At 68.0% G+C, this 54,443-nt stretch carries 61 protein-coding genes (1 of these 61 running past the window's edge); 34 read left to right on the forward strand and 27 right to left on the reverse strand.

Annotated features, from left to right (window positions below):
- Positions 1-55 precede the first annotated feature (55 nt).
- Together INE98_RS02790 and INE98_RS02795 are read left to right on the forward strand one after the other, a co-directional pair.
- Positions 56-316 (forward strand): ATP synthase F1 subunit epsilon, encoded by a 261-nt coding sequence (locus tag INE98_RS02790; protein WP_293536383.1) that lies wholly within the window; start codon positions 56-58, stop codon positions 314-316.
- An 83-nt stretch (positions 317-399) separates the two neighbouring features.
- A complete protein-coding gene (locus tag INE98_RS02795) occupies positions 400-1,029 on the forward strand; it encodes a hypothetical protein (RefSeq protein WP_293536385.1) in 630 nt (209 codons plus the stop codon).
- Between the two features lie 13 nt (positions 1,030-1,042).
- Here INE98_RS02795 and INE98_RS02800 read toward each other — a convergent pair whose 3' ends face one another.
- From INE98_RS02800 to INE98_RS02850, 11 genes are all read right to left on the reverse strand, one after another.
- Complete coding sequence (locus INE98_RS02800) at positions 1,043-1,828, reverse strand: alpha/beta hydrolase (RefSeq protein WP_293536386.1); 786 nt, start codon at positions 1,826-1,828, stop codon at positions 1,043-1,045.
- On the reverse strand, positions 1,825-2,307 hold the full coding sequence (locus INE98_RS02805) for an RNA pyrophosphohydrolase (RefSeq protein WP_293536388.1): 483 nt from the start codon (positions 2,305-2,307) through the stop codon (positions 1,825-1,827). The genes INE98_RS02800 and INE98_RS02805 overlap by 4 nt, the downstream gene beginning before the upstream one ends.
- The gene (locus tag INE98_RS02810) at positions 2,307-3,440 is read right to left on the reverse strand and encodes a divergent polysaccharide deacetylase family protein (RefSeq protein WP_293536390.1); all 1,134 of its coding nucleotides are present in this window, start codon (positions 3,438-3,440) and stop codon (positions 2,307-2,309) included. Before INE98_RS02810 ends, INE98_RS02805 begins: the two co-directional genes overlap by 1 nt.
- 136 nt (positions 3,441-3,576) lie before the next feature.
- Positions 3,577-4,986 carry a S41 family peptidase gene (locus INE98_RS02815; RefSeq protein ID WP_293536391.1) on the reverse strand — a complete coding sequence of 470 codons (1,410 nt, stop codon included), beginning with the start codon at positions 4,984-4,986 and terminating at the stop codon, positions 3,577-3,579.
- Between the two features lie 81 nt (positions 4,987-5,067).
- Positions 5,068-5,748 (reverse strand): peptidoglycan DD-metalloendopeptidase family protein, encoded by a 681-nt coding sequence (locus INE98_RS02820; protein WP_293536393.1) that lies wholly within the window; start codon positions 5,746-5,748, stop codon positions 5,068-5,070.
- The gene (gene rlmH, locus INE98_RS02825) at positions 5,741-6,205 is read right to left on the reverse strand and encodes a 23S rRNA (pseudouridine(1915)-N(3))-methyltransferase RlmH (RefSeq protein ID WP_293536395.1); all 465 of its coding nucleotides are present in this window, start codon (positions 6,203-6,205) and stop codon (positions 5,741-5,743) included. Before rlmH ends, INE98_RS02820 begins: the two co-directional genes overlap by 8 nt.
- Positions 6,206-6,317: 112 nt before the next feature.
- The gene (gene rsfS, locus INE98_RS02830; RefSeq protein WP_293536530.1) at positions 6,318-6,647 is read right to left on the reverse strand and encodes a ribosome silencing factor; all 330 of its coding nucleotides are present in this window, start codon (positions 6,645-6,647) and stop codon (positions 6,318-6,320) included.
- 140 nt (positions 6,648-6,787) lie between these two features.
- Positions 6,788-7,381 carry a nicotinate-nucleotide adenylyltransferase gene (locus tag INE98_RS02835; RefSeq protein ID WP_293536397.1) on the reverse strand — a complete coding sequence of 198 codons (594 nt, stop codon included), beginning with the start codon at positions 7,379-7,381 and terminating at the stop codon, positions 6,788-6,790.
- Between the two features lie 76 nt (positions 7,382-7,457).
- Positions 7,458-9,026, reverse strand: coding sequence for an aldehyde dehydrogenase family protein (locus INE98_RS02840; RefSeq protein WP_293536398.1), 1,569 nt, complete (start codon positions 9,024-9,026; stop codon positions 7,458-7,460).
- Positions 9,027-9,125: 99 nt separating this feature from the next.
- A complete protein-coding gene (locus INE98_RS02845; protein ID WP_293536400.1) occupies positions 9,126-11,318 on the reverse strand; it encodes a xanthine dehydrogenase family protein molybdopterin-binding subunit in 2,193 nt (730 codons plus the stop codon).
- A gap of 40 nt (positions 11,319-11,358) precedes the next feature.
- Entirely contained in the window at positions 11,359-11,814 is a 456-nt protein-coding gene (locus INE98_RS02850; protein ID WP_293536402.1) for a (2Fe-2S)-binding protein, read from the reverse strand.
- Between the two features lie 91 nt (positions 11,815-11,905).
- On the opposite strand from INE98_RS02850, the gene INE98_RS02855 reads away from it, so the two are divergent.
- Positions 11,906-12,277 (forward strand): c-type cytochrome, encoded by a 372-nt coding sequence (locus INE98_RS02855; protein ID WP_293536403.1) that lies wholly within the window; start codon positions 11,906-11,908, stop codon positions 12,275-12,277.
- 17 nt (positions 12,278-12,294) lie between these two features.
- Positions 12,295-13,173 carry a bifunctional precorrin-2 dehydrogenase/sirohydrochlorin ferrochelatase gene (locus INE98_RS02860; RefSeq protein WP_293536404.1) on the forward strand — a complete coding sequence of 293 codons (879 nt, stop codon included), beginning with the start codon at positions 12,295-12,297 and terminating at the stop codon, positions 13,171-13,173.
- Positions 13,174-13,214: 41 nt separating this feature from the next.
- Here the strand turns inward: INE98_RS02860 and INE98_RS02865 are convergent, their stop codons facing one another.
- Positions 13,215-14,405: an acyl-CoA dehydrogenase gene (locus tag INE98_RS02865; RefSeq protein WP_293536405.1), complete on the reverse strand. Its 1,191-nt coding sequence runs from the start codon at positions 14,403-14,405 to the stop codon at positions 13,215-13,217.
- A 90-nt stretch (positions 14,406-14,495) separates the two neighbouring features.
- On the reverse strand, positions 14,496-15,266 hold the full coding sequence (cysQ, locus tag INE98_RS02870; RefSeq protein WP_293536406.1) for a 3'(2'),5'-bisphosphate nucleotidase CysQ: 771 nt from the start codon (positions 15,264-15,266) through the stop codon (positions 14,496-14,498).
- Between the two features lie 89 nt (positions 15,267-15,355).
- Here cysQ and chpT point away from each other — a divergent pair, with 89 nt between their 5' ends.
- The 3 genes from chpT (at position 15,356) to INE98_RS02885 (ending at position 17,311) form a co-directional block, all read left to right on the forward strand.
- Positions 15,356-16,036 (forward strand): histidine phosphotransferase ChpT, encoded by a 681-nt coding sequence (gene chpT / locus INE98_RS02875; RefSeq protein ID WP_293536408.1) that lies wholly within the window; start codon positions 15,356-15,358, stop codon positions 16,034-16,036.
- A 76-nt stretch (positions 16,037-16,112) separates the two neighbouring features.
- A complete protein-coding gene (locus INE98_RS02880; RefSeq protein ID WP_293536409.1) occupies positions 16,113-16,478 on the forward strand; it encodes a response regulator in 366 nt (121 codons plus the stop codon).
- Positions 16,475-17,311: a protein-glutamate O-methyltransferase CheR gene (locus INE98_RS02885; protein ID WP_293536411.1), complete on the forward strand. Its 837-nt coding sequence runs from the start codon at positions 16,475-16,477 to the stop codon at positions 17,309-17,311. Before INE98_RS02880 ends, INE98_RS02885 begins: the two co-directional genes overlap by 4 nt.
- A 5-nt stretch (positions 17,312-17,316) precedes the next feature.
- Here INE98_RS02885 and INE98_RS02890 read toward each other — a convergent pair whose 3' ends face one another.
- From INE98_RS02890 to INE98_RS02905, 4 genes are all read right to left on the reverse strand, one after another.
- Positions 17,317-17,715: a hypothetical protein gene (locus INE98_RS02890; protein ID WP_293536413.1), complete on the reverse strand. Its 399-nt coding sequence runs from the start codon at positions 17,713-17,715 to the stop codon at positions 17,317-17,319.
- The gene (locus tag INE98_RS02895; protein ID WP_293536415.1) at positions 17,712-18,035 is read right to left on the reverse strand and encodes a hypothetical protein; all 324 of its coding nucleotides are present in this window, start codon (positions 18,033-18,035) and stop codon (positions 17,712-17,714) included. The genes INE98_RS02890 and INE98_RS02895 overlap by 4 nt, the downstream gene beginning before the upstream one ends.
- Positions 18,036-18,171: 136 nt before the next feature.
- Positions 18,172-18,990 (reverse strand): alpha/beta hydrolase, encoded by an 819-nt coding sequence (locus INE98_RS02900; RefSeq protein WP_293536417.1) that lies wholly within the window; start codon positions 18,988-18,990, stop codon positions 18,172-18,174.
- A gap of 3 nt (positions 18,991-18,993) precedes the next feature.
- On the reverse strand, positions 18,994-19,467 hold the full coding sequence (locus tag INE98_RS02905) for a cupin domain-containing protein (protein ID WP_293536418.1): 474 nt from the start codon (positions 19,465-19,467) through the stop codon (positions 18,994-18,996).
- Positions 19,468-19,569: 102 nt separating this feature from the next.
- Here INE98_RS02905 and INE98_RS02910 point away from each other — a divergent pair, with 102 nt between their 5' ends.
- Positions 19,570-21,324, forward strand: a complete 1,755-nt coding sequence (locus INE98_RS02910) for a M10 family metallopeptidase C-terminal domain-containing protein (protein WP_293536419.1) — start codon at positions 19,570-19,572, stop codon at positions 21,322-21,324.
- On the opposite strand, the gene INE98_RS02915 is transcribed toward INE98_RS02910, so the two are convergent.
- Together INE98_RS02915 and cysD are read right to left on the reverse strand one after the other, a co-directional pair.
- Positions 21,321-22,190, reverse strand: a complete 870-nt coding sequence (locus INE98_RS02915) for a DUF6671 family protein (protein ID WP_293536421.1) — start codon at positions 22,188-22,190, stop codon at positions 21,321-21,323. The two genes, INE98_RS02910 and INE98_RS02915, sit on opposite strands and share 4 nt — an antisense overlap.
- Entirely contained in the window at positions 22,190-23,140 is a 951-nt protein-coding gene (cysD, locus tag INE98_RS02920) for a sulfate adenylyltransferase subunit CysD (RefSeq protein ID WP_293536423.1), read from the reverse strand. The genes INE98_RS02915 and cysD overlap by 1 nt, the downstream gene beginning before the upstream one ends.
- Before the next feature lie 144 nt (positions 23,141-23,284).
- Here cysD and INE98_RS02925 point away from each other — a divergent pair, with 144 nt between their 5' ends.
- A complete protein-coding gene (locus tag INE98_RS02925) occupies positions 23,285-24,784 on the forward strand; it encodes an NADP-dependent isocitrate dehydrogenase (RefSeq protein ID WP_293536425.1) in 1,500 nt (499 codons plus the stop codon).
- Between the two features lie 24 nt (positions 24,785-24,808).
- On the opposite strand, the gene INE98_RS02930 is transcribed toward INE98_RS02925, so the two are convergent.
- Positions 24,809-25,441, reverse strand: coding sequence for an NTP transferase domain-containing protein (locus INE98_RS02930; protein WP_293536427.1), 633 nt, complete (start codon positions 25,439-25,441; stop codon positions 24,809-24,811).
- Between the two features lie 31 nt (positions 25,442-25,472).
- Here INE98_RS02930 and moaA point away from each other — a divergent pair, with 31 nt between their 5' ends.
- The 6 genes from moaA to glp are packed head-to-tail and all read left to right on the forward strand — an operon-like array spanning position 25,473 to position 29,409.
- Positions 25,473-26,504, forward strand: a complete 1,032-nt coding sequence (moaA, locus tag INE98_RS02935) for a GTP 3',8-cyclase MoaA (protein ID WP_293536428.1) — start codon at positions 25,473-25,475, stop codon at positions 26,502-26,504.
- A 1-nt stretch (position 26,505) separates the two neighbouring features.
- A complete protein-coding gene (locus tag INE98_RS02940; protein WP_293536430.1) occupies positions 26,506-26,745 on the forward strand; it encodes a MoaD/ThiS family protein in 240 nt (79 codons plus the stop codon).
- 3 nt (positions 26,746-26,748) lie between these two features.
- Positions 26,749-27,192 carry a molybdenum cofactor biosynthesis protein MoaE gene (locus INE98_RS02945; protein ID WP_293536431.1) on the forward strand — a complete coding sequence of 148 codons (444 nt, stop codon included), beginning with the start codon at positions 26,749-26,751 and terminating at the stop codon, positions 27,190-27,192.
- Positions 27,193-27,209: 17 nt separating this feature from the next.
- Positions 27,210-27,755, forward strand: coding sequence for a molybdenum cofactor biosynthesis protein B (gene moaB / locus INE98_RS02950; RefSeq protein WP_293536532.1), 546 nt, complete (start codon positions 27,210-27,212; stop codon positions 27,753-27,755).
- Complete coding sequence (moaC, locus tag INE98_RS02955; RefSeq protein WP_293536433.1) at positions 27,752-28,222, forward strand: cyclic pyranopterin monophosphate synthase MoaC; 471 nt, start codon at positions 27,752-27,754, stop codon at positions 28,220-28,222. The genes moaB and moaC overlap by 4 nt, the downstream gene beginning before the upstream one ends.
- Positions 28,219-29,409, forward strand: a complete 1,191-nt coding sequence (gene glp / locus INE98_RS02960) for a gephyrin-like molybdotransferase Glp (RefSeq protein ID WP_293536435.1) — start codon at positions 28,219-28,221, stop codon at positions 29,407-29,409. Before moaC ends, glp begins: the two co-directional genes overlap by 4 nt.
- 4 nt (positions 29,410-29,413) lie before the next feature.
- Here the strand turns inward: glp and INE98_RS02965 are convergent, their stop codons facing one another.
- Complete coding sequence (locus INE98_RS02965; RefSeq protein WP_293536436.1) at positions 29,414-30,394, reverse strand: XdhC family protein; 981 nt, start codon at positions 30,392-30,394, stop codon at positions 29,414-29,416.
- 102 nt (positions 30,395-30,496) lie between these two features.
- Between INE98_RS02965 and INE98_RS02970 the strand changes: the two genes are divergently transcribed.
- Complete coding sequence (locus tag INE98_RS02970; protein ID WP_293536438.1) at positions 30,497-31,369, forward strand: aldo/keto reductase; 873 nt, start codon at positions 30,497-30,499, stop codon at positions 31,367-31,369.
- Between the two features lie 9 nt (positions 31,370-31,378).
- On the opposite strand, the gene ald is transcribed toward INE98_RS02970, so the two are convergent.
- Both ald and mtgA read right to left on the reverse strand, forming a co-directional pair.
- Entirely contained in the window at positions 31,379-32,491 is a 1,113-nt protein-coding gene (ald, locus tag INE98_RS02975; protein WP_293536440.1) for an alanine dehydrogenase, read from the reverse strand.
- Between the two features lie 27 nt (positions 32,492-32,518).
- Entirely contained in the window at positions 32,519-33,259 is a 741-nt protein-coding gene (mtgA, locus tag INE98_RS02980) for a monofunctional biosynthetic peptidoglycan transglycosylase (protein WP_293536441.1), read from the reverse strand.
- A 95-nt stretch (positions 33,260-33,354) separates the two neighbouring features.
- Between mtgA and INE98_RS02985 the strand changes: the two genes are divergently transcribed.
- A complete protein-coding gene (locus INE98_RS02985; protein WP_293536443.1) occupies positions 33,355-34,020 on the forward strand; it encodes a nitroreductase in 666 nt (221 codons plus the stop codon).
- On the opposite strand, the gene INE98_RS02990 is transcribed toward INE98_RS02985, so the two are convergent.
- A complete protein-coding gene (locus INE98_RS02990; protein ID WP_293536444.1) occupies positions 34,017-34,982 on the reverse strand; it encodes a WD40 repeat domain-containing protein in 966 nt (321 codons plus the stop codon). The two genes, INE98_RS02985 and INE98_RS02990, sit on opposite strands and share 4 nt — an antisense overlap.
- A 137-nt stretch (positions 34,983-35,119) precedes the next feature.
- Here INE98_RS02990 and INE98_RS02995 point away from each other — a divergent pair, with 137 nt between their 5' ends.
- Positions 35,120-35,548: a biopolymer transporter ExbD gene (locus INE98_RS02995; protein WP_293536446.1), complete on the forward strand. Its 429-nt coding sequence runs from the start codon at positions 35,120-35,122 to the stop codon at positions 35,546-35,548.
- 84 nt (positions 35,549-35,632) lie between these two features.
- Here INE98_RS02995 and INE98_RS03000 read toward each other — a convergent pair whose 3' ends face one another.
- Complete coding sequence (locus INE98_RS03000) at positions 35,633-36,685, reverse strand: GTP-binding protein (protein WP_293536447.1); 1,053 nt, start codon at positions 36,683-36,685, stop codon at positions 35,633-35,635.
- A 218-nt stretch (positions 36,686-36,903) separates the two neighbouring features.
- On the opposite strand from INE98_RS03000, the gene INE98_RS03005 reads away from it, so the two are divergent.
- The 7 genes from INE98_RS03005 (at position 36,904) to proB (ending at position 43,021) form a co-directional block, all read left to right on the forward strand.
- Positions 36,904-37,785, forward strand: a complete 882-nt coding sequence (locus INE98_RS03005) for a cation diffusion facilitator family transporter (RefSeq protein WP_293536449.1) — start codon at positions 36,904-36,906, stop codon at positions 37,783-37,785.
- 45 nt (positions 37,786-37,830) lie between these two features.
- The gene (locus INE98_RS03010; RefSeq protein WP_293536451.1) at positions 37,831-39,204 is read left to right on the forward strand and encodes a serine hydrolase; all 1,374 of its coding nucleotides are present in this window, start codon (positions 37,831-37,833) and stop codon (positions 39,202-39,204) included.
- A gap of 105 nt (positions 39,205-39,309) precedes the next feature.
- Positions 39,310-39,888, forward strand: coding sequence for a 50S ribosomal protein L21 (rplU, locus tag INE98_RS03015; protein WP_293536453.1), 579 nt, complete (start codon positions 39,310-39,312; stop codon positions 39,886-39,888).
- A gap of 29 nt (positions 39,889-39,917) precedes the next feature.
- Positions 39,918-40,178, forward strand: a complete 261-nt coding sequence (gene rpmA / locus INE98_RS03020; RefSeq protein ID WP_293511971.1) for a 50S ribosomal protein L27 — start codon at positions 39,918-39,920, stop codon at positions 40,176-40,178.
- 125 nt (positions 40,179-40,303) lie between these two features.
- Positions 40,304-40,837 carry a GNAT family N-acetyltransferase gene (locus INE98_RS03025; protein ID WP_293536455.1) on the forward strand — a complete coding sequence of 178 codons (534 nt, stop codon included), beginning with the start codon at positions 40,304-40,306 and terminating at the stop codon, positions 40,835-40,837.
- A gap of 31 nt (positions 40,838-40,868) precedes the next feature.
- A complete protein-coding gene (gene obgE, locus INE98_RS03030; RefSeq protein WP_293536456.1) occupies positions 40,869-41,909 on the forward strand; it encodes a GTPase ObgE in 1,041 nt (346 codons plus the stop codon).
- Entirely contained in the window at positions 41,897-43,021 is a 1,125-nt protein-coding gene (proB, locus tag INE98_RS03035; protein WP_293536534.1) for a glutamate 5-kinase, read from the forward strand. Before obgE ends, proB begins: the two co-directional genes overlap by 13 nt.
- Here proB and INE98_RS03040 read toward each other — a convergent pair whose 3' ends face one another.
- Complete coding sequence (locus INE98_RS03040; RefSeq protein WP_293536458.1) at positions 43,022-44,236, reverse strand: CoA transferase; 1,215 nt, start codon at positions 44,234-44,236, stop codon at positions 43,022-43,024. It lies immediately after the preceding gene.
- 105 nt (positions 44,237-44,341) lie between these two features.
- On the opposite strand from INE98_RS03040, the gene INE98_RS03045 reads away from it, so the two are divergent.
- Genes INE98_RS03045 through INE98_RS03055 form a run of 3 tightly spaced genes read left to right on the forward strand, consistent with a single transcriptional unit; the run spans position 44,342 to position 46,305 of the window.
- The gene (locus INE98_RS03045; protein WP_293536460.1) at positions 44,342-45,025 is read left to right on the forward strand and encodes a fumarylacetoacetate hydrolase family protein; all 684 of its coding nucleotides are present in this window, start codon (positions 44,342-44,344) and stop codon (positions 45,023-45,025) included.
- Between the two features lie 5 nt (positions 45,026-45,030).
- A complete protein-coding gene (maiA, locus tag INE98_RS03050) occupies positions 45,031-45,675 on the forward strand; it encodes a maleylacetoacetate isomerase (protein WP_293536462.1) in 645 nt (214 codons plus the stop codon).
- Positions 45,676-46,305, forward strand: a complete 630-nt coding sequence (locus INE98_RS03055; protein WP_293536464.1) for a carbonic anhydrase — start codon at positions 45,676-45,678, stop codon at positions 46,303-46,305.
- Here INE98_RS03055 and INE98_RS03060 read toward each other — a convergent pair.
- Positions 46,292-47,239, reverse strand: coding sequence for a 2-oxoglutarate and iron-dependent oxygenase domain-containing protein (locus tag INE98_RS03060; RefSeq protein ID WP_293536465.1), 948 nt, complete (start codon positions 47,237-47,239; stop codon positions 46,292-46,294). The two genes, INE98_RS03055 and INE98_RS03060, sit on opposite strands and share 14 nt — an antisense overlap.
- 100 nt (positions 47,240-47,339) lie before the next feature.
- Between INE98_RS03060 and INE98_RS03065 the strand changes: the two genes are divergently transcribed.
- The 6 genes from INE98_RS03065 to aguB form a co-directional block, all read left to right on the forward strand.
- Positions 47,340-48,059 (forward strand): CoA transferase subunit A, encoded by a 720-nt coding sequence (locus INE98_RS03065; RefSeq protein WP_293536467.1) that lies wholly within the window; start codon positions 47,340-47,342, stop codon positions 48,057-48,059.
- Positions 48,059-48,703, forward strand: coding sequence for a CoA transferase subunit B (locus INE98_RS03070; protein WP_293536469.1), 645 nt, complete (start codon positions 48,059-48,061; stop codon positions 48,701-48,703). The genes INE98_RS03065 and INE98_RS03070 overlap by 1 nt, the downstream gene beginning before the upstream one ends.
- Positions 48,704-48,731: 28 nt before the next feature.
- Positions 48,732-49,325: a peptide-methionine (S)-S-oxide reductase MsrA gene (gene msrA / locus INE98_RS03075; RefSeq protein ID WP_293536471.1), complete on the forward strand. Its 594-nt coding sequence runs from the start codon at positions 48,732-48,734 to the stop codon at positions 49,323-49,325.
- Positions 49,326-49,499: 174 nt separating this feature from the next.
- Positions 49,500-52,892 (forward strand): TonB-dependent receptor, encoded by a 3,393-nt coding sequence (locus tag INE98_RS03080; RefSeq protein ID WP_293536472.1) that lies wholly within the window; start codon positions 49,500-49,502, stop codon positions 52,890-52,892.
- A gap of 137 nt (positions 52,893-53,029) precedes the next feature.
- Positions 53,030-54,028, forward strand: coding sequence for an agmatine deiminase family protein (locus INE98_RS03085; protein ID WP_293536474.1), 999 nt, complete (start codon positions 53,030-53,032; stop codon positions 54,026-54,028).
- Positions 54,028-54,443 carry the 5' end (the start) of an N-carbamoylputrescine amidase gene (gene aguB, locus INE98_RS03090; RefSeq protein ID WP_293536476.1) on the forward strand. The gene runs 463 nt beyond the window's last position, so the window shows 416 of its 879 coding nt (coding positions 1-416); it begins with the start codon at positions 54,028-54,030; the stop codon falls past the right edge of the window. The genes INE98_RS03085 and aguB overlap by 1 nt, the downstream gene beginning before the upstream one ends.

Below are 54,443 nucleotides of genomic sequence, written 5' to 3' on the forward strand. Positions count from 1 at the left end.
CCATCGAGGATGCGGTGGCCAAGGCCGAGCAGCTCGCGGCGGAAGCCTGACCCTGATGGCCGGAAAGCTGCAATTCTCGCTGGTCTCGCCGGAGCGGGAGCTCTTCTCCGGTGAGGTCGACCAGGTGGACGCGCCGGGCTCTGAGGGCGACTTCGGCGTCCTGCCCGGCCACGCGCCCTTCATGACAGCCCTTCGGGAAGGTCCGCTGCGGGTCTATCGCGGCGGCCAGGTCACCACATTCGAAGTCAGGGGGGGATTCGCCGATGTCACCCCCGCAGGCCTCACAGTGCTGGCGGAGTCCGCTGTCGAGGTCTAGCCAGTCGTCACGATCCAGACAAAATGCTCCGCCAGCCTGAAGGCGAGGCTTGGGGAGCGTAAGACAGGATACGAGGAAACAGAATGCGCAGCGCGGTCATCACCCTCGTCGCCGCTACGGCGATGGCCCTTCCGGTCCTGGCCCAGGAGCCTCAGGCGTCACCCGTTCCGCCTTCGCCAGCGGCCTCGGAGCCGCCGCCTGAAGCCCCGGCAGCCGTACCGGTGGTCGAAACCCTGCCCACAGACGGCGAGATCGGACAGATTCTGAATGTCATCCGCTCGGTCTGCGTACCCCTCGTTCGCGGTGGCGATCTGGCGAAGCTCGCGACACCGGCTGCAGGCTTCAAGCGTAACCGGAGAGAGGGTGGCTTCACCCAGACCCTGGTGGCCCGGCCCTATACCCTGACGGTCTTCGATCCCGGTTCCAATCGGGAGGTCTGCCGGATCGGGCTGACCTATACCAGCGGCGGAGAGCGGCCCATTCTGCTCGGCCTCGACAAGTTCGCATTCCTGAACCAGCCCCGTCTGCTTCTCCAGCGTGAAAACAACTACATCCCCCCGACGGACTTCATGCGCGTGACCAGCTCCTGGGAGTACTTCACGGACAAGGAATCCATCGGTCTCGTCTTCGTCCAGCTGAAGAAGCCCGATGGGTCCGAGGTCACGCCCAAGTGGGGCACGGGTGAGATCCTGTACTCAGAGCGCCAGTTCTAGACCGGCCTCGCGCTCAGGCGGCGGCGCGGTTCCGTCGTCCGGCGACCCACTTCAGCACGGCGTCCGCGACATTCCCCCAGCCTGGTTCTCCGGGGAGCCAGTGACTCATCCCGTCCATCTCCAGGTAGTCTGCATTCAGTCGGACCGCCACGGCCCTGACGGTCGCCGGAGAATGAACCCGGTCGCGGGCGCCTGAGACGACAAGAACGTCCAGACCCGCGGGCAAGGCTTCCATCCGGGTCGTCATCAACGGGTCCAGCCACCAGGTCAGGGTTTCAAGGATGGCCCGCGCGCTCTCCGGGCGCGTCCTGCGAGCGACCGCCTCACGCTCCCCGGCAGGGAGCCGGTCCAGGCTGAAGGCCTTCAGAAGGCGAAGATCAGGCTCGACCGGGGAGAAGGGCGTCGGGGCGACCAAGGGGAGGGCCGCCGCCGTCACCGCCTCTTCCAGACTTGAGCCGAAGACGCCCCATGGCGCCGACGGCGCCAGCAGCACCAGAGCCCCCACAGGCGCACGGCTGGCGGTCATCTGGGCGACCAGGCCTCCCATGGAGTGACCGAGCAGGATGGGCGGGGCTCCATCCTCGGCCGCTTGCCGGCGGCACACTTCCGCAATGTCTGCAGCGAAGTCCGCCATGGATAGGCCAGAGACGTCGCCTGGGGACTCCTGGGGGCCATGGCCACGGAGGTCAGGGGTGATCACCCTCAGCCCCGCCTCGGCGAAAGGCGTCCGGAAATCGTCGAAGACCCATCCGCCGCAAAAGGCCCCATGGACCATGATGATCGTCTGTGGCCTCGTCATCGTCCCTGGCCCAGCCGGATGGCGATGGGTGCAAAGGCTTCGGCGACGGTTGCATAGACCGGCTTCTTGAACGGAACGATCAGATCGGGGGCCTCCGCCAGGGGGGCCCAGCGCCAGGCGTCGAACTCCACCGGAAGGTGCTGGTCCAGGCGGACTTCGGTGTCGTCGCCGTCGAATCTCAGGGCGAACCAGACCTGTTTCTGTCCCTTCCATCCGCGCCGCCCCTGCTTCGCCGCGATCGGATAGTCGTAGGCCAGCCAGCCGGGTGTGCGGCCCAGGATGGATACCGAGGTGATCCCGGTCTCCTCGGCCAGTTCGCGCAGGGCGGCGGCCTCCAGGTCCTCGTCGTCGTCGACGCCCCCTTGCGGGAACTGCCAGTTGTAGGGCGGCGGGGTCTCGACCCGACGGCCCATCCAGACATGACCCTGTGGGCCGAACAGCACGAGGCCGACATTGGGCCGATAGTCAGCGAGGTTCATCAGCGGATCCGGGCGAGGGCCGAGGCTGGCGCCAGCTGGTACCCGCGGCTCTCGATCTGGCTCGCCCAGGAGGCCACCTGCCGCAGGCTCAGGGGGTAAGCCTGCGCCATGCCCAGACCCTCTCCCTTCTGAAGGGCGGCGGCCTCCACCTTGAGCAGAGCCTCGTCTATTGCGGCCGGAGATAGGACCTCATCGAGGACTTTGTCGCCCGAGGCCCTGAGTTCGCCGCCGCCGGACGCACGGGCCACTCCGGAATCAATGAAGGCGACACCCCGACTGCGAAGGGCGCCCATCAGGGCGCTCATGCCTTCGGGGCTGTTCACGAAACGCTCGCCCATCCGGTTGGTGACGCCGAAATAGCCGCTCGCCCGCCCAAGAATCCACTCCAGCCGACGAACAGTCTCCGCAGGCTGGGCCCGGGCCCTCAGGGTGTAGGGGCCCGGATCGTTCTCCGGATAGTCCTCCGGCTCCATGGGGACTTCCAGGAGGACCTCGTGACCCCGCTCCCGCGCCCGGTTGATCCACTCCTGGAGCCGAGGCGCGTAAGGGGAGAAGGCGAGGGTGACTTCCGGCGGAAGGCTCTCCACTGCAAGGCGCGTCACCTCGGGATCAAGGCCCAGCCCGCCGATCACGATGGCTACGCGCGGCCGACCGCTGGCCTTGAACGGCCTCGCATAGGCCCGGGCGGGCGTCAGACCATCCGGTCCGATGACTGGCAGCACCCCGCTCGCCGTTCGCCGGCTGACTCCGGGGATGGGGGCGGGCTTCAACGGCCCTCCGATGACAGCGCCCGCTGATGCGAGGGCGTCAGTGGCGGTGGAGAGCGGCGGTGGTTCCGGAGAGCGGGCGAGGTTGAATTCGGGCCGGGCGAGCCTTGGGCCGGCCGCCTGCCCGGCGTTCACCGCAGCTCTCCATCCAGGCGGCGCCGGACCCGGAATCGCCGCCCTCACCTGAGGGTACCCTGCGGCGGGATCGCCGAGGACTGACACCAGTGTCGCGGCGCTGGCCAGAAAGAGGACAAGCGCCGCTCCCGCCCCCACCAGAGGCTGGGACAGAACCGCCCTCCATCCCCGTGTTGCCGGGGGGATCCTGGAGGCGGCGGGGGTGGCGCGGCGGAGCGACGGGCGTCTCATGGGTGGATCTCCACCGCGGACCCTCTCGTGAAATCGGTTTCCAAAGGCTTATTGCCTTCAGACCTCCGGGGAAACCCCGTGTACATCCGCCGGCAGGACCGGAGACGCGGAGACCTCATGACATCGCCGCGGTCCGTCAGGGTTCGTTCGGGGCGGGCTTGGGAGCGCCCTCCGGCGCCTTCGGCGGTGAACTGCGAGCCCCCACGACCTCGGCCATGCGGGCCGTGGGCTTCGGCAGCTTTGGGGTCGCCGCCACTGAGCCATACCTGAGGACATCCTTGGCCCGGTTCAGCTGGAAGTCTCCGGTACGCGAATTGAAGTCTGCGGGCGGCGCCTCCGCCGGTTCATGCGGTGCGGCGCGGCTCTTGCCTTCGTCGGCTGTCAGGGCGTTCCGGAGGGCGGCTTCGGAAAACTGAAACGCCCTGTTTGCAATGGCCTGAGCCTCCTCCCGCGACTGGGCGACCTCCAGGTCCGGTGCAATCCCCGTCTTCTGGATGGAGCGCCCTGACGGCGTGTAGTACCGCGCGGTGGTCAGCTTGATGGCGCCATCGGCGCCGCCGCGAAGCGGAATCAGGGTCTGCACGGAGCCCTTTCCGAAACTCGTCAGCCCGACGAGTTCGGCGCGCTTCCGGTCCTGCAGGGCGCCGGCCACGATCTCCGCAGCCGAAGCGGAGCCGGTGTTGATCAAGACCACGATCGGGAGGCCGCCGGTGATATCCCCTGCGCGCGCATTGTACCGTCCAATGTCGCGCGGATTCCGACCGCGCTGGGAGACGATCTCGCCGTTCTCCAGGAACAGGTCAGAGATTCCCACGGCCTGATCCAGGAGCCCCCCGGGATTACTCCGGAGGTCGAGGATCAACCCCTTCATGGCGGGATTCCTGGCCTTGAGGTCTTCGAAGGCCGTCCGGGCCTCCTCCGTGGTCTTCTCGTTGAAGGCCGAGACGCGCAGGTAACCGTAGTCTCCTTCCATCCGGGCCAGGGCCGAGCGGGTCTTGATCACCTCCCGGACGATCTTCACGTCAAAGGGGTCTGTCTTCTCGCGCGCGATCGAAATCGTGACAGGCTCGCCCGGGGGGCCGCGCATCAGCTTCACCGCCTCCGACACGGACATTCCGATCACCGACTGCCCATTGACGGCGGTGATGTAGTCGCCCGGCTTTATGCCGGCGCGGAAGGCCGGCGTTCCGTCCATCGGGGAGATCACCTTCACGACCCCGTCCTCGGAGCTGATCTCCAGCCCGAGACCGCCGTACTCCCCGCGGGTCTGGTCCCGCATGTCGTTCAGGGCCTCAGGCGTCAGGTAGTCCGAGTGCGGGTCGAGTGAGGTCAGCATGCCGTCCAGAGCCGACTCGATCAGTTTCCGGGGCTGGACCTCCGAGACATAGTTTTCCTCGACGGCCTGAACCACGTCGCCAAAGAGTTCAAGCACCCGGTAGCTCTCCGCACCCGAGGCGCCGGCGGCCGCGGCGGTCTGGTTCAGGTAGGCCGTGGCTGCGGCGCCCAGAACGAAGGCCGAGACGCCGATAAGCAGGTTCTTCTTCATGAACGGATCCAGCAGGTCTTGATGGAAGTCCGAGGCGTCAGGAAAAGGCGAGCGGGGCGCGACGGCATTCGGGAAAGAGCCTTATCCTGTTTTCCGCGCGAATCCAGCGCCTTGCGCTACGGCTTTTTCAGGGCGAAGCCAGGGGGCAGGGTCGATGGGCCGGCCAAGATCCCTGAGCTCGAGATAGAGGTTCACGCCCACGCCGCGGTCGGCGGCTGCGCCCACCGGCTGACCCCGTGCTACGGACCCGCCTTCCCGCACCCGGGCGGTGAATTCTCCCGCCAGGACGATCTGGGTCCTTGGGTTCGCCTGAAGGATGACCGCTTCGCCCAATCCCGCCAGGGGCCCTGCATAGAGGATGTCCCCGCTGGCTGGAGCCAGGATCAAGGCGCCAGACGTCGTCCTGAAGGTCAGGCCCTGAGACCGGACCCCACCCACCTGCCTCTGACCGAACCCCTCGATAACAGGCCCCGGGGCCGGGGCCGACAGGACGACGCCGCGAGGAAGGCCCCTGGCGAGACGATCGGCGAGCACGAGGCCCGCCGCAAGCTCGGCCCGGGCCGCGTCGAGGCCTGCTTCCGGCGCGCTGGTGATCGGGTCCGGTGGCGCCAGCCTCAGGGCGAAGAGCGAAAGGACGGGGTCAAAGTCGAGGGTCCGACCCGGTGTCTCCGCACGCCCCTCCGGTCCGCCGGCGGCGAAGGCCGCCACCAGGAGTGCGGATGCGGCAAGGCCAAGCAGGATCCGGCGAGACGGCCTAGTCACGGTGATAGGGACCGCCCGCCAGCAGTGTCGTCGTCCGGTAGATCTGTTCGGCCAGCATGACCCGGGCCAGGGCGTGGGGCCAGGTCTGGGGCCCGAAGGCCAGGGTGTCATGCGCCTGAGCCCGCAGAGCGGGGTCGAGCCCGTCGGCGCCACCGATCAGGAAGGCCAGTCTGCGGATACCGTCATCCCGCAGCCTGCCGATCTCTGCTGAGAGGTCTCGGGAGGTCCTGGCCCGCCCAGCCTCATCGCAGGCGATGATCCGGCTGTCCGCCAGGTAGGCCTCAAGGGCCCTGGCCTCTGAAGCCCGCCCGGGCTTTCGGGCCTCGACTTCGATCACTTCCACCGGGCCGAGGCCAATAGGTCTTCCCACGGCCGTAGCGCGTTCGACATAGAGGCGGACCAGACCTGCCTCCGGGGTGCGCCCCAGTCGTCCAACGGCGACAATGGATAGTCTCACCCGCGTACCGCCGGCGCCGAGGCAGAACCGCCATACTCCCGTTCAAGTGAGCCGGCGAACCGGATTTTCGTCAGGTGCTGCATCCAACCGCCGATCACCTGGCCGCCCCTGATCAGACTGCGGCGCGATGTCCTGAATCCACGGACCAGATCTTCTCGATGTTGTAGAAGGCCCGCACCTCAGGCCGGAAGACATGGACGATGACGTCCCCGGCGTCGATCAGAACCCAATCGCAGTGCGGCAGTCCCTCCACACGGGCCCGGCCATAGCCATGTTCCTTGAGGCTCCTCAGGAGGTGGTCGGCGATGGCCCCGACATGGCGATGCGAACGGCCGGAAGCCACAATCAGGCCGTCCGCCATGGCGCTCTTGCCCTTGAGGTCAATGAAGACAACGTCCTGCGCCTGGTCATCGTCCAGTCGGTTCAGGATCAATTCCTCCAGCGCGGAAACACCTTGCGGAAGGACAGCCCCGGCGGCCTGGGCGGGGGCGGATTGCGCAGTCTGCGCACGGTCGGGGCTCAGCGGAGCAACTCCTGTTTTGTCACGACAAGGACGTTCAATAGCACAGACGTGAGCGACGGTCAGCCGTGACGTATCGACTCAGCCGCCGCCGCCTCGCGCAGGGCGGTTGAGGACTGAAAATGGAGCGGACCATGAAGGAAGATCCATGCGGGCGGCTCCTGGCCGCTCAGGCCCGGTGCTCGCTGAGCGGCGAGCCGCGCTGAACCGAAGCGCCGCGCCGCGGGCGAGAACCGGCTCTTGAGGGAACTCGGCGGGCGCGACACAACCGCCACAGGCAGTGTGCGCATGATCTGCCGCCAGCCTCTCCAGTGATGGAGGCTTGCGAGACCGTCCGCGCCCATGATCCAGACGAAACGGACGCCGGGGAAACGGGCCTTGAGAGCCAGAAGGGTGTCCAGGGTGAAGCGGGTATCCAGCCGGGCCTCGATGTCGGAGGCGATCATGCCCTGTCCCCGGGCGAAGGCGCGGACCTGCGCCAAACGTTGCCCCAGAGGTTGCGTCTGGACGCGGCTCTTCAGTGGATTCTGAGGCGACACCAGCCAGATCACCCTGTGCAGACCGAGTCTGCGGCGAGCGGTCTCGGCCACATGAGCGTGCCCCTCATGCACGGGATTGAAGCTCCCGCCGTAAAGCCCGACCCCCATTCCGCGCATCAGAAGGAATCCCGGCCTGAGGGCGCCTGGGCGCCCGACGCCGGAGCGCCGCCTGACCTGCCCCGGCTCCCACATATCAGGCGCCGGGAGGCCTTGGCGCCGGGTCTGCCGGAGGGCTCGGGGCCGAGCGATCGAGACCGGGATCGATCTGCCGCATCCGGGTGCGGATGGTGAACACCCCATCGCCAGCCAGCACGCCGCCCCGGGCGAAGAGCCGCCCGCCTTCCCAGTTCGACAGGCCGAGCTCCGGCCTGTTGAGAGCGAACTGGCCATCGACCCAGCGGGTGAAGCCGTCGCCGGTGAAGGGTGATTCCACTTCCGACTCGAACCGCGCCAGCGCGGACGGGTCCTCGGCGACAAGGGTGGCCACCAGGCGGGGCGCATATCTGTTGAAAAGGTCGATGGCCGAGCCCAGGTCCCTGACGACAGCGAGGCTGACTTCGGGGCTTTCCTCCCATTCCCACTCCCGGGCGAGGTCAGCCTCCGGAATCAGGTCTGCGCGTGGCTCCCGGACGGTTCCCTCCGCGCGGACCACGTCCACCATCTCGCCCACCCAGCCCAGCGCCGGAAGAAAGGCTTCGGCGCCGGGCGCCACGTGCAGACGGCAGCCTCGCCGCCGGCGCCCCGCCCCCTCCAGGGCCTCCAGGAAGACCGGGACAAGCTCTGCGGCGCGGGACTCCACGATCACGCAGACATTGAGAGTGTTGCAGACCTTCCGATCGAGGGAGTGAAAGACCAGTTCTCGGAACCGATCGGCGTTGGCGCTCTCGTCAGCGACCATCCAGGCTCCGCCGGCGCCATGGAGGCTGACGGGCGTCCCGGTCTGCCGGGCGATGGCCCCCAGCTGCGCGACTGCGGGACCGGAACCGCGGGCCACCGCCAGGGCCAGGCGGCGGTCGGCGAAGAGGGCCCATCCCGCAGACCGCTCTGCGGAGTCCACCAGACTCATCGCCCCGGCCGGCAGGCCGGCCTCCGCGAGGGCGGGCGCCACCGCCTCCCTCATCAGGACCCTGGCGCAGCCCAGTGCATCAGAGCCAATCCGGAAGACGACCGCATTGCCGGTCCTCAGAACCCCTGCAGCGTCTGCAAAGACGTTGGGCCGGCCCTCGAAGACGAAGCCGACGACGCCCAGCGGCGCGGTTACCTGCTCCACGCTCCATCCTGCATGAGAGATTGTCTCCAGCACCCGGTTTCTTCCCGCCGGACTGTCACGCCAGGACCGGAGGCCTGCAGCCATGTCCCTGCGCATGGCGTCGGTGACAGCGAGCCGGGTCGTTGATCGCCCCCTCGCCCTGGCCGACTCGACATCCGCTGCATTGGCGGCGGCGAATTGGCTCCAGACAGAGTCACTCTCGATGCGCCGGGCGAGGGCCTCGAAGAATTCGGAAATGGCGGAATCCGGAACGTTTGCGAGGGCGCCGAAGGCCTCCGCCGCGGCCGCTGTGGCGCGGCTCACCTCGTCGAACACACCTCCCGGAACGTGAAGAAGGTCGCCGGTGTCCTGCACCACGATGAGCCGGTCACCGGTTTGGAAGGCCTCGGCCAGGGCCCTGGGCACGAAGGTCAGCCGGTCTCCGCCGAAGGGGATGGCCATGCCTTCGGACAGCGTCCCGAGAGTCGCGATCCTCCGTGGGTTCTCCGACATGATCTCCCCGCTGCCCCGCGCGCCCCTCCGGTCCGGGACTTACTAGACCAAAGCCGGGACGGCGCCACGGCGGAAAATCCGGCGTCCGGCCTCGATCGGTCAGGCGCGGATCATCGGCAGGCGGTATGTGGCCTTGCCCGTGGCGGCGAGAACGGCGTTGGCGACGGCGGGTCCGATCACCGGCGTGGCGGGTTCGCCGACCCCGGAAGGGGGATTGGTCGAGGGCAGGATATGGGTCTCCACCGTCGGCGCCTCTGAGTTACGAAGCACGCGGTAGCTATCGAAGTTCTTCCGCTCCACCGCCCCGGCCTTGATGATCATTTCGTCGTGAAGGGCGGCGGAGAGCCCGTAGCAGGTCCCACCCTCCATCTGAGCCGCAATCTGGTTGGGCGCCACAGCCGTGCCGCAGTCAATCGCCGTGACCACCCGTCCGACTCTCGGAACGCCATCCACGATCCGGACATCGGCGATCTGGGCGACGACCGAGCCGAAGCTCTCATGCACCGCGACGCCGCGGGTCACTCCGGCCGGAACCGGCTGGCCCCAGCCCGCCTTCTCCGCGGCGAGCTTCAGGACTGCAGTGTGCCGGCTCGCCCCGGCCTTCTCGAACAGGGCCAGCCGGTACTCGACGGGATCCTTGCCCGACATCCGGGCCAGCTGGTCGATGGTGTGCTCCATGACGAACGCCGTGTGCGTGGATCCCACAGCACGCCACCAAAGCACGGGGATGCCGAACTCGGGCATGAGCACCTGGCCATCGACGGCCGGTGTCGCCTTGAGGTAGGGCGAGCCCATCGCCCCCTCGACAGTGGATGTGTCGATTCCCTTCGGCGCCATCGGCGAGCCCTTCATGAGGGACTGGGTCACCACCCGATGCGTCCACGCGGCCGGAAAGCCCTCCTTGTCCAGCCTGATCTTGACGCGGTGGTGGGTCAGAGGCCGGAAATAGCCGGCGGCCATGTCGTCCTCACGGGTCCAGACCAGCTTGACCGGCGTGCCCTTGCCGACCTTCTTGGCGATGTGGACGCACTCGGCGACAAAGTCGGACTGGAAGTTGGCGCGGCGCCCGAAGGAGCCTCCGGCATGAAGGTTGTCGATCTGGACCGATCCCGGCAGGGACAGGGTGATCCTTGCGGTGTTGATCTGGTCCAGGGTGGGCGATTGGGACGCCACGGTCAGCCTGACACCCTCGCCGCCCCCGACCTGGGCGACGCAGTTCATCGGCTCCATGGTCGCATGGGCCAGGAAGGGGAAATGGTAGGTCGCCTCGAAGACTTCGCCTTCGCCGGCCGCCGCAGCGTCGCCGCGCGTCTCGAAGGTCTCCCACTTCAGCTTGTCCGGCAGGGTCCCCTGACCGGCCGCCCACTCGGCGTACCTGGACTCCATCTCTGATGAGCCCACGGGCTCGGCCCCGGCTTCATCCCAGGTGACATTCAGGACGTTCCGACCCTGCAGCGCGGCCCAGGTCGATTTGGCCAAGACGGCGACGCCGGTGGGGATCTCCATCACGTCGACAACGCCCGAGATCTTCCGCGCCTCTGTGTCGTCGAAGCCGCTGACCTTGGCTCCAAAGCGCGGGGCATGGGCGACCACAGCCGTCAGCATGCCCTCCATCGCCACGTCCTGAGTGTATCGGGCCTTGCCGGTGCTTTTCTCCAGCGAGTCCTTCCGGCGGACCCGGTCCGTACCGATAAGGGTGAAGGCCTCATGCGGCTTGAGCTTAGGATCTTCCGGTGGCGTGATGGCCGCCGCCGCTTCCAGAAGCTCGCCGAAGCCAGCCGACTTGCCCGAGGCGGCGTGGCTGACCACGCCGTCCTTCACGGTGATCTCGGCCTCCGGGACACTCCACGCAGCTGCGGCGGCCCCGGTGAACATGGCGCGGGCAGCCGCGCCGGCCTTTCGAAGCTGGGTCCAGCTGTTGGGGATCGCGGTGGAGCCGCCGGAGCCCTGAACGCCCATGAAGGTGTTGGCGTAAAGCTTGGCGTTGGCCGGCGCCTGTTCCACCCTGACCCGGTTCCAGTCGGCGTCCAGTTCCTCGGCCACAATGGCGGCCAGTCCGGCGTGGCTGCCCTGACCGAACTCGATGTGCTTATTCACGACCGTCACCACCCCATCCGCGGCGATCCGGATGAAGGGGCCGAAGGCGCCGACCTCGGTCTTTGCACCAACGGAGAGAAGGTCGCCCGGCGTGCAGCCGACGAGGAGCGCCCCGGAGACGAGGGCTGTCCCGATGGCCATCTGCCGGCGAGTCGGCCCTGTGCGGACATCATCCTGATCAGCAGGGGTGTTCATGATCGGGCTCCTCGGGTGACAATGTCTTGGGCGCAGTTCGTTACGCGCGGGCCTGGGCGGCGGCGTCCCGGATGGCGGCTCGGATCCGCTGGTAGGCGCCGCATCTGCAGATGTGCCCGTCCATGGCTGCGTCTATATCCGCCTCGGAGGGCTGAGCCTTGCTGGCAAGCAGGGCGACGGCGCTCAGAATCTGCCCGGACTGACAATAGCCGCACTGGGGAACGTCCAGTTTCACCCAGGCCTCCTGTACCGGATGGGTTCCGCCGAGGCCCTCGATAGTCGTGATCCTGACCCCCGTCAGGGCGCCGATCGGCAGGGAGCAGGACCGCACCGGGGCGCCATCCGCCAGCACGGTGCAGGCGCCGCACTGGCCGATACCGCATCCGAACTTGGACCCTGTCAGACCGACATCGTCCCGGAGCACCCACAGAAGGGGCGTGTCTGGCGCGGCCTCGACCTGAACCGTCCTGCCGTTGATCTCAAGACTGGTGGCCATGATGGAGTCCCCGCAGCTTTATCCGGAGTGCGCATCTTAACGGCGCTTAGCCGGCCCTGTATAGTGCGGGTCCCTGTCCTGGAGATATTCCATGCCCCAATCCCTCGGCGTCTTCCCGGCATTGTGCGCCGGTTTCCTGGTTGCGGCCGGTCTCTCGGTGCAGCCGGCCGCAGCAGCGGACGGCGCCCGGATCTTCAACCTGCAATGCCGGACCTGCCATGGGGCCGCGAGCACGGTGGCCGGGCCTGCCCTGAACGGGGTCGCCGGGGCGCGGATCGCAGGCCGCAGCGACTTCGCCTACTCGTCAGCGCTCAAGTCCAAGGGCGGCGTATGGACCGACGCAGCGCTCGACGCCTACCTGGCCGCGCCGACCCGGTTTGCACCCGGCGGAAGGATGATCACGGCCGTTGCGTCGCCGAAGGATCGCGCCGCCCTCATCGCCCATCTCAAGACCCTCAAGTAGGCTTCGAAGGGACTAAGTTGGACGTCTTTCCCGCCTTCTTTCCGCTCGCCGGACGCAGGATTGGCCTGGCCGGGGACGGCGAGGGACTGGAGGCCCGTCTTCGCCTTCTCGGCGGAGGCCCGGCGGAGCTGGTCCGGCTTGCCCCTGGTGAGGCTGTATCGCCCGGGTCGTGGAGCGGCCTTGTCCTTGGCTTCATTGCCCATCCGGATGAGGCCTTCGCCGGCCGCGCCTCGGAAGCGGCGCGACAGGCGGGTGTTCCCGTGAATGTGATGGATCGCCCCGCCCTCTGCGACTTCACCGTCCCCGCCCTCATTGACCGCGGCGCTCTCGTGGCGGCCTTCGGGACGGGCGGCGCTTCGCCGCTGGTGGCCGCCCGGCTCCGGGCCGAGCTGGAGCCCCGGGTTCCGGAGGGTATCGGGCGGCTGGCCCGTTTTCTTGACGCCCGGAAGACCGAACTCCGGACCCGCTGGCCCGACCCAGGCGAAAGGCGGGTCGTCCTCTCAGCCCTTCTGGAAGGGCCGGTCGCCGCTGCGGTCCTTGAGGGGCGGTCTGATGACGAGGTTCAGGCGCTTCTCGAGCAAGCCCTGATGGGCTCGACCCGGTCGCCCGGCCGGCTGTTCGCCATTCCCCCGGAGACGCCCGCCGATCTTCTTTCTTTGCGGGCTCTGCGGGTGCTGTCTTCCGCCGATGTCCTGGTTTCCGAACCGGGGGATGGCCATGACGTGGCGGTCCTGGCCAGACGGGAGGCGCGTCGACTTTCGCCCGCTGCGGCGGCCCCCCCGATTGTCTCCGGTCTCATCTCCGAGGGACGGACCATCGTGCTTCTGGTTGATCCCGGCCCCTGGCGGCTGGCTGGCCTGTCGGCAGAGGTCCTTCCGGTGGCCGGAAACGCCTGACGCGCAAGGCGTTGGGGGCGCCGACCGAGGGGGCCGTGTCCTCAGAAGGCGTTTTCGCCGGTGATCGCCCGACCCAGGATCAGGGCGTGGACGTCGTGCGCCCCTTCGTAGGTGTTCACGGTCTCGAGGTTCGAGGCGTGGCGCATCACGTGGTACTCGCCGCTGATGCCGTTGCCGCCGTGGATGTCGCGGGCCTCCCGGGCGATCGCCAGGGCCTTGCCGCAGTTGTTCCGCTTCATCAGGCTGATCGCTTCGGGCACCCAGGCGCCCTGGTCGATCAGCCGGCCGAGGGCGAGTGCGCCCTCGAAACCCAGGGCGATCTCTGTCTGCATATCGGCCAGCTTCTTCTGGACCAGCTGGCGGGCGGCGAGCGGCTTGCCGAACACCTTGCGGGTGGCGACGTAGTCCCTGCTGGCGTGCAGGCAGAAGTCGGCGGCGCCCATGGCCCCCCAGGCGATCCCGTATCGGGCCTTGTTCAGGCAGGAGAAGGGGCCTCGCAGGCCAGAGACCCCCGGCAGCATCCGGTCCTCGGGGACGAAGACGTCCGACAGTGCGATCTCGCCCGTGACAGAGGCGCGCAGGGACAGCTTGTTCTTGATCTGCGGGGTGGAGAAGCCCTCGGACCCCCGGTCGACCAGGAAGCCGCGGATGGCTCCGTCCAGCTTGGCCCAGACCAGGGCGACGTCGGCGATCGGCGAATTGGTGATCCACATCTTTGCGCCGTTCAGGATGTAGCCGCCCTTGGTCGGCGTGGCGGTGGTCCGCATGGAGGCGGGGTCGGAGCCCCCGTCCGCCTCGGTCAGGCCGAAACAGCCGATGATTTCGCCGCGCGCCATACCGGGCAGGTAGCGCTGGCGCTGGGCCTCCGAGCCGAAGGCGTGGATCGGGTACATGACCAGGGATGACTGCACGCTCATGGCCGAGCGGTAGCCGGAGTCGATCGCCTCGATTTCGCGGGTGATGAGACCGTAGGCGACGTGGTTGACGCCGGCGCAGCCGTAGGCCTCGGGAAGAGTCGGCCCAAGGAAGCCGAGGGCGCCCATCTCAGTCATGATCTCGCGGTCGAACCGCTCCTCGGCATAGGCCGAGACGACCCGGGGAAGCAGCTTATCCCGAGCATAGGCCCGGGCGGACTCCCATACCATCCGCTCGTCCTCCGAGAGGCGGGAGGCGAGGTCCAGGGGGTCTTCCCAGCTGAAGGTCTTGGCGTCCGCGGCGGAGTCGAGGGCCATGGGGGGTCTCCTGCAGTCGTTCCCGACGCCTTATGCGCCGGTTTTCAGCCGGGGTGTAGTCGCCATTTGACCAGGCCCACCACCGGGTCGTCATCCGCCCCAGGCGACGAAACCCCGGTTCCGGAAGCCTTCCGACGCCTTGCCGTAGAGGAAGGCGGCGCCGTCTTCGGCCTCGACCCGCCCGCCTGCTGCAGAGAGGATGGCGTGGCCGGCGGCGATGTCCCACTCCATGGTGGGCCCAAGACGCGGGTAGATATCCGCCCCGCCTTCTGCGATCCGGCAGAACTTGATGGAAGAGTCCATCGGCTGGGTCCCGTGGAAACCGTATCGGTCGGTCAGGGCCTTGAGCGTCTCCGGCTTCATCGTATGGCTGATCAGGGCCACAGCATTCCCGGCTGGCCAGGGGCGGACGGACACCTCAACCGGATCGCCCCCCTTCACGCGCTTGAAGGCCCCCCGGGCGCCCGTGAACCAGGTCTCGCCCGTGGCCGGGGCCGAGATCGCCCCCGCGACTGGACGGCCATCGATTATGAGGCCGATATTGACCGTGAAGTTCGGATCGCCCCTCACGAACGCCTTCGTCCCGTCAACGGGATCAACCAGCAGGAAGACGCGTCCTATACTGCCGGGCGCCCCGAACTCGCTGGCGTGTTCCTCGGAGATCACCGCCACGCCCGGAGCGATCTGCGCCAGCCCCTCGAGGATCAGGGCCTCAGCCCGACGATCCGCTTCGGTCACAGGACTGTCGTCCAGCTTTCGGTCGACGGTCAGGCCGCTTTTCCAGAGTGGGCGCACCAGGTCCGCGGCTTCCTCGCAGAGGTCGGCGAGCACAGATCCGAAGTGGGCGTCGAGGGGCGGCATGCGGAAATCCATCCTGTCTGGGCAGGGTTCCTCCTAGAGGCGTCGAGGAGTTTCCCAAAGCGACAAATCAGGCCAGTTTCGCCTTCAAGATGACCGGCTCCCCCGCTCCCTTCCCGGAAGATCCGCGCCGTGAGGCGCTCCCGGCCCGAACGGCCGAGGTGGCGGCCTTCCTCGCCGCCCGGATGTGTCATGACTTCATCAGTCCGGTCAGCGCCATGGTCAGCGGTCTGGACCTCCTGGATGATCCGTCGGCCCAGGACATGCGCGACGAAGCTCTCGGACTGATCGGGGCCTCGGCGCGGAAGCTTTCCGACCTGCTCGGTTTCTGTCGGGTGGCCTTCGGAGCCTCGGCCTCGGCCGAAGTCTTCGACTCCCGGGAGCTCGGCCGCCTCGCGGAGGGCCTGTTCCGGCACATCCGCGCTGAAATCGACTGGCAGGTCACCGCGCCTGCACTCGCCAAGCCTGCGGCAAGGGCGCTCCTGAACCTCAGCCAGCTGGCGGGGGCGGCCCTTCCCACAGGGGGCGTTGCCCGGATCCAGGCGGAGGAGCGCGAAGGATTCATCCTGATTCGCGCCCGGGCGGACGGACCGCGGCCCCGGCTGAGGGCCGAGGTGGCCGATGGACTGGCCGGCCTGCCGATGGGTGAGGGGCTGCACGGCTATTGGGTCCAGGCCTATTACGTCCATCTCTTCGTCACCGACGCCGGCGGCACGGTGCGTGTGGACTCCGCAGGTTCATCGATCGATTTCCTCGCTGCTCTGCCCGCCTGACCTGATCGTCATCCGGACCCGGGGAACGCCTCATTAACCGGCAGCTGGGAACCTCCGTCCAAAGGAGGCGCCTCACGTGAAGACCTGTCTCGTCGTCGACGACAGTCCCGTCATCCGCAGTCTCGCCCGGCGTCTCGTGGAGGCGAGAGGGATACCGGTGCGCGAGGCTGCAGACGGCGCCCAGGCCCTCGCGGCCTGCAAGGAGGAGATGCCTGACCTGATCCTGCTCGACTGGCGGATGCCGGTCATGAGCGGCCTTGAGGCCCTCTCAAAGCTGAGGCTCATGCCAGGCGGCGACCATCCGAAGGTCTTGGTCTGCTCTGTCGAGACCTCGCCGGACCTGATCCGGCAGGCCCTTGAGGCCGGAGCCGACGAGTATGTGATGAAGCCTTTCGACGGAGAAATCCTCGCCTCCAAGATCACCCTGGCGGGGGTGGCGTGACCCCGGCCGAGCTTGACCTTGTGGCCCGCCTCTGCCTGGTTCGGACCGGCCGGCGGCTCGACATATCGGAGCCGGATCAGATTCTGATCAGGCTGACCGGGCTCGCCCGTCGAGAAGGCTTCGGGACCGTGGCCGATCTTCTCATCGCCCTCAGAACCCGCGAGACGGAGCGACTTGCCTGGCCGCTGATAGAGTGCCTCACGGTCTTCGAACGCGACTTCATGGAGGACGCCGAGGTTCTGGACCAGCTCGGCCACAGGATTCTCCCAACCCTGTCGACAGCCCGCGGCGGCGCGCCGGTGCGAATCTGGTGCCCGGCGTCTGGTTCGGGCCAGGAGCCCTATTCCATGGCCATGCTCGCGCAGGAGGCGATGGATCGCCTGTCCGACGGCCTGCAGGTTGAGATCTACGCCTCCGATATCTCCACCCGGGCGCTTGAAAGGGCCAGGACCGGGCTCTTCAACCACTTCGAGGTACAGAAGGGACTGACCGCCAGGCGACTGGTGGATCACTTCCTGCGACGCGAGGATTCATGGCAGGTCTCACCCGCCCTGCGCGAGATGGTGCGCTGGCGCCGGGTCAACCCGCTGTCGGAGACGCCGGGCGGGGTTCGGTTTGACATCATCCTGTGCCGGGGGGTCCTGCCAAGGACAGCCCCGCACATGCGGCCGAACCTCGTCCTGAACCTGGCCCAGGCCCTCTCGCCCGGTGGCCTTCTGATTCTGGGCCAGGGGGAAGGCGAGGGCGCCGAAGACCTGGCGCCGGCCATGAACCCTCTCGCCGGAATGCCCGCGATCTATACCCGCAACCCCGCCTTCAGCCTCGCCGCCTGACGTGCTCACCGCGGTCGGCGAAGACTCAGGAACAGGCTGACCAGCCCGGACGCAACCTGGGGATTCCGAAGCGCGGCGATTCCGATCGCTGTAGCTGCGGCTGCGCCCAGGACCGCAATAAGCGGTCGCTTCGCGGCCAGGGCCAGCAGATCGTCTCCCAGCGCGCCGGTTCGGGAGGAGGCCGGCCGTCGAGGACGGAACAGGGCGATAGCGAGGAGGGTCAGCCCGGAGACAGCCAGGATCAGCAAGCAGGCGAGGGCGACCGCCGCCGCCGCACCGGCGGGTCCCAGAATCGGCTCCACAGACGCGAAGAGCGCCAGTGAGAGGGCGACGACAAGAACCCCCGAGGCCGTCGCCAGGGCTGCGACGCCACAGACCGCCAGGATAAGGCGGCCTAGCCTCAACGGTGGCGTCCGCTGGCCAGGATCAGACCAATGAGAACACCGACGCCGACGGCGATGCCAGTCGCCGCCAGAGGACGTTCGCGCACCTGTCCTGCGACATAGCGCTGGGCTTCCTCGATCTGGTCCTTGGCTTCGGCAGCGTAGACCTTCCCCTGGGTGCGGATCTGCTCGATTCCTTCGGCGACCGCCTTCTCGATCCGGCGGGCGGCGTCTGCAAGCTGGCGCTCTGCCTGCTCGACGGCGTCTTCGGCGGCCTCGGCGGTGGACTTGGCGGCGGAGCGGGCGGCGCGGACGGCCTTGTCCGCAGGGGTGGCGGTCATGGGAATTCTCCTTGGGGCGGATCGCCCCCGAATGATGGGGCGCTCGACCCCGAGGACATTGGGGAGGAAATGGCCCCTCGCCTCGTGACATGCAAGCTTCGGGTGAACCCGATGGGGTCCTCTACGGAGGGACGGGTCAGGTCGAAGCGGAGTCCGCGCCATCGAGCAGAAACGCGATCATCGCCGGAACACTGCTCCGGTCCTGCAGCATGAACATGTGGCCTCCCTCGAAGAATCGCAGGACCGAGCCGCGAAGGGCCAGCGCAAGATTCAACTGGCTTTGGGGCGGAGCAATGCCATCGAAGCGGCCTGCGGCGATCATCACCGGAACGCGAACGGCGGGAAGGGCGCTCCAGACGTCATGGCCGGCGCGCGCCTCGATCTGTCGCCGGGCGCCCATCTCCCGCCCCGGTTCGCCGGCGAAGGGGTCGTGTGACGCCTGTGCGATGGCCTCGGCGTAGCGCTCCGGGTGGGCCTTCGCCCAGGCCTCGTCCAGGCGGATGTCATTGATCGGCAGGAGGTGGCGCGCACGCGCCTCTCCCTTGAGGTGGTCGATGTTGTGGAACGGATAGGACGCGCCTCCCAGGCCGCCGGCGGACGTGCAGGCCAGGACCAGCCGTCGAACCCTCGAGGGATGCCGCACGACAAGATTCTGGGCCACCATGCCGCCAAAGGAAACGCCCACGACCAAGGCGTCGTCCCATCCCAGGGCGTCCATCAGTCCAGCCGCATCGTCGGCATAGTCGGCCATGGAGTAGGGCTTGTCCGGCTTCCCGCTCTGGCCCAGACCCCTCTGATCATAGGCCACCAGGTCGAAAGTCTTCGCGAACGGACCGTCCAGCATGTTGGGACGGACCCGGAGGTCGCCGCCTGTGCCCGAGATGAACAGCAGTCGCGGTCCTTCTCCCGTGCGCTCATAGTGGATGTCGAGGCCATTGGCATAGATGCGGGGCATGCTTCAGTCCCTGTGGATCGGGTCAATCCAGCGGACCTCCCGCGGGGGCTCGACGGGTTCGATATCTAGATTGACGACCACCGCCTCTCCGTCGCTTCGCACCAGGACGCACTCCAGGGTCTCGTCCGTGGAGGCGTTGATCTCCTGATGAGGAACGAAGGGGGGTACATAGATGAAATCCCCCGGTCCCGCCTCGGCTGTGAACTCGAGGCGTTCGCCCCACCGCATGCGCGCCCGTCCGCGAACGACATAGATCACACTCTCCAGCGGACCATGATGGTGCGCCCCCGTTCCCGCCCCGGCGTGGATGTGAACTGTCCCCGCCCAGAGCCGGCGGGCGCCGACCCGGGCGAAGTCGATCGCAGCCGCGCGGTTCATCCCCGGGGTCTGAGGCGTATTGGAATCCAGCTGATCCCCCGGCACGACGCGCACCCCGGAAGTCTCCCAGCCATCGGCCGGGACTGTCGGGCCGGACATGTTCAGCTCCTGTTCAAGTCGTGTATGTTCGCATTGAGTCTCACCTCAGGGTTCCCTGCAAGATCGAGTCTTGGGTGGTGAGGCGAACGATGGAGAATCCCCGTGTCCTCTGACGTCTACGGGTCAGAGCTTCTCAGCCCCCCGACGCCGCTGAGGGTCTGGGTGGAGGGCGGGCGGCAGCACGCCGCCGCCTGCGGTTGCGGCGCCTGCGCCCTGAGAAGCGGCGAGGCCGAGTCGTCGCCAGCCTTTTTTTCGCTCAACATCGAAGATCGCGGCGGGACGGCCGCCAACGGGAAAACCAGCTTCACGCTCGACCAGGCGGTCAATCGACTTACAGGCGGGGAGGGCGGCTGGGGCGTTCTTGGTCAGCCGTTCCTGGCCAGCTACGCTTTCCGGTCGACTCCGCCGTCGGTCATGCCGAGCGAGACCAGCGGGTTCTCCCGTTTCAACGCCGCGCAGATTCGCCAGACAGAGCTCGCCCTCCAGTCCTGGGCCGACGTCGCCCGGATCAGTTTTGTCCGCGAAGGCGAGGGTGAGATCGGCGAGACCGCCTATTCGAACCAGGCCATGATCCTCTTCGCCAACTACTCCGAGGGTCCGGAGGGCGCCGCGGGCTTTGCATTTTTTCCGGGCTCCACCAACTTCGCATCTCGTTCCGGCGATGTCTGGATCGACATCACAGACAGCTACAATGTCACGCCCCTGGCCTCGAACTTTGGAGGCTTGGTTCTGGTTCATGAGATCGGCCACGCCATCGGGCTTGGCCATCCTTCGGAGTATCCCGACACGGGCTCTGCGACCTATGGCGCCGACGCCAGCTACTTCGAGGACAGCCGCCAGTACACGGTGATGAGCTATTTCGGCGGGTTCAACACAGGCGCCAGCCTGCCCGGCTTCGCCGCGGTCCCTCTCATGGACGATATCGCCGCCGTGCAGTTCATGTACGGCGCGAACATGACCACCCGGACGGGAGACACCGTCTACGGCTTCAACTCCAACGCTGGCCGGCCCTGGTTCGAGGCGACCAGCGCCGCTTCGATCATGCAGTGGGCGGTCTGGGACGCCGGGGGGCGGGACACCTTCGACTTCTCGGGTTACGCCAGCAACCAGGTCATTGACCTCCGGCCTGGCCACTTCTCGGACGTCGGCGGTTTTCGGGGCAATGTCGCGATTGCACGCGGCGTGGACATTGAGAACGCGGTCACAGGGGCGGGAGCGGACCTGATCACGGGCAATGTCCTCGACAATCAGCTTACGGGAGGCGGCGGCGCAGACACCCTCTTCGGCCGCGAAGGCGCCGACACCCTCCTCGAAACCGCCGGCTCGAACTACCTGCGCGGTGATGCGGGAAACGACTCGGTGTGGGGGGGCTCTGGCTTCGACGACATCAACGGCAACATGGGCAACGACACCCTGCGCGGGAATGCAGGTCAGGACTGGGTGGTGGGGGGAAGGGACAACGACCTCGTCTTTGGGGATGAGGACTTCGACATCGTCTACGGCAACATGGGGAATGACACGGTCGACGGCGGAGCCGGCAATGACTGGGTGCGCGGCGGCCAGGGCGACGACTCCGTCATGGGCGGGGTCGGCGACGACTGGATCTGGGGCGACCGGGGCGCCGACACCCTGAGCGGCGCGGGGGGAGCGGACCTCTTTCACAGCTTCACCGGCGCCGGGACCGACCGGATTCTCGACTTCAGCTTCGCCTCTGGCGACCGGCTGAAGCTGGAGGGAAATCCCGCCCGTACGATCTCCCAGGTGGGCGCCGACGTCGTCGTCGACATGGGCAATGGCGACCAGGTCATCCTGGTCGGCGTCGTTCTCTCCAGCCTCGGAAGCGGCTGGATCCTCTAGGGATTGCAGGAGGGACAGGAACCCGGGTCCGCCCATGGGTCTCCGGGGGCCTGCCGGGTCTCCTGAAGACCGCACCCCTGGCATCCGTACACCCAGGACAGCGCCATCTCGGTCGGGGCCCCGCAGTCCGAGCACGGACGACCGGGAATCCGCCTGACCCGGTCGAATCCCGGCCTTTGGCAGGCGGGGCAAGGCGAGGCGAGGCGGCGGACCAGGTCCTGGGCCGCTCGTCTGATCGCCTGACGTCGGGTCGGGTTGCGGTGCGCCCTCATGTCGGTTTCCAGGAAGGCGCCTCCGCACAGGCTGACCGCCGCTGCAACCGCTGCGGCAAGCTGGGTCTCATCCGCGAGGGTCTTCTCGCAGAACAAGTCCGGCGCCGGCGCCTCGCCGCGAACGCCCAGGACGAGGACGCCATGCTCCGGGAAACCGCATGTCCGGGCGAAGTCGAGGGCCAACCCCGTGTCGCTGACCCGGCGGTGGGCGAAATTCGTTTCCGGGCCCACATCCCTTCCGGTCATCTCCAGTCCGGTCACCCGGTCGACCAGGAGGATGAGTTCGTCCGCGATCGGCAGCAGGGGGATGGCTGGATGCGGCCCGAATCCGCCTTCGCTCGCCACCATGATCCGCGCCTGCGGCTGTGCGGCGAACCCGGCGGCGACCTTGGCCCGGGCGGCGTCCAGCGCGCTCCCCGGCCGCTCGATCTCCCGGCTGAAGGTCCCGAAGGCGTCGGTGTCCACGCCCTCCACCCTGAAGACGGACAGGCCGGCCCCCGCCTGAAGGACAGGCCCGATCACCTCTTCCTTGCCGTGCATCGTCACCAGGCCGACGACCTCGTCACTGAGCCAGCGAGGGTCTCCGCCGGACATCAGAAATAGCCTTCCCTCTTCTTCTGCTCCAGGGACCCGCCATCCTCCCCGTCGCTGATCCTTCCCTGTCGCTCGGAGACCGAGGACAGAAGGGTTTCGCGGATCACGCCCTGAAGGTCGTTGGCCCGGGACTCGATCGCGCCGGTCACCGGCCAGCAGCCCAGGGTCCGGAACCGGACCGTCCGCGTCGTGATCCGGTCCTGCGGACCCAGGCGCATGCGCGATTCGTCATCGACGACGATGTAGGTTCCCGCCCGTTTCACCACGGGTCTGGGCTCCGCAAAGTAGAGAGGCGCCAGCGGAATCCGCCGCCAGAGGGCGTAGAGCCAGATGTCGGTCTCCGTCCAGTTGGAGAGAGGAAACACCCGCGCCGACCCGTTCACCCCAGAGCGTGTGTTGTACAGGCGCCAGAGCTCGGGGTTCTGGCTCCGGGGTTCCCACCCCTGGGCCGGCGTACGTATCGAAACGATCCTCTCCTTGGCCCTGGACTTCTCCTCGTCCCGCCGGGCTCCCCCGAACACGATGTCGTAGCCGCCGTCGCGGAGGGCGGCCTTCAGGGGCTCGGTCCGCATTTCGGTCGTGTAGCGGTCCCCGTGGTCGAACGGGTTGAGCCCCGCGGCGCGCCCCTCTTCGTTGGCCGCCACGATCAGACGGAAACCGTTGTCGCGGGCGAAGGCGTCCCGAAAACGCATCAGGGAGTCGAACTCCCAGGTGGAGTCGATATGCAGCAGCGGGAAGGGCGGCGGCGAGGGGTGGAAGGCGAGAATCGCAAGGTGCGCCATGACCGTCGAATCCTTGCCGGCCGAGAACAGCATGACCGGATTGCGGGCTTCGGCCGTGGCCTCGCGGAGGATGTGGATGGACTCGGCCTCCAGGGCCTCGAGGTGGGACAGGCTCTCGAACATGAAGGGGGGCTCTCCGTCTGTCGCGGCGGGTTCGGCGATTGTCATGTGGGCGCGCCCGGTCGCCCGGGAAGAGGCGGCGGGCCAGGATGATCATATCAATTCTTCATGATCAAAATCGCTGAAATCAATTTCAATAATGGACTCGCGGCCGGCAAGAACCGCGGCCTGCAACCGCTTGAGGTCCCGGCCATGAACGACACCCCTTCAATCGACTCCTCATCCCCCTCCGCGGCGGCGTCCGCACGTCCCGGCGCGGTCCCGATCACCGTCGCCTATGGCGACGGAATTGGACCGGAAATCATGGAGGCGAGCCTGAGGGTTCTCCTGGCCGGAGGCGCCGACATCGCCCCCGAGACCATCTCCATCGGCGAGCAGGTCTACCTGGCCGGCAACACCGCCGGCATCGAACCCTCGGCCTGGGATAGCCTTCGCCGGACCCGGGTGTTCTACAAGGCCCCGATCACCACGCCCCAGGGCGGCGGCTTCAAGAGCCTCAACGTCACCGTCCGCAAGTCCCTGGGCCTTTATTCCAACATCCGTCCCTGCCGGTCCTATGCGCCCTACGTCGCGACCCGCCACTCGGGGATGGACCTGGTGATCATCCGCGAGAACGAGGAGGACCTCTACGCGGGCATCGAGCACCGGCAGACAGACGACGTCTATCAGTGCCTGAAGCTGATCTCGCGGCCCGGCTGCGAGAAGATCAATCGCTATGCTTTCGCCTACGCCCGCGCCTACGGCCGCAAGAAGGTCACCTGCTTCACCAAAGACAACATCATGAAGCTGACCGACGGCCTCTTCCACAAGGTCTTCCGGGAGGTCGCCGAGGAGTATCCGGAGATCGAGAACGAGCACTGGATCATCGATATCGGCGCGGCCAAGCTCGCGGACACTCCCGAGGCCTTCGACGTTCTGGTGATGCCGAACCTTTATGGCGACGTGCTCAGCGATGTCGCCGCGCAGATCGCCGGGTCCGTCGGACTCGCGCCCTCGGCCAACATCGGCGAGCACTGCGCCATGTTCGAGGCCATTCATGGCTCCGCCCCCCGGCGCGCTGGACAGAATGTCGCCAATCCCTCCGGGCTGCTCCTCGCGGGCGTGATGATGCTGGTGCATATCGGCCAGCCCGAGGCGGCGGAGCGGGTCCACAACGCCTGGTTGAAGACGATCGAGGACGGCATCCACACCTACGACATCTTCAAGCCCGGAATCTCCAAGGTGCAGGTCTCGACCTCCGGCTTCGCCGACGCCATCATCGAGCGCCTTGGACAGAAGCCGGCCAAGCTGGATCCCGTCACCTATTCCGGCTCCGGGGAGGCCTTCCCCGTCCCGACCGCGTCGCCGCGGAAGCCCGCCAAGAAGGTGCTGGTGGGCATCGACGTCTTCGTCCAGTCGACGACGCCGGTCGACGACCTTGCCGTGAAGATGAAGTCGGGCATTTCAGGCGCCTATGACCTGGCGATGATCACGAACCGTGGCGTCAAGGTCTGGCCCCAGGGCTTGCCGGAGACCTTCTGCACCGATCACTGGCGCTGCCGCTATCTCGCAAGACCAGACCAACCGTTCACCCTCGAGGACACCTTGACCCTCCTCCAGGGGCTCAACCGGGCCGGGGTGGACTTCGTCAAGACCGAGCTCCTCTTCACCTTCGATGGCGAGCCCGGCTACTCCCTCGGCCAGGGCCAGTAGAGCGCCTGGACCGGCCTTCCCGGGTCAGTCCCCGAAAGGTCGGTCGAGATCCCCGGGCCTGTCGACGTCGAACAGAACCCCGGGGCTTGGCGAGGGTATCCGGGCCACCTGGTCCCCCAGTTGCTTCAGGATGTCCCGGGCGCCTGCGTCGCCCCTCGCCCCCGCGAGACCGGCCGCGGCTTCTGTCGAGAAGAGAACGGGGTGGCCCCTGCGTCCCTTGTACTCGGGGGCCGCCGCCGGCGCCCCCGCCTCGACGGCGGCAATCAGCGGCGCAATGATGTCCGGCGGAATCTCCGGCATGTCGCCCAGGAAGACGAAGACGCCGTTCAAACCCTGGGCAAGGCTCGCCGCCCCGGCGCGCAGGGAGGCGCCCATGCCCTCTTCATGGTCGGCGGCGTGGGTGAATCGCAGGCGGCCGCTCTCCGCATCGGGTCCGGCCGCCGCCCTGCAGGCTTCCTCCACGGCTGCGGAGTCGGTTCCGGTGACGACCACCACCTGATCCGACGGCGTCGCCAGCGCGGTCTTCAATGCGCCCGAAACCAGGGGCGCTCCGCGCCACGGGGCGAGCAGCTTGCCGCCGCCAAAGCGCCGTCCGGCCCCCGCAGCGAGGATGATGGCGGCGTATCCGGTTCCTCCAGCGACGTCCTCCCCTGTCATGTTCTGCAAACCCCGCCTATGTTGCTCGGGCATGACGCCGCTCGACACCGCGCCCGCTGTTCGCACCCGTCCGCTCCTCGTGGACGGGTTCGGCCGCGCCGTCACCTACCTGCGGGTTTCGGTTACGGACCGCTGCGACCTGCGCTGCGTCTATTGCATGTCCGAGCATATGACCTTTCTGCCGAAGGCGCAGGTGCTGACCCTCGAGGAACTTGAGCGCGTGACCGGCGCATTCATCGATCTCGGCGTGCGAAAGGTCCGCATCACCGGCGGTGAACCGCTGGTCCGCAAGGGCGTCATGGACCTTTTCGGGGCCCTGTCCCGTCGCATCGGCCCTGATGGCCTGGACGAGCTGACGCTGACCACCAATGGGACGCGGCTCTCCGAGTTCGCGGGCGCACTGGCGGAAGCGGGCGTGCGGCGGGTCAATGTCTCTCTCGACACCCTTGATCCGGCCCGTTTCCGACGCCTGACCCGGGGCGGCGACCTGGCGCGGGTGCTTGCAGGGCTTGAAGCCGCCAAGGGCGCCGGCCTGTCGGTCAAGATCAACACGGTGGCCCTGCTTGACGATAACGCCGCCGAGCTTCCGGACCTGATCGCCTGGGCGCACGGCCAGGGGTTCGACGCCACGCTTATCGAAGCCATGCCCATGGGTGAGGTCGACGTCGACCGGACTGACCAGTTCCTGTCGCTCAAATCGGTACGCGAGCAGCTGGAGAGCTTCTGGACCCTGCAGGATCTTGACCTGACCACGGGAGGACCGGCCCGCTACGTCCGGGTCGCCGAGACCGGCGGCCGGTTGGGCTTCATCACCCCCCTCAGCCATAACTTCTGCGAGCTGTGCAATCGCGTCCGCCTGACCTGCACCGGAACCCTGCACACCTGTCTGGGCCGGGAGGACGCCAGCGATCTCCGCGCTGTCCTTCGCGGCGGGGCGAGCGAGGCCGAACTGCACGACGCCATCCGGGCCGCCATCGGCGTCAAGCCCAAGGGGCACGACTTCCGGATCGACCGCAATGCCCCTCCCGCTGTCCAGCGGCACATGTCCACGACGGGGGGCTGACTTGGCCCGGGTCCTCCTGTTCGGACGATTGGCCGATCTCGCCGGCTGGCGGGAACGCGAGATTCCCGCAGCGACCTTGGCGGAGCTGCGCGGCTGGATCGCCGGCGAGGACCCGGCCCTCTTTGAGGCCCTGCAGGCGCCGGCGGTGAGGACTGCGGTGGACCAGGAACTGGTCAACCTGGATGTGGCGCTTCGTCCCGAGTCGGAAGTCGCCTTTCTGCCGCCGATGAGCGGGGGCTGATCCGTGATCCGGCTGGTCAGCGCCCCCTTCGACCCAGGTGAGGCCCTCGCGGAGTTCTGCCGGGGACGGCGGGAGACTGGCGCGGTGGCCAGCTTCACCGGCCTCGCGCGGGCCGAGGCTGGTCGGACCACACGGCTCGAGCTCGAGGCCTATCCCGGCTTCACGGAGAAGGAGATCGCCCGTCATGCGTCGAGTGCGCGGGACCGGTTCAGCCTTCAGGATGTACGAGTGATCCACAGGGTCGGATCCATCCCACCCGGCGAGGCGATCGTATTCGTGGCTGCGGCGGCGGCGCACCGCCGATCCGCCTTCGAGGCCTGCGACTTCCTGATGGACTACTTGAAGTCCCGGGCGCCCTTCTGGAAGAAGGAGTCAGGGCCCGACGGTGCGCGATGGATCGAGCCGACGGACCGTGACCGTGACGACCTGGCGCGATGGGAGAGATAATGACCTCTGAGACTCCGATGACTCTGGCCCCCGGCGGGCGGATCGATACCGCCCGGCCCTTCATTCCCGTCCGGATCGCGGTCCTGACGGTCTCGGATACCCGAGACGAGGAAAGCGACACGTCCGGCCAGGTGCTGGCCGACCGCGTGACCGGCGCCGGCCATGTCCTGGCGGATCGCGCCATCGTCCGCGACGACGTGGACGAGATCCGGGCCCGTATCCTCGCCTGGGTGGACTCCGGGGAAGTTGACGCCGTGATCAGCACCGGCGGCACCGGGATCACAGGGCGAGACGTCACGCCGGAGGCGGTCGAACCGCTGTTCGACAAACGGATCGACGGTTTCTCGGTGGTCTTCCACCTTGTCAGCTACCAGTCGGTGGGCCTGTCCACCCTGCAGTCGAGGGCTACGGCGGGGATCGTCAACGGCGTCTTCGTCTTCTGTCTTCCCGGGTCGAACGGGGCGGTCAGGGACGGATGGGACAAGGTGATCAAGGCCCAGTTGGACAGTCGTCATGGCCCCTGCAACATGGTCGAGCTCATGCCGAGGCTTCTGGAGACGTGAAGGGTCTGACCCATATCGACGCACAGGGCCGCGCCCGCATGGTGGACGTCTCGGACAAGCCCGTGACGGACCGCGAGGCGGTCGCAGAAGGCTTTGTCCGTATGGCCCCCGAGACCCTGAAACTTGCGGTCTCGGGCCAGGGTCGCAAGGGCGACGTGAGGGCCGTGGCGGAGATCGCCGGGGTCATGGGCGCGAAGCGGACTTCGGACCTGATCCCCCTTTGTCATCCGCTGGATATCTCAAAGGCCGAGGTGGCGGTCGAGGTGGCCGGAGACAGGCTCAGGGTGTTGGCGCGAGTCCGCACCAGCGGTCGGACCGGGGTGGAGATGGAGGCGCTGACGGCGGTGAGCGTCGCCTGCCTGACCCTCTATGACATGCTCAAGGCCGCCGACCGCGGCATGGTGATCGAGGACATCCGGCTCCTCTTGAAGTCGGGCGGTCGCTCCGGAGACTGGGGTCGCGAATGAAGTTGATGAGCGTCGAGGCGGCCCGGACCGCCATGCTGGCCCCCATCCGGCGGCTGGGTCCCATAGACCTTCCCCTCACGGAGGCCCTCGGGCGTCTCCTTGCCGAGGATATCCGGGCGATCCGTGATCAGCCGCCCTTCACCAATTCGTCCATGGATGGCTGGGCGGTTCGCAGCGCAGATGGTCCAGGGCTTCGCCGCGTCGCCGGTGAGAGCGCGGCCGGGCGCGGATACGACGGCGGGCTGGGGCCAGGTGAGGCCGTGCGGATCTTTACCGGCGCGGCCATGCCACAGGGCGCCGACGCCGTGGTGATCCAGGAGGATGTGCAGCGAGAGGGCGACCAGATCCGCGTGCCGGACATCGCCGCCGGAGAGAACGTCCGCGAGAGGGGCCGTGACTTCCAGGCAGGCGCCCGCCTGCTGGCCGAGGGACTGCGTCTGGATCCCTGGCGGATTTCCCTTTGCGCCTCCGCTGGCCGCGACCGGGTGCGGGTGGTCCGTCCCCCCGAGGTCAGCATTGTTTCCACCGGCGAGGAGGTGGTCGAAGCGCCCACGGCGCCGGGACCCTGGCAGATCTTCGACTCCGGTTCGCCAGGTCTTGAGGCCATGTTGCGGTCCTGGGGGGCGGGCGTGCGGCGCGTCACCGGGGTCAGCGACCGTCGCGAGGCGGTGCGCGAGGCCATCGCCGGGGCTGGAGGCGACCTCGTGGTGACCCTCGGCGGCGCCTCCGTCGGTGATCATGATCTTGTCCGGTCCGTCGCCGCTGACCTTGGGCTGGACCTGCGGGTCGAAAGCGTTGCAGTCCGTCCCGGCAAACCGACCTTCTTCGGTCTCCTCGCTGACGGACGCCCGATGCTGAGCCTGCCCGGAAACCCGGCTTCGGCCTTTGTCTGCGCCGAACTCTTCCTGAGGCCGCTTGTCGCCGCCCTTGAGGGGCGGCCCTTTACCCCGGCCCTGCGCCGGGTCCGCCTGTTGACAGCCCTTCCGGCCAACGGCCCTCGCGAGCACTGGATGCGCGCCCGGCTGGTCTCCGAGTCGAAGCGCGAGGCCGTCGAGGCCTTCCCGGATCAGGACTCCTCACTTGTCCGGATCTTCTCGGAGGCCGACGCCCTGCTGCGCAGGCCCCCTGGCGCGTCTCCCGCCGCGGCCGGCGAAATCGTCGAGGTGCTGCCCCTCGTCAGGGGCTGACCGGCTACCGACCGGCCCGGTCCCCGCCGCCGAAGCGTTCGGCCATGATCTGGCCGATCACGGAGACCGCAACGGCCCAGGGCGCCTTGCCGCCAATGTCCAGGCCGATCGGCGCGTGTACGCGCGACAGGACCGCCTCGGATACGCCGGCGGCCCGCAGGGGCGCGAGGCGTTCATCGAGACGGCGGCGCGCGCCCAGAAGACCCACATAGCCGGCGTTCGAGGGCAGGGCGGCGGCCAGGGCCTCGCGGTCCAGTTCCAGATTGTGGCTGGCGATCGCCACAGCGGTCCAGGCGTCGGTCCCGATCGAGGCCAGGGCGGCGGCGGGAGCCTCCCGGCTGTAGGCCAGACCCGGAACAGGCGGCGGCGCCTCTGGCCCCTTGCCCCTGACCAGGGTGGTCTCGAAACCGGACTGGACTCCGAGTGTGGCGATGGCCAGGGCGGTCGGATCGGAGCCGAAGACCACCAGGCGCTGGGCCGGCTCGCATCGGCGCACGAAGGCGCCCTCCCAGGCCGCGATGGTTCCCGGCGCGCCGCACCCCCGCCGGCGGCCGTCGCTCGCCCACTCCGCCGGTCGGCGATTCGCCCAGGCCTCGAGAAGGTCGGCGAGCGCAGGATCGGTCGCCTCCACACGCTCGAGGAGGATCTCGATACGGGCGCCGCAAAGCAGGCGGATATCCGGCCAGGGACTTCCCTCCCCATAGACCAGGCGTCTGGGCTCGCCGTCATCCAGGCAGGCGTAGGCATGATCCGCGACATCGGATTCCACGCATCCGCCCGAGAAGTATCCCGCCACCGGATCAGGAGACGCATCGCCTGACCGGGTGAAGACCATCTGTGTACCCACCTGGCGCGGACCACCTCCCTCCACCGCCACCAGGGTGGCCAGAACCGAGGTCCGGCCAAGGCGCCGCGCCTCATCCAGGGCCGGACGGACATCGTCCGCGAATCCAAAGACCGGCCAGTCGGGAAGGGGTGTTCTCATCAGGGTCTTTTTTAACGACCCGTAAGGATTTCAGAAACCGCTTCTTTAGGCATTACGGCGAGGATGGCGCGTTGAGTCATCCAGGGCGCGCCTGAAGAAGTCATGTCTTCGCCAGTTTCCAAGCTTGGCCTCGCATCGGGGCAGTTCGCGTTCGATCGTGCGCCGGTTCGAGGCCGCACGGTTCAGGCCGAGGTCCGGGACATCTTCGATATCGCCGCGAAGGCGGGCGTGCGACTTCTGGATGTCGCCGGCCGATCGGTTCAGGCGGAGCGCGAGCTTGGCGCCCTTCTGGTGAGCCCGGACAGCTTTCGGGTCTGCATCTCGACGATCCGGCCCGACAGGGGACCAGACATCGTGGAGGCGGAAGCCCGCGCCTGCCTCGCCCGGCTGGGCGTTACCCAGGCCGACTGCATCCTCGTGCCCTCCGTCGCTGAGTTGCTGGGTCCCCACGGTGCGGCGCTCTGGGACCGGCTCAAGGCCCTCCGGGATGAGGGGCTGACGCGGAAGATCGGCGTGTCGGTCTTTGCGTCTGATGATCCCCTGGGAATCGCCCGGCGGTTCCGGCCGGACGTCGTCCAGGCGCCGGCGAGCCTCCTCGACCAGAGATTGATCAATGACGGCACCCTGGCCGCAATCGCCGGCCTGGGCATGGAAGTTCATCTGAGGTCGATCTTCCTGAATGGTCTGCTGCTTCTGCCGCCGGACCGGGCGCCCAGTCACCTGAGGGCCGCCGCCGCCCGCATTTCCCGCGCCCGGCGGATGATAGCGGAAGGTCGCTCGGATCCCCTGCAGGCGGCGCTTGGCTTCGCCCTCTCCCGCCCCGAGGCCTCGGCTGTCCTGGTCGGTGCAGCGTCCGCTGCGGAGTTCAATGCGATTGTCGCCGCCGCCGCGAGCCCGCCTCCTGACCTGGACTGGGACGACATGGCCATTGACGACCCCGAGGCCCTGGACCCGGGCGCCTGGGCGGCGGCCTGAGTTCGGCTTTCAGGCCCAGGCGGCGTAGGGGTCCGTGAACGGCCGCCCTAGGGCCTCCGCCACCGCAGGGTGGGTGACGCCCCCTTTCAGGAGATTCAGCCCGCGGGCGAGGTTCCGGTCGGTCTCCAGGGCTGCGAGCCCCTGGTCGGCCAGCTTGACGACGTAGGGGAGAGTGGCCGCGCCGAGGGCCTCCGACGCAGTCCGGGGGACGGCGCCCGGCATGTTCGCCACGCAGTAGTGGACCACCCCGTCGAGGACAAAGGTCGGCTCGTGGTGAGTGGTGGGCCGGCTGGTTTCGAAGCAGCCGCCCTGGTCGATGGCCACGTCGACGATGACCGAGCCGGGGCTCATCCGCGCGAGGTGCTCACGGCGCAGGAGTCGCGGGGCGGCGGCGCCCGGGGCAAGGACGGCGCCGATCACGACGTCGGCCGCAAGGATCTCGGCTTCAACCGCGTCGAGGCTGGCGTAGCGGGTGCGGACCCGGCCGCCGAAGAGTTCGTCGAGGGTGCGAAGGCGGGGCGCCGAGCGTTCGACCAGGGTAACCTGCGCGCCCAGGCCAACCGCCATCCGAGCCGCGTTCGTTCCCACCATGCCGCCTCCCAGGATGGTCACCCGCGCCGGAGGCGATCCAGCCGCACCGGGGAGGAGAAGCCCCATTCCGCCATTGTGTTTCTGCAGGTGGTGGGCGGCCGCGAGCACCGAAAGCCGTCCTGCGATTTCCGACATTGGAGCCAGCAGGGGAAGGCCGCCCCCGGGGTCGGTCACGGTCTCATAGGCGATGGCTGCACAGCCGGATCGCGCCAGCCCCTCAGCCTGGGCCGGGTCTGGCGCAAGGTGCAGATAGGTGAACAGGATCTGCCCCTCCCCAAGGCGCTCCCACTCGGCTTTCTGGGGTTCCTTGACCTTCACGATCATGTCCGCGCCGGCGAAGGTCGCGCCGGCGTCCGGGGCGAGGGTGGCGCCGGCCTCCAGATAGGCGGCGTCCGTAAACCCTGAGCCTGCGCCGGCGCCGCTCTGGACCAGGACCGGATGGCCCCGAGAGGTCAGCTCCCGCACCGCCGACGGAATCAGGCCGACTCGATGCTCGTCAGGCTTGATCTCCTTTGGCACCCCGATCCTCATGGTCACGCTCCTTCTGGAAGGCCCCGTTCAACTGGGGCGTGAGGACAGCACGCAGTCCGCCAGACCGTCGCGGCGAACCGTTCCCGCCGCGGCGCCGATTCGGCCTGACCGCCGTTTGACATATGGGCCCGGCTTCGCCGCCCGCCACTTCAGGGGGCTTGGCAGGATAGCCGCCAGTCGGGCGGCCTGGGCGGGGGTAAGGCGATCTGCTCCGACGCCGAAGTTGCGCCGGGCGGCCGCTTCGGCGCCGTAGACGCCCGGTCCCCACTCGATGGTGTTCAGATAGACCTCGAGAATCCGGCGCTTGCCCCAGCCAAGCTCGATCAGGACCGTGAAGCCCGCCTCCAGGCCCTTTCGGAGATAGGATCTCTGCGGCCAGAGGAAAACGTTCTTGGCCGTCTGCTGGCTGATCGTGGAGCCGCCGCGAAGGCGGTCGGATGTTTCATTGTGCTCCCAGGCGGCTTGGATGGCCTCGAGTTCGAATCCCCGGTGAGTGCAGAATCCGGCGTCCTCGGCTGCGATGACGGAACGGATGAGGGCGGGCGACATCTCGTCCAGGGGACGCCAGGTTCTGGAGAACCCCTTTCCCTCCAATGACCTCTGGATCATCAGGATCGTCACTGGCGGCGGCGCGAACCGGTAGATGGCGACCATTGCGACCGGCGCGCCCACGAGAAGGATCAGGGCCCAGACAAGCGCCTTGCGCAGCCAGCCCCCCTTGCCCCTTCGTGTCCCCGTGCGCGACGTCATCGGTTCAGGATAGGCCATGACGGCGGCCAGGCAAACGCGCTGACAAGCCCGCCGCCGGGGTGCTAGTCAGGCAGGGTCGCAGGGATGGGCCCCGGCAGGAGGGGAAGAGTGTCATGAAGGTCAGCGAAGCCGTCGATCGCCGGATTTCGATCCGCGCCTTCCGTCCCGAGTGTCCGCCGGAGTCCCTCGTGCGCAGTATCCTTGAGGCTGCGGCGAGGGCGCCTTCTGGCGGGAATCTGCAACCTTGGAAGGTCTACGCCCTGGCCGGCGCACCTCTTGCGGAGCTCAAGGCGCGGGCTGCCGCCAATCCCATGGGCGAGCCTCCGGAATACGATGTCTATCCGCCGAACCTCTGGGATCCGTTCCGTACCCGGCGGTTCCAGAATGGCGAGGACCTCTACGCCACCCTTGGCATTCCCCGGGATGACAAGGCGGCTCGGCTCCGGCAGCTGGCGATGAACACCGAGCTTTTCGGCGCGCCTGTCGGCCTGTTCTTCTGCCTCGACCGCAAGCTTGGCCCGCCACAGTGGTCGGATGTCGGCATGTACATGCAGACTGTCATGCTGCTGGCGGTAGAGCGGGGCCTGGACACCTGCGCCCAGGAATACTGGGCGCGCTATCCCAAGACGGTGTCCGATCTCCTTGGCCTGCCCGACGATCACATGCTGTTTTCAGGCATGGCCCTGGGCTGGCGCGATGACGCCGCCCCGATCAACACCCTGCGCACCGCACGGGACCCCTTCGAGGTCTGGGGCGAGCTGCGCGGATTCGAGGGCTAGACTTCGAAGACCCCGGCGGCGCCGGCCTCGTCTCCCCATGCCAGGCGACGGGCCCTGCGGCTGAAGGAGAGCGCCGAAACGGCCTCTCCCTTCTCCGCCCTTCGCATGTCGATCTTCTGTCCGGAGAGGTCGCAGGTCCAGACCCGGCCATCCTCCAGCCCGGCGGCCACCAGGCGCGAATCGGGGTCCCCCGCCACCCGGGCGACGAGGACGCTCTCGTCATAACCGACCTCCGCCGCCTGTTTCCCGAGCGGACCCGCCGGTCCGGAAAACGGCCAGACGACCACGCCGTTCGCACCGGAAGTGGCCAGCATCTGGCCCTTGGACAGGAAGGCCAGGCTCTTCACCTTGGCCGGGTAGCCGCCCATCTTGAGGTTCTTGTCGTCCGCGACCCGCCAGCCATGCAGGGCGTTTTCCTGCATGGCGCTCATCAGGAACTTGCCGTCTGGGCTCCAGGCGAGGGCGATGTGGCTGCCGGCCCACTTGAGGACCTCGGGCTTCTGTTCGGCGATGCGGGCGTACCAGAGCCAGGCGCCTCCGTAAGTGGCCGCGGCCAGGCGACGACCCCGCGGATCGAAGGCAAGGTCCGTCACCGAGCGCTCGTGAACGAAGGTACGCTGAAACTGCGGGTCTGCGGCGTCGCGGACGTGCACCTCCCGGCCAGTGGCCCAGGCGAACAGGCCGGACTGCGAACTGGCGGCCAGGGCGTCGATCCAGCGCCCGCGCATCTGCTCCAGGACGACGGGACCCGACGCCCGGGTCCAGACGACCGCGCCGTCGTCTCCGCCGGTCAGAATCCCCTGACCCGTGGGATGAGGAGCGGCGCAGAGGACGGCCCCGTCGTGGGCCTGATGGACGCCGCCGTCCTCCGTCCGGAGCGTTCCATCGCCGAGGGCGAACCAGGCGCGGTCCTCGGAATCGAAGAGGACTGCTGTAACGAAGGCGTCAAAATCAAAGGTCATGGGACATCAATAGCCCCGGCGGACCGCCGAGGGGAGGGGGCGCGTCGGGTTGGGGCTTTACAATCCCGGTCTGATTGGCGATGGGTTTCGCAACACAGCCGGTCGCCGAAAGGCGACCCGAAGGGAAGGATCGTTTCATGGGTGCGAAGCTTGGCGGCGGTGGCAGCGGGCGCTTCGATCTCGGCCAGAATAGCGAAATCAACGTCACGCCCTTCGTGGATGTGATGCTTGTGCTTCTGATCATCTTCATGGTGTCTATTCCGGCCGCCACAGTGTCCATCAAGCTCGACCTGCCCCCCGCCGTCCCACCGCCTCCGGGCGCCAAGGTCGAGGAGCCGACCGTCATCAATATCCAGGACGGGGGCGTCTTCATTGGCGAGGACGCCACCACGATCGAGCGGCTCGCCACGGATCTGGCCCGCATCCTGGATAAGCCTGATCCGACCCAGGAGCGGGTGTATATCCGCGCCAACCGCGACGTCCGCTATGGCGAGTTCATGCGCGTCATGAACACCCTGCAGGGCAATGGCTACTTCCAGGTCGCGCTGATCAACGAAGAGCTCTGATCCCAGAGGATCGGTAGGCTGAAGGGCCCGCCCGGGGGACCGGGCGGGCCTTTTCCCGTTATGGCGGAGACAAGGGCGCGCGGGTCAGGCCGCGCAGGCCTCGAAGCCGGACTTCAGGGCGTCTCCGTCCAGGTTGCGGCCGATGAAGACCAGCCTGGAGACCCGCGGCTCGTCCTCGCGCCAGGGCCTCTGGAGGTCTCCCTCCAGGATCATGTGGACGGCCTGGAACACAAGTCGTCGGTCCTCGCCGGCCACGCTGATGATTCCCTTGGCGCGAAGGATGTCCGGGCCCTGGGTCTGCAGGACATCGTTGATCCAGGCGCTGACCCGCGCACCGTTCATCGGCCGGTCGAGGGTGAGCGAGACGCTGGAGATGCCGGCATCGGCAGCGTGGTCGTGCGCGTGGCCGTGATCATGGTGGTGGTCATGTCCGTGATCATGGCCATGATGGTCGCAGGACTCGTCGTGGACGTGGCCAGGTTCACCATGGGCCGGGTTCAGGAACTCCGGCTGAAGCTCGGAGATCCGTTCCAGGTCGAAGCCGCCCCGGCCAAGGATCATCTCCAGGGGTACGTTCGACCTCTGCGCCCGATGGATGGGGGCGAGGGGGTTCAGCCGACGGATCCGGGCCTCGATGTCACGCAGCTGGGCCTCGGTGACCAGGTCGGTCTTGTTGAGGATGATCTGGTCGGCGAATGCAATCTGCTCGACCGCCTCCTTCGAGTCGCCGAGCCTCAGGGGCAGGTGCAGGGCGTCGACCACCGTGGTGACGCTGTCCAGCTCGGTGCGCGCCCGCACGTCGTCATCCACGAAGAAGGTCTGGGCCACCGGTCCGGGATCCGCAAGGCCCGTGGTTTCCACAATGATGGCGTCAAATCCGCCCTTGCGCTTCATGAGGCCAGAGAGCACCCGGATCAGGTCGCCGCGTACGGTGCAGCAGACACAGCCATTGTTCATCTCGAAGACTTCCTCGTCGGCGCCGACGATCAGGTCGTTATCGATTCCGACCTCTCCGAACTCGTTCACGATGACCGCGTAGCGGCGGCCGTGATCCTCCGAGAGAATACGGTTCAGGAGGGTGGTCTTTCCGGCCCCGAGGTAGCCGGTCAGGACGGTGACGGGTGTCTTCTGGCTCATGCCCTTCCCTCTAGAGCGCGTTTCGGAGGAGTGGAACCCGGTTTTGCGACCGGGTCGACCCAAGTCCTTGATGTAGGACCTGATTTTCTCTTCCTCGGTCCCGAGCGCCGGCTCGGTGCGCCCGGGGCCACCCGACCCCGTCGGCTTGGCGCAGCGCCTGTGGCCATGGTACGGAGTCACACGGCAGCGGGCCCGCCGCGCCCCGGAAGGCCTGCTGCGTGTCTGCTCCCGCTCCTGACGCCGAAGTCTCCCCCGCTGCGGCGGGCGCTGCGCGGAATGAAAGGCGGACCTGGGCGGCCGCCCTGCTGGTGGCCGTCGCCTCAGGGACCCAGGTGGCGGCCGGCCTGGCCTATGGTTCGGTCGCACTGGTCGCCAACGGCGCGCACTCGGGGGCCCATGTGGCGGCCCTCGCGGTGGCCGGCGCCGCATACTGGTTGGCGCGTCGCAACCGGACGAATCCGCGCTTCGCGCATGGGGCGGGACGGATCGGCGATCTCGCCGCCTTCGCCAATGCGGTGCTTCTCGCGCTCGCGGCGCTGGGTCTGGCCGTCGAGGGCCTTTCAAGGCTCATTGCGCCGGAGAGCCCCGACTACCCCGCCGCCCTGTATGCCGCCGTCGGCGGGCTTGTCCTGAATCTGGCCTGCATGGCCCTGTTGAAGCCGACGATGGAGGATCTGCGTGATCCGTCCGGCGACATCAATCTCTCAGCCGCCCACCTCCACGTCACCGCCGACGCCGCTGTTGCGGCGTTCACCTTGGCGGGCCTGGCCGCCGCCTGGCGTCTGGGCTGGGTCTGGGCGGATCCCGTGATGGCCCTGGTCGGCGCGGCGCTCATCGCCCACTTCGCCGGCTCGATCCTGCGCCGCGCCGGGGCGGCGCTCCTCGACATGCGGCAGACTCCCGCTCTCGAGGCCGAGGTCGCCCTTCGCCTGAGGGCTGCGGGCCTTGCCCCGGTGGTGGTGCGAGCCTGGCGCACCGGGCCTGGCCTCAGCGCTGTGACCGTACGCCTTGAGGCGCCGCCGCCTGAGGCGCCGGAGGCGGTACTGCGGGCTCTGGCCGATCTGCCCGGCGTAAGCCGGGTCAGCCTGGATCTGATCTGACCTCTTCGGCTTGACGACCGGCCCCGGATCAGGCCTGAAACGCCCATGTCCGATTTCCGGTCCGGTCCCATTCTGCCGCCCGCACCTCGCCCTCCAGGCCTCCTCTGGCGCCTGGCGGCGGTCCTCTGGGTGGCGGCGGACGTCCTCTGGCTGGCTCCGGCCTATGTCCTTCATGGCCTGCGGTCTGCGCCCTCCGCTCTCCGCAGGCTGGGCGAGCACGCCGCGGACCTGAGCGTTTCAGCGCTTTTGCTCGTTTTTCGGAGGCCCTTCGCCACGGCGGCCCTGGCCCTTTTCGTGACGACAGGTCCCATTGCCGCCGCCGTCGCGGCGCCGATCTTCCTCCGGCTTGATGACGGCCCTGAAGCCGCCCGCTCGACAAATGGAGCCGTTGAGCCGGGGGCGCCCCCTGTGCGCCGGGATCAGGACCTCGCCTCCCGACCGACGCCTCCCGCTCCACCCGAACTGGTCTCCCGTCTCGCTGAACTGGACCCTGGCTTCCGCCGCCCTGTCGGGGTGGCCGTCATGGACGTGGATAGCGGCTGGCTGGCCGCAGCCCATGGAGACCGCGCCTTTCCCCAGCAAAGCGTCTCCAAGCTCTGGGTGGCGATGACCATCCTTGACCAGGTCGACTCCGGCCGGCTGTCCCTGGATCAGCGCGTGGTTCTGACCGACGCCGACCGCAGCGTCTTCAACCAGCCGGTCTCTCACCTGATCGAGAATGGCGTTTACGAGACCACACTCAGGGATCTCCTCCGTCGCGCCCTCATCAAGTCCGACAACGCCGCCAACGACAAGCTCATGGCCCTCGCCGGAGGCCCCAGCGCCGTCCAGGCCTTCCTGACCTCCCGGGGCATGTCAGGGATTCGCCTGGCCGAGGACGAAAGGCGTCTGCAGTCGCGCATTGCCGGCCTCGAGTGGAGTCCTGAGCTGTCGGCCTACGGAGCCTTCGAGGCCGCTCGGTCGCGTCTTGACCCGGAGGTCCGGGCCGCTTCCCTGGACGCCTATGTGGAGCAGCCCTACGACGGCGCCACGCCCGCCGGCGTCGTCCGCGCCCTGGCGGCCCTGGCCCGTGGCGAAGTGCTCTCGGCCGCTTCAACCGAGTTCATGTTGCAGACCCTGGGCCGGGTGACCACCGGACCCATGCGCCTTCGGGGCGGCCTCTCGCCTGGCTGGCGCGCGGCGCACAAGACCGGCACGGGCCAGGATTTCCGCGGCGAGACCTTTGGCCTCAACGACGTCGGCCTGGTGACGGCCCCCGACGGCAGGATTTACGCCGTGGCGGTGCTGGCGCCTCAGGTGCCGAAGGGATCGCCCCAGCGTCTGCGGGTGTTTCAGCGGGTCTCCTCCACCTTGGTCGATCACTGGCGGGTGGAGGTGGCTTCCGCCGTCCGGAACGCCGACTCCCGGGGCGCCGACTGAGTGGCCGCGTTGACTCAGCCTGACCCGTCTGTATAAGAGCGCGCTTCCGTCCGCAGGCTGGCCCGCGGGCGCATCTGTTATTGATCTTTTTTCGGGACGCCAATCATGTACGCGGTGATCAGGACCGGCGGCAAGCAGTACCGGGTCGAGCCCGGAGACGTGCTGGTGGTCGAAAAGCTGGCCGGCGAGCCAGGGGCCGATGTGGCCTTCTCCGACGTGCTCATGCTCGGCGATGGCGCCGCGGTGACCGTGGGCGCCCCGGTTATCGACGGCGCTGCGGTCAACGCCACCCTGATCGAGACCCGCAAGGGCGAGAAGGTCCGGATCTTCAAGAAGATCCGTCGCCAGGGCTATCGCCGCACTCGCGGCCATCGCCAGCCGGAGACGGTCCTGCGCGTCACCTCCATCTCCGGCGCCGGCAAGACGGCGGCCTGGGACGGCGTGGTCGACCTGACCCCGAAGGCCCTGCTGGACGCCAAAGCCCGCAACCTGAAGGCCGTGGTCGCTTCCCTGGAAGCTGCGGCGCCTGTCGCCGCCCCGGCCAAGTCGCCCGCGAAGGCCAAGGCGCCCGCCAAGGCCAAGGCCGCGCCTGCGGAGGCCGCTGAGGCGGCTCCGGCTGAGAAGCCCGTCGCAAAGAAGGCTGCGCCGAAGAAGGCCGCGGCCAAGAAGACCGACGCCGAGTAAGCGTCGGAACCTAGTTTCAGGAGGCCCCCATGGCTCACAAGAAATCCGGCGGTTCCTCGCGCAACGGGCGCGACTCGGCGGGCCGCCGCCTCGGCGTCAAGAAGTTCGGTGGTGAAGCGGTCCTGGCCGGCAACATCATCGTGCGCCAGCGTGGCACCAAGTTCTTCCCGGGCGACAATGTCGGCATGGGCAAGGACCACACCCTCTTCGCGACCGCCCATGGCGCCGTGAAGTTCGTCACCAAGCGTGACGACCGCACCTACGTCTGCGTGGACAACGCGGCCGGCTGACGCGGACCTTCCCGAAGGTCCGCCTGCCTGGCGGACCGGAGGACCTCCCGAAGCGGGGAGCCCGGACGCCGGGCTCCCCGTTTTCGTTTTCAGGCCCCCGGCAGAGGGGCCGGGAGGTTCCCGCCATGCTTTCCGTCGACTTCCAGCCCGTCTTGGAGACGCCCCGCCTGCAGCTGCGGCCCCTGAGCCTGTCGGACGCCCCGCGGATCGCGGCCCTGTGCGCCGACTTCGAGGTGGCGCGCACCACGGCCCGCATTCCCCATCCCTACACTCTCGCGGACGCCGAGGCCTTTCTCGCCTCAGGCGAGACCCTGGATCCCGACCAGGAGGCCCGCTTCGCTCTGGATCACCCGGACGAGGGCCTGGTCGGCATCCTGTCCTTCTTCGGCGAGCCCGCCCCGGCGACGGAGATCGGCTACTGGCTCGGCCGGCCCTACTGGGGCGCCGGCCTGATGACCGAGGCGGTCAAGGCCGCCCTGGCCTGGGCGGTGCGGCACTGGGGCCGCACCCATGTCCGCGCCTGGCGGCTGGACGAGAATCCGGCGTCGGACGCGGTGCTGGTGAAGGCGGGTTTCCTCTACACCGGCGAGCGCCGTCAGACCTTCGTCACCTCCCGCGGCGAGGCCCTGCCCTCCCGCGGGATGATCTGGCTGGCCTGATTTTGCCGGCGGGACGTGCTAGGGCGAGGCCATGAAGTTCCTGGACCAGTGCAAGATCTACATCCGCTCGGGCAATGGCGGCGGCGGCGCCGTGTCCTTCCGGCGGGAGAAGTACATCGAGTACGGCGGCCCGGACGGCGGTGACGGCGGCCGGGGCGGGGACGTCTGGATCGAGGCGGTCGAGGGGCTGAACACCCTGATCGACTACCGCTACGCCCAGCACTTCAAGGCCGGCACTGGCGTCCACGGCATGGGCCGCAACCGCCACGGCGCGGCGGGTGAGGACATCGTGCTGAAGGTTCCTGTCGGCACGGAGGTCTTGGAGGAGGACCGCGAGACCCTGATCGTCGACCTGGACCATCCCGGCCAGCGCGTCCTGCTGGCCAAGGGCGGCAATGGCGGCTGGGGCAATGACCGCTTCAAGGGGCCCATCAACCAGGCCCCCTACCACGCCAACGCCGGCCAGGACGGCGAGGAGAAGTGGATCTGGCTGCGGCTCAAGCTGATCGCCGATGTGGGCCTGGCCGGCCTGCCCAACGCCGGCAAGTCCACCTTCCTGGCCGCGGCCAGCGCCGCCCGGCCCAAGATCGCCGACTATCCCTTCACCACCCTCGCTCCCAACCTTGGCATTGTGGACCTGTCTCCGGAAGAGCGGTTCGTCATGGCCGACATCCCAGGCCTGATCGAGGGGGCCTCGGAGGGCGCCGGGCTGGGAACCCGGTTCCTCGGCCATGTGGAGCGGACCGCCGTCCTGATCCACCTGGTGGACTGCACCCAGACCGACGTGGCCGAGGCCTGGCGCACGGTCCGGCATGAGCTGGAGGCCTATGGCGCCGGCCTGGCCGACAAGTCCGAGATCCTGGCCCTGTCCAAGGTCGACGCCCTCGATCCCGACACCCTCCAGATGCAGAAGGAGGCGCTGGAAGCCGCCGCCGGACGTCCCGTGGCCCTTGTCTCGGGCGTCTCGGGCGAGGGCGTGAAGGACCTCCTGCGGGAGGCCTGGCGGCAGGTCCTGGCGCGCCGCGCCGAGGCGAAGGCGGCGGGGGAGACCGCGGAAGACTGGCGGCCGTGAGCGGTCTCGCCTCCGCCCGCCGCGTCGTCGTCAAGATCGGCTCGGCCCTCGTCGTCGGCCCCGATGGCGCCCCGGACGGCGCCTGGCTTTCCGACTTCGCCGGCGACCTCGCCCGGCTGAGGGCGCGTGGCCAGCAGGTGCTGGTGGTGTCCTCCGGCGCCGTGGCCCTCGGCCGCCGGCGTCTCGGGATGAACCGCAAGACCCTGACCCTGCCGGAGAAGCAGGCCGCCGCCGCCGCTGGCCAGTCGGCCCTGATGCACGCCTGGGAGGCGGCGTTGGAGCCTCACGGCCTGCCGGTCGCCCAGGTCCTGCTCACCCGCGACGATACCGAGATCCGGCGGCGCTGGCTCAACGCCCGGGCCACCCTGGAGACCCTCCTCGACCTCGGGGTCGTGCCGGTGGTCAACGAGAACGACACCGTCGTCACCGAGGAGATCCGCTATGGCGACAACGACCGGCTGGCGGCCCGCGCCGCCCAGCTGATCGGCGCCGACCTCTTGGTCCTGCTCTCGGATGTCGACGGGCTCTATACGGCCGATCCAAGATCGGACCCGGCGGCCGAGCACGTGCCCTTGGTCACCGACCTCGACGCCGGGATCGAGGCCATGGCCGGCGGGGCCAACGCCATGGCGGGGGTCGGCACCGGCGGCATGGCGACCAAGATCATGGCCGCCCGGATCGCCCGCCAGGCGGGCTGCGCCACCCTCATCACCCTCGGCGGCCGGGCCTCGCCCCTCGCCGCCGTAGAGGCCGGGGCGCGTGCGACCCTGGTCACCGCCGCCGTCTCCCCGCACGCTGCGCGCAAGTCCTGGATCGGCGGCTCCCTGGCGCCCTCCGGCGTGATCCGGATCGACGCCGGTGCGGCCCGGGCCCTGCGTCGCGGCAAGAGCCTGCTGGCGGCGGGGGTCACGGCGGTCGAGGGCCGGTTCGGCAAGGGCGACGCCGTGGTGGTGCGTGACGATGCGGGTCAGGAAGTGGCCCGGGGCCTCAGCCGCTACGACTCCGACGACGCCGTGCGGATCTGCGGCCTCAGCTCTGCCGCCGTCGAGGCGACCCTCGGCTATTCCGAGGGGCCGGTCATCCACGCTGACGACCTGGCGGTCTCGGGGTGATCAGGGAATGGCGGTGATCTTCCGCGCTGCGAGGTCCGCCAGCCGGCCAGAGTCGACGCCCAGTCCCTCCAGGACCTCCCGGGTATGCGCACCGAGGGCCGGACCCGGCCAGCGCACGCCGCCCGGCGTCTCCGAGAGCCGGGGGAAGGCGTTCTGCATCTTCACCTTCCCGAAGACCGGGTGGTCCACCTCGACGATGGATTGCCGGGCGGCGAACTGGGGGTCCTCCAGCATGTCAGGGGCACGGAAGATCCGGCCGCAGGGCACGCCGTTGGCCTCCAGAAGGGCCAGGAGTTCGGGAAGCGGCCAGTTCCGCGTCCAGGCCGAGACGAGGGCGTCCAGCTCGGCCTGGTTCTCGCCCCGGGCGGCGTGGGTGGCGTAGCGCGGGTCGGCGGCCAGGTCCTCGCGGCCCATGGTGGCGGCCAGGCGGGCGAAGACCGCATCGCCGTTGCCGCCGATCAGCAGGCTCTCGCCATTGGCGCAGGGATAGACGTTGGACGGGGCGATGCCGGGCAGGATGGAGCCCGAGCGCTCGCGGACATAGCCGGTCAGGTCGTACTCGGTGACCAGGTTCTCCATCACTGACAGGACGCTCTCGTAGAGGGCCACGTCGATCATCTGGCCGCGTCCGGTGCGCTCGCGGTGGTGCAGGGCCATCATGACGCCGATGACGGCGTGCAGGGCGGTGAGACTGTCGCCGATCGAGATGCCCGCCCGGGCCGGCGGCCGGTCGGGCTCGCCGGTCACGTACCGCAGGCCGCCCATGGCCTCGCCGATCAGGCCGTAGCCGGCCCGCTCCGAATAGGGCCCGGTCTGGCCAAAGCCCGATACCCGGGCCATCACCAGCCGGGGATTGCGGGCGGCGAGGGCCTCGTAGCCCATGCCCCACTTCTCCATGGCGCCGGGGCGAAAGTTCTCAATCAGCACGTCGGCCTGATCGATCAGGGCCAGGGCCAGCTCACGGCCTTCAGGCTGGCGCAGGTCCAGGGCCACCGAGCGCTTGTTTCGCCCGATGACCGGCCACCAGGGCGACAGGCCCTTGGGCAACGACCGGCCCCACTGGCGCATGGGATCGCCCTTGCCCGGGTCCTCGATCTTGACCACGTCGGCGCCGAAGTCGCCAAGCACCTGGCCGCAGAAGGGTCCGGCGATCAGGGTGCCCATCTCCACGACCCTAAGGTCTGACAGGGGCCCCTTGGGGGAATTCTCGGTCATCGCGCGCTCCAAGTCGGGGCGTGAGACCTAGGCCGCAGCGCCAGCCAGGTGTCAATCCGTAGCGCCTGCAGGGTTTTCCTCTCCGGCGGGCAGGCGTAAGCCAGCATGATGAACCGACTTGCACATCCCGCCCCGCTCCCTGTCCTGATCCCGATTGCAGGGTCTGACGCCGTCTTTCCCGTGCGCAGGGTGCTCTGCGTCGGACGCAATTACGCCGCTCACCGGCGGGAGATGGGCGGTGATGACCGCGACCCGCCCTTCTTCTTTTCCAAGCCGACCGACGCCCTTGTTCCCCCTGGAGGACAGGTTCCCTTTCCCTCAGCGACGCAGAACCTTCACCATGAGATCGAACTCGTCGTCGCCCTGAAGTCGGGAGGTTCCGACATCCCGGTCGGGCGGGCTCTTGAGGCCGTCTTCGGCTACGCCGTCGGCGTCGACCTGACCCGCCGGGACCTGCAGGCCCTGGCCAAGGAGAAGGGCCAGCCCTGGGAGGCCGCCAAGGGCTTCGACGCCTCTGGCCCCGTCTCGGCGATCCGGCCCTGGTCGGAGGCCCCGCCCCAGGGCGCCATCCGCCTCTCCGTCAACGGCGCGGTCCGTCAGGACGCTGTCGTGGCGGACATGATCTGGGACGTCGCCGAGATCATTTCCGAGGCCTCCCGCCTTTGGACGCTGAAGCCTGGCGACCTGATCTTCACGGGGACGCCGGAAGGAGTCGGTGCTCTCCAGCGCGGCGACCGAATCGAGAGCGAGGTCGAGGGCGTCGGCTCTCTGTCCTTTCAGCTGGAGTGACCATCTTGACCCTCACCCTCTACAACTTCTGGGCCGCCACGGCGCCCTACCGAGTCCGGATCGGCCTCGCCCTGAAGGGGCTGGAGTTCGACACCGTCCCCGTCGACCTGCGGGCTGGCGACCAGCATGGCGAGACTTATCGCTCCCGAAATCCGCAGGGCCTGGCGCCGGCCCTCGAGACGGGAGGCGGGGAGCTCCTGACCCAGAGCCTGGCCATCTTGGAATGGCTGGAGGAGACCTACCCCGAGCCCGCGCTCCTGCCGGCCGATCCCCTTGGACGGGCGCACGTGCGCGCCATGGCGAACATCGTGGCCTGCGACATTCATCCGCTGAACAACGTCCGCGTCCAAAGGGCCCTGGAGGGCCTGGGCGTCTCACGCGATGACGTCACGGCCTGGTGCGCCCGCTGGGTGGGCGACGGGTTCGACGCCCTTGAGATTCTGGTCAACCGGCATGGCGGGGGGTTCGCCTTTGGCGCGACGCCGACCTTCGCCGACTGTCTCGTGATCCCGCAGGTCTACGCCGCTGCGCGCTACGACCTCGACATGTCACGCTGGCCGGCCCTCAAGGCGGTCGCCGAGCATGCCGCCGGTCATCCAGCTTTCGAGGCCGCCCATCCCCGGAACCAGCCGGGAGCCCCGAAGTCCTGAATGCTGGAGGATCTTAAGGCCAATAACCGCAGGTGGGCCGCCGCCAAGCTGTCCGTCGATCCCGGCTTCTTCCAGCGCCTAGCGGGCCAGCAGAGCCCGGAGTATCTGTGGATCGGCTGCGCCGACAGCCGGGTGCCGGCAAACGAGATCGTCGGACTCGACCCCGGAGAGCTCTTCGTGCACCGGAATGTCGCCAACCTCGCCCCGCCCCAGGACGCCAACTACCTGTCCGTCCTGCAGTTCGCCGTCGATGTCCTCAAGGTCCGCCATGTCATGGTCGTAGGTCACTACGGCTGCCACGGAATTGCGGCTGCGGTCGACGGAAAGCGGCGGGGCCTGGTCGACCACTGGCTTCACCCGATCCGCGAGACCTACGCCGAGAACCGGGGTGAACTTGAGGCCCTCGAAACTGGCCCGCGTCTGGACCGGCTCTGCGAGCTGAACGTGATCCGCCAGGTGCGGAATGTCGCCTCCGACGTCTTCGTCCAGGAGGCCTGGGCGCGCGGCCAGGCGGTCAGCGTCCATGGCTGGATCTACGCCATCCACGACGGCCTTCTGACGGACCTTTCGGTGACGGTGTCGGACGCCGCCGGGCTGGAGGCCCTGCAGCCCGCCTTCAGGCCAGCTTGATCTCCCTCAGCCTCTGCTGGAGGAAGGCGTCGGCGGTGATCGGTTCGGGGAAGGCGTCAGGCCGCTCCGGTGTGATGCAGCCGGGCAGGGTGTGGACCTCGAAGTCCGGCCGGAAGTGCAGGAAGAAGGGCGTCGAGTAGCGCGACACGCCCCGCCGCTCCGGCGCCGGATTGACCACCCGGTGGATGGTCGAGGGCAGGACCCGGTTGCTCAGCCGCTCCAGCATGTCGCCGATGTTGCAGACCAGGGATCCCGCCGGCGGATTCACGGCGATCCAGCGGCCGTCATGGTCGAGGACCTCCAGCCCCGCCTCCTCGGCGCCGAGCAGCAGGGTGATGACGTTGATGTCCCCATGCGCCCCGGCCCGGATGTTCGGCCCGTCCGGCGAGACCGGAGGATAATGCAGGAGGCGCAGGATGGAGTTGCCGTCCTGGACCGGGTCGTCAAACCAGTGGCGGTCAAGGCCCAGGTAGACCGCCAGGGCCTGCAGCACCCTCAGGCCGAAGTCCTCCAGGGCTTGGAAGAGCCAGGACACCTCCTCGCGGAAGGCGGGGATCTCGGCGGGCCAGACATTGGGCGGCATGACCGCCGCGTAGGGGTGCCCGGCCGGAAGATCCCGGCCCACATGCCAGAACTCCTTCAGGTCGAAGTGCTGGGAGTCCTTGGCGGTCTCGACTCCGAAGGGGGTGTAACCGCGCTGACCCCCGACGCCGGTCACGTAGCGGCGCTTCACCTCCTCCGGCAGGGCGAAGAAGGCGCGGGAGGCTTCCAGCGCCCGGTCGATCCTGGGCAAGTCCAGGTCGTGGTGGGCGATGACGCAGAAACCGTACCGGACGAAGCTGTCGCCCAGGCGTCGGGAAAAGCCCTCGAAGTCAGCGGACCAGTCGTTGAAATCCACCGGCGGAAGGCCGGAAGGGGCGGGGCTCTGGCTCATACTCGCCTCCTACACCGGGGCGAGCCTCCGCGCCAATCCGGAGGCCCCCCAGGGCGTCCGGGACGTTTTCAAATGCTGCAATGCAGCGTAGGGTGATCCCATGGCGACCAAGATTCAATCCGATGCAGCCTCCGCCCTCTCCGGCCTGTTGTTTGACGGCATGACGGTCATGGCTGGTGGCTTCGGCCTCTGCGGCATTCCCGAAAACCTCATCCTGGCGATCCGGGAGTCCGGGGTGAAGGACCTGACCGTGGTCTCGAACAACTGCGGCGTCGACGGCTTCGGTCTCGGCCTGCTGCTCGAGAACGGCCAGATCCGCAAGATGATCAGCTCCTATGTGGGCGAGAACGAGCTCTTTGAGCGGCTCTACATCGAGGGCCGGCTGGAGGTGGAGTTCACCCCCCAGGGCACCCTGGCCGAGCGCATCCGCGCCGGCGGCGCCGGCATCCCGGCCTTCTACACCCGCACGGGCGTGGGCACGGTGGTGGCCGAGGGCAAGGAGACCCGCGAGTTCGATGGAGAGACCTACCTGATGGAGCGGGCGCTGAAGGCCGACATCTCCATCGTCAAGGCCTGGAAGGGCGACGCCGAGGGCAACCTGATCTACCGGAAGACCGCGCGGAACTTCAATCCGATGATGGCCACGGCCGGCCGGGTGTGCGTGGCCGAGGTCGAGCACCTCGTTCCGACCGGGACCCTCGACAAGGACATGATCCATACGCCGGGGGTCTACGTGCACCGCATCCTCCAGGGTCCGGCCTACGAGAAGCGCATCGAGCGCCTGACCACCCGTCCCCGCAGCGAGAAGGCGAGCGCCTGATGCCCTGGACCCGCGATGACATGACCGCCCGGGCGGCGCGCGAGCTGAAGGACGGCTTCTACGTCAACCTCGGCATAGGCATCCCGACCCTGGTGGCCAACCACATCCCGCCAGGCATGGAGGTCACCCTGCAGTCGGAAAACGGCATGCTGGGCATGGGCCCCTATCCCTTCGAGGGCGAGGAGGACCCGGACCTGGTCAACGCGGGCAAGATGACCATCAGCGAACTGGACTCCTCGTCCTATTTCAACAGCGCCGAGTCCTTCGCCATGATCCGCGGCGGGCATATCGACCTTTCGGTCCTCGGCGCCATGCAGGTGGCGGCCAATGGCGACCTGGCGAACTGGATGGTGCCCGGCAAGATGGTCAAGGGCATGGGCGGCGCCATGGACCTGGTGGCGGGCGTCAAGCGGGTCATCGTGGTCATGGAGCACTGCGAGAAGTCGGGTCGGTCCAAGCTGGTCCGCGAGTGCACCCTGCCCCTCACCGGCAAGGGCGTGGTCGACCTGCTGATCACCGACCTCGGCGTCTTCGAGATCAACCGGGGCCGCGGCGCCGTCAGGCTTGTGGAACTGGCCCCCGGCGTTACCCTTGAGGAGGTCCGGGCCCGGACCGAGGCGGCCTTCGTCACCGACCTCGTCTGATCGCGCCCGCCGCAATGGAGTTGCGCCCATGATGCGTGTCGTCCTGGCCCTGTGCCTGGCCCTGCTGGTGGGCGCCGCAGTCCCCGCCGCTTCCGCCCCGCCCAAGGGCTCGAACCTGAGGACCTCTGTCTTCGCGGGCGGCTGCTTCTGGTCCGCCGAGCACGACATGGAGGGCGTCCGCGGCGTGGTCGACGTGGTGGTCGGCTACTCGGGAGGGACGAAACGCAATCCCACCTACGAGAACCACGAGGGGCACCTGGAGGCCATCCGGGTGACCTGGGACCCGGCCCGAACGACCTACCCGGACCTGGTCGCCGCCTTCTTCCGGAACATCGATCCCACGGATCCCAACGGCCAGATCTGTGACATCGGCCCCAGCTACCGCACGGCGGTCTTTGTCGAGACCGACGCCGAGAAGCGCGTCGCGGAGCAGGTCAAGGCCGACGTCGCCCGCCAGATCCGCCGGCCGGTCGCCACCCGGATCCTGCCCCGTTCCACCTTCTGGGTGGGCGAGGGCTACCACCAGGACTACGCAGTCAAGAATCCCGGCCACTACAAGCGCTACAGGGTCGGCTGCGGCCGGGACGCCCGGATCCGGGCGGTCTGGGCCGGGCGCGGCTGAGGGGCGCCCGTTGCGCGGGCACACCGGGCTTGAAGCGTGGTGTTTTTGCAGCAGTCCGACCTGTGAATCCGACTGTTAAAAAACCGTCACCCAAATTGTGACATTCCGCGCTATAGGCACGCCCGACCGGTCGGGGCAGGCTGCAGGCCGGATTGATCCGATGGAGGGGTATCCATGATGTCCACGAGAATGCTCGCCCGCAGTACGGCGGTGGCCGCCCTGATGTGCGCCATGGCCGCTCCGGCCTTCGCCCAGGAAACCACCAGCGCCATCCGCGGCCGCATTACCGACGCCTCAGGCGCGTCCGTAGCCGGCGCCACAGTCACCATCACCCACGCGCCGACCGGCACTACGGTGACCACCCTCTCCGGCCCTGACGGCTTCTATACCGCCCGTGGCCTGCGCGTTGGCGGTCCCTACAAGATCGAGGCCACCTCTTCCGGCCGGACCGAGTCCTCGCAGGTCCAGTCGGTCGGTGTCGGCGCCCCGGTGACTGTAAACCTCGCCTTCGCCGCCGACGAGGTGGAGGAGGTGGTCATCACCGCCGCCCTGGCCAAGCGCGAGGAGAACGGCGGTCCGACCAGCAACTACGGTCTTGGCGACATCCAGGATCTGCCCAGCCTGAAGCGCGACCTCAAGGACGTGGCCCGGCTCAACCCCTTTGTGGTGCTGGACCCCTCCAACCTCGACGCCGTCTTCGCCGGCGGCGTATCCAACCGCTTCAATAGCCTGACTGTCGACGGCGTGAAGCAGAACGACGACTTCGGCCTGAACAATAACGGTTATCCCACGCAACGCAGCCCAATTTCGACGGACGCCGTCCAGGCCATGTCGGTGAACCTGGCGCCCTATTCTGTACTCTACAACGACTTTCAGGGCGCCAATATCAATGTGGTCACCAAGTCCGGTACCAACGACTTCAAAGGCACCTTTGTCTATGAGTATTCCGACCAGGATTACATCGGCGATAGGGCCAATGGCCAGAAGTTCGCTAACATCTTCGAGGAGACGTCCTGGGCCGCCACCCTGGGCGGGCCAATCATCAAGGACAAGCTCTTCTTCTTCCTGTCCTACGAGCAGTTCGACGCCGAGCGCGGCACGATCGCCGGCCCGGTGGGCTCCGGAAAGCCTGTGATCGCCGGCAACCCGAACGCCGCCATTCCCTTCATTACGCCGGCGCAGGTGACCCAGGTCCAAGATATTCTCAAGAATGTCTACGGCTACGGCGTCGACTCCGGGAGCTCAATCCTCAACAATCTGGCCCTACCGGAAGAGGACACCAAGAGGCTCGTCAAGCTGGACTGGAACATCACCGATAACCACAGGCTGGCCTTCACCTGGCAGTCCACCGAGGGTACCCGGCTGATCGAGGGCAACCGGTCGTCCTCGACCCAACTGGCCCTGTACTCGAACTACTACACCAAGGGCGACGATCTGACTGTCTACACCGCCCAGCTGAATTCGGGGTGGACCGACAACTTCCGTACCGAACTGACCGTCACCCAGAAGGAAGTGGTAACCCTGCAGGTCCCGGTCGGCGGTGTCTCTGGAAACGCCTCCGGAAATGGCGACGAGGCGGCCGAGTTCGGCCAGTTCTCCATCGGCGCCAACCCTGCGGTCTCTGGCACGGCGACCCGGATTCTGGCCGGTCCGGACAACTCGCGCCACGCCAACGAGCTTGAGAACACCGTCAGGACCTACCGCGCCCGCGCCTTCTACGACCTGGGCGACCACGAGTTCGCCGCCGGCGTCGAGAAGGAGAACCTCGAAGTCTACAACCTCTTCGCCCAGCGCACGGAAGGCGAGTTCACCTTCAACAGCGTGGCCGACCTCCAGAACCGGGTCCTTAACCAGCTCGTCTATCAGAACGCCATTGTCGATGCGAACGGCGACGGTGTGCGTAACGAGAAGGACCTGGCGGCCCAGTTCGACTACGACACCTGGAACTTCTACGCGCAGGACACCCTGCGCGTCACCGAGGACCTGACGGTCACGGCGGGCTTCCGATATACCCGGCTGAACCAGAGCGACAAGCCGCTCGCCAACCCCTACTTCCTCAGCCGCTATGGCTTCTCGAACTCGGAGAACCTGGACGGCAAGTCGGTCTTGATGCCGCGCGTTAGCTTTGACTGGCGACCGGATTATGAAGCCAATTTCGGGGCGGTGGGCGTCAGTGGCCTGCGGGTCACCGGCGGCTTCGGCCTCTTTTCTGGCGGCGCCGCCACCGTCTGGGTGTCGAACAGCTTCTCGAACACCGGCGTCCTCGGCGCCAGCGTCTCGTGCCTGCGCAACGCCACCAGCTCGGCCTGCGGCCTGGCCGCGGGCACCAATGACAACGCCATCCTGTCCCAGGTCACCAGCTTCGCGGACCTTCCGACGGCGCTCGAGGCTCTGCTGGATCCGACCAGGCCCTCGATCGTCAACATCCAGCGCTCGGCTGGCGCCAACGGGATCGACCCGAGCTTTGAGCCGATCCAGACTTGGAAGAGCAGCCTGACCTTTACCGGCGACCTCAATCTCGGTTGGCTGGGTGACGACTACGAGTTCTCGGTGGACTACCTGCGCGGCGACGTCCGCAAGGGTATCCTCTGGAAGGATTATCGCGGCGGCCTCTCGCCGGTCGCCTTTGCCCCCGACGGCCGGCCGATCTACCGCCGGAACGCAGAGCGTGGTCTGTTCGTCACCGGCGTGGCCTCGTCCGACACCGGCAGCGACCTGATCCTCACCAACACCGATCAGGGCTTCCAGCAGGCCTGGGCCTTCAGCCTCTCCAAGTCCTGGGACTCCGGTTTTGACGGCAGTTTCAGCTACACCCTGACGGACGCCAAGGACGTGAACCCGGGCACGAGCTCTGTGGCCTTCTCCAACTGGGCCAACTTGGCGACGGCGGATGTCAATAACCCCGGCCTGGCGACCTCGAACTACGAGATCAAGCACTCGTACAAGCTGCGTCTGTCCTGGACCAAGGAGTTCTGGGACGACAACAAGACCAACGTCTCCCTCTTCATGGAGCACCGGTCGGGCCTGCCCTACAGCTTTGTTTACAACATCTCCAGTTCGGCCTCGATGTCGACCTTCGGCGACGGCGCCTCGAACCGGCAGTTGTTCTACGTGCCTAAGGTGGACAGCTCGGGCAACGTGACCCTGACCAGCGACCCGATCGTCACTTATGCGACGGGCTTCAACATGGCGGCCTTCAACGAGTATCTGAAGGGCGTGGGCCTGACCGACCATGCGGGCAGAATCTCGCCCAGGAACGGCTTCCGTTCGGATGATGTGACCCGCTTCGACCTGCGCCTGAGCCAGGAACTGCCAGCCTTTGTGCCGAACGGCGCCAAGCTCAAGCTCTTCGCGGACTTCATTAACATCGGAAACATGATCAACGACGAGTGGGGCATCCTTGAGCAGGTAGACTTCCCTTACGTCGCACCCATCGTCGGCGTAGCCCTTGCGGGCGGTAAGTACACCTATTCGAACTTCCAGCCGGCGGTGAAGACCCTTTCCAACTCGGACGCGCCGAACCGTTCGCTCTGGCAGGTCAAGTTCGGCGTCAAGTACTCCTTCTGATCCCAGCCGGGTTCAGTGGAATTCGGGGGGCGGCCCGGCGACGGGCCGCCCCTTCGCTTTTCGGGGGCGCCGCGAGAGCTTGACGTCGGGGCCCGCCTCGCCCATCTGCCCGCGTCCCCCCAAGGGAGAACCGCGCCATGTCCCGTCCCGTCCCCGCCGAGTGGGCCCCGCACCGGGCCATGTGGCTGGGCTTTCCCAGCCACGAAGACCTCTGGGAGGACAACCTCGTCCCCGCCCAGGAGGAGGTGGAGGCCCTGGCCCGGGCCCTGGCCGGCCCCGGCGGCGAGCGCGTGCGCCTGATGACCGGGACCCCGGAGGGCGACGCGGAGGCCCGCCGGCGCCTGGGCGGCGTCGCCGGCGTCGACATCGTCGCCGGCCGCTTCGGCGATGTCTGGCTGCGGGACACCGGCCCCATCTTCCTCGGTTCCGACGCCGCCGCCGGCTTCCGGTTCAACGGCTGGGGCGGAAAGTACGATCTGCCCCATGACGACGAGGTCGCCGACCAGATCGCCTCGGTGGCCGGAGTCGACCTCCTGCGCAGCGACGCCATCCTCGAGGGGGGCGCCCTCGACCATGACGGGGAGGGGACGATCCTCACCACCCGCCAGTGCCTCCTGAACCCCAACCGGAACCCGGGCTGGACCGAGGCGGAGGCCGAGGCGGCCCTCGCCCGGGACCTCGGGGCCCGCAAGGTCCTCTGGCTTGGCGAAGGCCTGCAGAACGACCACACGGACGGCCACGTGGACAACCTTGCCCGCTTCGTCGCCCCCGGCGTCGTGGTCTGCCCCGTGGGCTTCGGCGCCGGGGACCCCAACGGCGAGGTCTATGACGCCGCCGCCCGGACCCTGTCGGGGATGACGGACGCGGCGGGCCGCCCCCTGCGCGTGATTCGGATCCCCTCGCCGGGCTGGATCGAGGTTGATGGCGTCGGCGGCGCCCCGGCCAGCCACATGAACTTCATCATCGCCAACCGCGCGGTGATCTTGCCCGTCTACGGCGAGGGCATGGCCGCCCGCCTGGCCGCCCAGGGCCTCGCCGAGGCCTTCCCTGGGCGTGAGGTCATTTCCCTGCCGTCCCACGCCCTCCTGACCGGCGGCGGGTCCTTCCACTGCATCTCCCAGCAGGAGCCGGCCTGATGCCCCGCACCCTCACCGTCGCCGCCCTGCAGTCCGCCTATGGCGCGGACCGGGACGCCAACATCGCCCGCACCGCCGACCTGATCCGCGAGGCGGCCAGCCGGGGCGCCCAGGTCATCCTGCCGTCGGAGCTCTTCCAGGGCCCCTATTTCTGCGTCGCCCAGGAGGAGCGCTGGTTCGGGCAGGCCCATCCCTGGCGCGAGCACCCCTGTGTTACCGCCCTGGCGCCCCTCGCCGCCGAGCTGGGCGTGGTCCTGCCCATCTCGATCTTCGAGCGCGAGGGCCCGCATTACTTCAACAGCCTGGTCATGGTGGACGCCGACGGCTCCCTCCTCGGCCTCTACCGCAAGAGCCACATCCCGGACGGCCCCGGCTACATGGAGAAGTACTATTGCCGGCCTGGCGACACGGGCTT

Origin of the sequence: Phenylobacterium sp., from assembly GCF_020253645.1 — a bacterium.
Taxonomy (GTDB): Bacteria; Pseudomonadota; Alphaproteobacteria; order Caulobacterales; family Caulobacteraceae; genus Phenylobacterium.

Bases quoted from the DNA above. Each gene is read 5' to 3' on its own strand.
- INE98_RS02850 (WP_293536402.1), bottom strand. From the start codon at position 11,814: ATGGCCACCAGTCTTGAGATCAACGGCAGGACGGTTCAGGTCGAGGCC.
- INE98_RS03080 (WP_293536472.1), top strand. From the start codon at position 49,500: ATGATGTCCACGAGAATGCTCGCCCGCAGTACGGCGGTGGCCGCCCTG.
- INE98_RS02810 (WP_293536390.1), bottom strand. From the start codon at position 3,440: ATGAGACGCCCGTCGCTCCGCCGCGCCACCCCCGCCGCCTCCAGGATC.
- INE98_RS02990 (WP_293536444.1), bottom strand. From the start codon at position 34,982: ATGACCTTTGATTTTGACGCCTTCGTTACAGCAGTCCTCTTCGATTCC.
- INE98_RS03070 (WP_293536469.1), top strand. From the start codon at position 48,059: ATGCCCTGGACCCGCGATGACATGACCGCCCGGGCGGCGCGCGAGCTG.
- moaB (WP_293536532.1), top strand. From the start codon at position 27,210: ATGACTCTGGCCCCCGGCGGGCGGATCGATACCGCCCGGCCCTTCATT.
- INE98_RS02895 (WP_293536415.1), bottom strand. From the start codon at position 18,035: ATGACCGCCACCCCTGCGGACAAGGCCGTCCGCGCCGCCCGCTCCGCC.
- INE98_RS02845 (WP_293536400.1), bottom strand. From the start codon at position 11,318: ATGAACACCCCTGCTGATCAGGATGATGTCCGCACAGGGCCGACTCGC.
- INE98_RS02965 (WP_293536436.1), bottom strand. From the start codon at position 30,394: ATGAGAACACCCCTTCCCGACTGGCCGGTCTTTGGATTCGCGGACGAT.
- INE98_RS03085 (WP_293536474.1), top strand. From the start codon at position 53,030: ATGTCCCGTCCCGTCCCCGCCGAGTGGGCCCCGCACCGGGCCATGTGG.
- INE98_RS02930 (WP_293536427.1), bottom strand. From the start codon at position 25,441: ATGACAGGGGAGGACGTCGCTGGAGGAACCGGATACGCCGCCATCATC.
- INE98_RS03055 (WP_293536464.1), top strand. From the start codon at position 45,676: ATGCTGGAGGATCTTAAGGCCAATAACCGCAGGTGGGCCGCCGCCAAG.
- INE98_RS03025 (WP_293536455.1), top strand. From the start codon at position 40,304: ATGCTTTCCGTCGACTTCCAGCCCGTCTTGGAGACGCCCCGCCTGCAG.
- INE98_RS02995 (WP_293536446.1), top strand. From the start codon at position 35,120: ATGGGTGCGAAGCTTGGCGGCGGTGGCAGCGGGCGCTTCGATCTCGGC.
- INE98_RS03000 (WP_293536447.1), bottom strand. From the start codon at position 36,685: ATGAGCCAGAAGACACCCGTCACCGTCCTGACCGGCTACCTCGGGGCC.
- glp (WP_293536435.1), top strand. From the start codon at position 28,219: ATGAAGTTGATGAGCGTCGAGGCGGCCCGGACCGCCATGCTGGCCCCC.
- INE98_RS02800 (WP_293536386.1), bottom strand. From the start codon at position 1,828: ATGACGAGGCCACAGACGATCATCATGGTCCATGGGGCCTTTTGCGGC.
- INE98_RS03045 (WP_293536460.1), top strand. From the start codon at position 44,342: ATGATGAACCGACTTGCACATCCCGCCCCGCTCCCTGTCCTGATCCCG.
- INE98_RS02865 (WP_293536405.1), bottom strand. From the start codon at position 14,405: ATGGCCCTCGACTCCGCCGCGGACGCCAAGACCTTCAGCTGGGAAGAC.
- ald (WP_293536440.1), bottom strand. From the start codon at position 32,491: ATGAGGATCGGGGTGCCAAAGGAGATCAAGCCTGACGAGCATCGAGTC.
- INE98_RS02790 (WP_293536383.1), top strand. From the start codon at position 56: ATGGCCGGAAAGCTGCAATTCTCGCTGGTCTCGCCGGAGCGGGAGCTC.
- INE98_RS02805 (WP_293536388.1), bottom strand. From the start codon at position 2,307: ATGAACCTCGCTGACTATCGGCCCAATGTCGGCCTCGTGCTGTTCGGC.
- msrA (WP_293536471.1), top strand. From the start codon at position 48,732: ATGATGCGTGTCGTCCTGGCCCTGTGCCTGGCCCTGCTGGTGGGCGCC.
- INE98_RS03040 (WP_293536458.1), bottom strand. From the start codon at position 44,236: ATGACCGAGAATTCCCCCAAGGGGCCCCTGTCAGACCTTAGGGTCGTG.
- mtgA (WP_293536441.1), bottom strand. From the start codon at position 33,259: ATGGCCTATCCTGAACCGATGACGTCGCGCACGGGGACACGAAGGGGC.
- rpmA (WP_293511971.1), top strand. From the start codon at position 39,918: ATGGCTCACAAGAAATCCGGCGGTTCCTCGCGCAACGGGCGCGACTCG.
- rplU (WP_293536453.1), top strand. From the start codon at position 39,310: ATGTACGCGGTGATCAGGACCGGCGGCAAGCAGTACCGGGTCGAGCCC.
- INE98_RS03010 (WP_293536451.1), top strand. From the start codon at position 37,831: ATGTCCGATTTCCGGTCCGGTCCCATTCTGCCGCCCGCACCTCGCCCT.
- INE98_RS02840 (WP_293536398.1), bottom strand. From the start codon at position 9,026: ATGTCGGAGAACCCACGGAGGATCGCGACTCTCGGGACGCTGTCCGAA.
- cysD (WP_293536423.1), bottom strand. From the start codon at position 23,140: ATGACAATCGCCGAACCCGCCGCGACAGACGGAGAGCCCCCCTTCATG.
- INE98_RS02855 (WP_293536403.1), top strand. From the start codon at position 11,906: ATGCCCCAATCCCTCGGCGTCTTCCCGGCATTGTGCGCCGGTTTCCTG.
- INE98_RS02925 (WP_293536425.1), top strand. From the start codon at position 23,285: ATGAACGACACCCCTTCAATCGACTCCTCATCCCCCTCCGCGGCGGCG.
- INE98_RS03065 (WP_293536467.1), top strand. From the start codon at position 47,340: ATGGCGACCAAGATTCAATCCGATGCAGCCTCCGCCCTCTCCGGCCTG.
- INE98_RS02915 (WP_293536421.1), bottom strand. From the start codon at position 22,190: ATGTCCGGCGGAGACCCTCGCTGGCTCAGTGACGAGGTCGTCGGCCTG.
- INE98_RS02970 (WP_293536438.1), top strand. From the start codon at position 30,497: ATGTCTTCGCCAGTTTCCAAGCTTGGCCTCGCATCGGGGCAGTTCGCG.
- INE98_RS02815 (WP_293536391.1), bottom strand. From the start codon at position 4,986: ATGAAGAAGAACCTGCTTATCGGCGTCTCGGCCTTCGTTCTGGGCGCC.
- obgE (WP_293536456.1), top strand. From the start codon at position 40,869: ATGAAGTTCCTGGACCAGTGCAAGATCTACATCCGCTCGGGCAATGGC.
- INE98_RS02905 (WP_293536418.1), bottom strand. From the start codon at position 19,467: ATGTCCGGCCCGACAGTCCCGGCCGATGGCTGGGAGACTTCCGGGGTG.
- moaA (WP_293536428.1), top strand. From the start codon at position 25,473: ATGACGCCGCTCGACACCGCGCCCGCTGTTCGCACCCGTCCGCTCCTC.
- chpT (WP_293536408.1), top strand. From the start codon at position 15,356: ATGACCGGCTCCCCCGCTCCCTTCCCGGAAGATCCGCGCCGTGAGGCG.
- INE98_RS02985 (WP_293536443.1), top strand. From the start codon at position 33,355: ATGAAGGTCAGCGAAGCCGTCGATCGCCGGATTTCGATCCGCGCCTTC.
- cysQ (WP_293536406.1), bottom strand. From the start codon at position 15,266: ATGCCGCCCCTCGACGCCCACTTCGGATCTGTGCTCGCCGACCTCTGC.
- INE98_RS03060 (WP_293536465.1), bottom strand. From the start codon at position 47,239: ATGAGCCAGAGCCCCGCCCCTTCCGGCCTTCCGCCGGTGGATTTCAAC.
- INE98_RS02900 (WP_293536417.1), bottom strand. From the start codon at position 18,990: ATGCCCCGCATCTATGCCAATGGCCTCGACATCCACTATGAGCGCACG.
- INE98_RS02835 (WP_293536397.1), bottom strand. From the start codon at position 7,381: ATGCGCGGAATGGGGGTCGGGCTTTACGGCGGGAGCTTCAATCCCGTG.
- INE98_RS02795 (WP_293536385.1), top strand. From the start codon at position 400: ATGCGCAGCGCGGTCATCACCCTCGTCGCCGCTACGGCGATGGCCCTT.